Genomic DNA, 48728 nt, shown 5'->3' with positions numbered 1-48728 from the left:
GATGCCAAAGGATTTGGTTTCATTTCACCTTCAAATGGAGGTCCGGATGTTTTCGTACACACTTCAGGTTTAGTCAATGATATCCGTGAAAATGATATCGTAACATTTGATGTACAAAACGGAGCAAAAGGCGTTAACGCAATTAACGTAAAATTAGCATAAATTAAGAAGGAAGTTTAAAAGCTTCTTTCTCAATATATTAATAATTAGCAGAGAACTACAAATAGTTCTCTGCTTTTTTTTGTGCAATAAAGGAAAGCAATGCTATTTTTTACTGGTAATTATTAAAAAATTGAAGGGTAACTCATTCAATATTAAAATTGACAGGCTAAAGCATTTATATCCATACCCTGCCCCCTGCTACCACACGATTGTATTCTGTGGTTGTTGGCATTATCAATACAATATTTATAGAGATGATAGAGGTAAAACCGAAAAATATTAACGAAATTGCATAGATTTTATAACGAACTAAGAACTGATGACAGAGAAATTTCCAACAATAAACAGTACACTTTCACCCAATGGACTTGGCAAACTGATTCAACGAAAATATGAACTGACCGACAAAACGGAATGCAGCATATTTCGACTTGCTATGAATCATTTATATATTGTTCATGATGGCGAAAACAAATTCGTTTTTAGAGTTTACACCCATAATTGGCGGAATCAATTAGAAATTGAAGAAGAGCTAAGACTTTTAATTCTTTTAAAAGAAGCAGACCGACAAGTTGCTTTTCCAATAGCTGATACATCGAACAAATTCATTCAGGAAATTGAAGCCCCCGAAGGTACAAGATTTGGCGTTTTATTTTCGTATGCTAAGGGCACAAAGACCGCAAAATTTTCAGCTCAAACAAGCTTTCTAATTGGACAGGCATTAGCAAAAGTTCATCAAACCACAAAAAATATCGAACTGATGAGAATGTCTTACAATGCTCAAAACATGCTTAAAAACCCTGTTTTAAGAACAAAAGAATTCTATAGTAAAAATACCAGCGAAATTGAATTTTTAGAAATCCTTTCTGATTTTTTAACGCTAAAAATGGACAATATTGACCAACAGAAAATGAGATATGGAGCTGTTCATCTTGACGTTTGGTTTGACAATTTGCACATTGACGATGAAAAAGAAATAACATTTTTTGACTTTGATTTTTGTGGGAACGGTTATTTATGCTTTGACATTTCTTATTTCCTATTCCAATTATTTTCGACCCATTTGAACGAAGAGGAATATCAAGCAAAAGCAGATAGCTTCGTCAAAGGTTATGAGACGGTAACTAAAATAAGTGATGAAGAAAAAAAGTTTTTACCCTACGCATGTTTAGCAATTATGACCTATTACATCAGTGTTCAGTGCGACAGATTTGAATATTGGACCAATATTTTCCTGAATGAAGATCATTTAAAAAGAATGGTTGGGAATCTCAAACGATGGATTGCTTACAACAAAATTGAGATTAATAACTAACTTTTAACAAACTAAAATGGACGGACAAACGAGAATTACGTATGTCTTATAGGAATTTCGCAATAGTGGGCAAGCAGTACTTATATTAACTTCTGTATTAAAAATCAAACATATCACAAAGCGTAAGAGCGTACATTATAGACAGCAAAATATCCTTGTCAAGGTTTAAAACCTTGACAAGGATATAAATCAGATCTCATCACTCTTCGAGAGCTCCCGACCATGGAGCATGTTTAAAGGGATTATTTTTGAGGGGCTCAAAATCAGGAGATTTTCAAAAAAAACAGCAACTTTCAAAAGAAACTCCCAAATATTCCGTTTAATTCTTAAATTTGGCTCATGCGAAAGAATTTATACCTCATCATTTTATTATTTTCTCTTACCAGCTGCTATACTTATCAGATAAAAAAGCAAGTAGATCCAACTGCTGACAATAAGCAAGACTCTAAAAAGAATACAGCGATTGCTAATACTACTGCTCCGCAAATGAATGGTACAGCAACTTCACCTCAAAACCTCAACGCGGTACAGGCACCTGCTCCGGTAAATGTTCAGGAGAAATTAGCCTCTGGTAAAAATGTCAAAATTGAAGTGGATGGCAAGAGTTATAAAGTAATCGTTGACAGATGGGAAAATGATAGTCTGGTAGTACATCCGGTTCGTAATGCTAAAAAAATTATGAAATTCCATAAGAACCAGATCAATAGCGAGAAAATTGCAGAAAAACGCTTTTCACAACCTATCGCTGATATTCTTACGGTTACTGCTTATACCGCAATTGGTGTGGGAATCTATCTTCTTGTCCGCTAATTTCCCCAACCTTTTCTGGTAATCAGAAAATCTATATTTGAGCATTAGTGGGAATTGTAGAACACTGTAATGCTTACAACATGAAAATAAAATTGAGCTATCTGTTTATTGTACTCTATACCCTTGTAAGCGGCCAGGGGAAATCCATCATTAATGACTTGGAATTTTCTAACTATTCAGGGCAGCCGAAAAAAGTGACAGAGATCATCGCGTTTTCACCTCAGAACATTAACAAAAGCATTTCCTATTTCGATAAAGAGGGCTTTCTGACAAAAGTTGAACGTTATAATGCAACCACCATCGAATTTCCTGATAAAAGATTGATCAGTGACCTTCTTATCTATGATTCAAAGAATAAAGCTAAACGCCACTTCAAAAGCATTAATCCTGGAAATAAAAAGATAGAAACTACGGGCTATTTTGAAAAGATTTCCGATTCTCTGTACAAAAGAGTTTCAAATGCTGCTGATCATAAGATGTCGCTTACCAAGTTGTTTTATTTTGACAAAAACAACCGTCTTATAAAAACAGAAGAAACAGGGAATTTTTATGAAGCCCCGATTAACAATACCATTTTCTACACTTATACCAATGCTATAAAAAGTGAAATGCTTCTTGAGGATATCATTCAGCAAAAAAAGTCTAAGCTTATCTATAAAAATGTGAAGCTTGACGCCAATTCAAACTCTATTTATGAGGAATTGATAGACGATAAGGGAATTGTACAACAAAAAACAGAAAGAGAATTCGAATATTATTAATTGAAAACTATTGCTAGCTGTAGTTTTTCAAAATAGCCGCTTCCCAGAAACGGATATAAAAAAATAACTGGTTGACACCAGACTCTCTCCTCCCTAGAAGCTTACTAACTTTGAAGATGCAAATGCTATAAAATAAAATCCCTTCGCCATATTTGTGAAGGGATTATTTCTAAACTTAACTGGTAAAAAAATCTACAACAGCTTTGTTGAAAATTCCGGGTATTTTTTCGGGTGCTTCATGGTCACCTCCTTTAAAAATTAATAACTTACTGTTGGGAATTTTTTCGGCAATGAGTTTGGTGTGCTTTTCCTTTACAACATCGTGCTCACCAGCCATGATCAGGCTTGGTGATTTTATTTTCTCTAAAGAATTAGGATCAATATGCGGTTCGTTGATGAGCAGCATTTTCAACCGGTAATCCATATTGTTTTCTGCAATACCACGCTCTTTCATGGCTTTCACCTGTTCTTTCAGCAGCACATTGGTCTCTTTCGTTACAGAGCTGTCATCATTGTATAAGACAGTGCCCATGATAGCCATTTTGTTCACCTTATCCGGATAATCTCTTGCCAGGATAACGGCAATATTTCCCCCGTCACTCCATCCTAAAATATCTACTTTTTTTAATCCGAGTTGATCCAGGAATGCATTTACATCTTTAGCCATAAGTTCATAGGTCAAAGGTGTTTCGTCACTCGAAGATTTTCCCTGTCCGCGGCTGTCCAGTGCTATCACCTGAAAACCTTTGGTAAGGGGATCAAATTGATTTCTGAAGGCTCCCATAGAAGAATTATTGCCATGCAGCAAGAGAACAGGTGTCCCGTTGCCGTATATTTCATAATAAAGCTTCACCCCATTCACCTCAGCATATTTTCCAATCTCAGCGTTATTTCCAAGTGTCGGCTTTGTTTTCACATTCGAATTATCAATGTAGAGCGATTGCTTCCCTGAATAAAATTTTTCTGATGATGTCGCCACTTTTACATGATCATCTTTCTGGAAGTTTTTCCATTCTTTTAGATCTTCATTTTCAAAATCGCCATTCTTCAGCGGGATTTCAATTTTGTTTTTACCATCTAGAACATAGAGTTTCAAATCATCTATGAAATAGTTATCATTTCCGGCAAAAGCAAATCCTATCGTTAGAAATTTTGTATTTGAATCTATTTTTCCTTTCAATTCATAATGGCTCCATTCATTTTTTTTGTAATATTCCCCCGCATCATCATTATAAAAGGGTTGTTTTATCACCTTAGAATTGGCATCCACATTCCTTACAGCCAGAACCGTCCAGGAGGAATTCGTCATACTATTCGTATACCATATTTTTGCCTCAAGCAAAAAGTTTTTCCCTTTGTACTGCTCTACGGCTATGGGTTGGTAAAGTTCATAGAATTGTGCTTTTGCAAATGTCACCAGAAGGAAAATGAAAACAGAAACTATTTTAGTACGATATCCAAACATATTCTTTTAATTTTATTATATGGGCTGTCCTTAATGTAGATATGAAATTACCCTGATATAGAAAATAAGGCTTTGTTTTACAGCCTTTCTATTCCAGACAAATATATAAATAAAACACCATATAGTGTCTTGTTTTTTCATTATTATTTTACTGTAATTACAGGGCTAAAATTCGAAATTAAGATTTTAAGTTTCTCATTGGAAAATGAAGGAAAATTGATATGCCAACGCAGTACATTATAACAAAATGTTTCTAAGGATAGGGTTTCCCGTAATGTAAGGAGTAAATATGGTCTTACATTGTATATCTAATACAATATATTATGGAAGCCATTAAAGCAATTAAACCAGGTCCAAAGCCTGATAAGTCTGACGGAACACCAGACAGAAGGAGAAGAGTAACGCCGGAAACAAAACCGAAGCATCCGGAGCTGAAGCCTCACAAACACAAACCCGGAGATTCAAAATGATTAATCAATGATCTCAGAATGTTCCACATCATTTAAAATCCCGGCAACGCTGGGATTTGTGTTTCACAGAAAACCAAAGTATATCTGAGACCTAAGAGGCGTTGATAAAATGATAAAGGAAAACCACATCACCTGTATAGGCTGGTTTTTTATGATCTTTAATTAATAGTTTAGCCTCAACAACAGCTTTTACAGTTCCCCGAAGGTTGATCACTGATTTTACAGTTGCCTGCAGTCTTACCTCACTATTTACCGGAACAGCTTCACCAAATTTAAGGTTTTCTATTCCATAGTTGATTTCCATTTTTACATTTCTAAGATCTGCAATCTGCTTCCAGAGATAGGGAATCAAAGACAATGTTAAATAACCATGAGCAATGGTAGATTTAAAAGGACCTTCTTTTTCTGCTTTTTCCTTATCAGTATGAATCCACTGATAATCTAAAGTTGCATCTGCGAATCTGTCGATCTGCTCCTGATCTATTTTATGCCAGGCAGAAGCTCCAATTATCTGACCCTCAAGAGCCTTGTACTCATTAAAACTATTGATAATAATCATATTATTTTCTGAAGCTTTTGAGAAATTAGAATATATACAATTGTTATCATAATCACGATAACAATTGTATATCAAGTCTCATCTATTTAAATCCCTCAAAAACCTCTCACATATAGTAAGAGGCTAATGAACATGATGAAAATAAAAACGAATCTCATTGGCATCAATGTTCTTTCAAACAATATATCCAGATACTAAAGAGTATGGATTTTGAATTTGTAAAAAAAATATAAAAATATGAGACTTAATATTATAAAGGATGTTATATTAACATACTTGTAATTGAGATCTAAATTATGCCAACTTTACGTTAACAGCATTTAAACCTTTATCACTTTTTTGTACATCAAAAACTACTTTATCATTCTCACGGATCACTCTAGTGTTTAATCCTGAAGAATGTACAAATATGTCTTTACTTCCATCTGCCGGAGTAATAAACCCGAAGCCTTTTGCTTCATTGAAAAATTTTACGGTGCCTTCTTGCATTGTAATTATTATTAAAAATTGTATATTTTATCTGTACACTTTACAGATTTTATTTATTAAAAATCTCTGACAGGTAGTAAGCCGTATCAGTTTTGAATATTCTTACCTTCTAATCGCTTATCTACATTACACAATGAGATAGCGGTTACTTCTCCCTATACCGTCAACCAGTAAATCCGTTTTTTTTTCTTTTTCTACAAAAAAAGGTGACTGCTTAACAGGTTGTGCTGTAGAAGAAACAGGGTTCACAATAACCTCTATAGGATTATTGAGGATCGTTTTGGCAATACTTTTTATACTTGCCGGCATTGTTTTAGAGAAAAGTAAGGTTTGTCTTTTTGGGGAAATCAGTTTTAAAATCTTTTTTACGTCATCTACAAATGCTTTATCAAGCATTCTGTCTGCCTCATCCAAGACAAATATTTCTATTTTAGAAAGATCAATATGCCTATGGCTGATCAAATCCAGCAGTCTTCCAGGTGTTGCCACCAAAATATCTACCCTTTTTCTAAGAGCAGCAAGCTGGCTCCCAATAGAAACACCTTCATAAATGGAAAGTAGAGACAATGGTAAATACTTACTGTAAATTCCAAGGTTTTCTTCTATCTGTATCGCCAGTTCTCGTGTCGGGGTAAGTATCAGAGTTCGTATTTCTTTATGTTCCGGGGTATGTCTTTTTAGCAGTTGCAAAATAGGCATTGCAAAGGCGGCCGTTTTCCCCGCACCCGATTCAGCACATCCTACAATATCTCTTCCAGCTAAAATATGCGGAATTGCAGTATACTGTATTTCAGTAGGCTTAGAATATCCGGCTTCTGTCATTGCGCGGATAATTGGGTTGATTAAATTTAAATTTTTAAAACTCATTATAAATTCCGGTCTTCCGGTAGTTTGTAAGCAAATCTGATTATCAGAATTTGAGTTGGTGTATTGACAAACTAGTAAAGACTATTCCTTGTTTTGTTTATCTTTTTTCTTGCTTTAGCTACAATAATGACCTTAATATATCATTGATAACCAGCAATAACATATCGCTTTTATCTACAATAGAACTTTATAATCTCTGATTCCTGATGTTGAAACTGATTATAAATTGGTAGCTGAAAAAGCAAAACTGAAAGAAAAAATTGTGATTTTAAACTATTACAGAATAGCAAAGGCAGTGACCTGTTTTATAAATGTTTTGCAAAAATACAATAAAAAAAACGCATTTAATCGATTGATTATCAAAAATATATTCGTAGCTTCCGCACGTCAACCCAATTATTTGCAAATGCGGATGATTTTAAGATCCTAAGTATGCAATCGCCTTCCCCCATAGCAAAACCTTATCCCAAGACTTTAGGTTCCCCTACATCTCCACATGTAAGAATTGCTTATTTTATCATGGTACATCATAAGCCTGAACTGTTTAAAGAGATGTTTCAGAAGATCTATACAAGAGATCAGTTTTATCTTATCCATATTGATAGAAAAACTAAATCAAAAATTATAGAAGAAATACAGCTCTATATCATTCAGTTTCCTAATGTCTATATTCTGGACAGTCTGAATATCGTTTCCGGGGGATTCAGCATGGTTCAGGCCGAGCTTAATGCAATGGAATTTCTCCTAAATGTAAGCCGGGAATGGGATTATTTTATTAACCTGAGTGGGGAAGACTATCCCCTTAAGTCACAAAATATTATCCGAGAATTTCTAACCATCAATAAAGGCCGAAATTATCTTTTTTATTATGATCAGAAATTTTACAGACCTGATACTCTTCAAAGAATACAGAATCATTTTACCGAATTGGCCCATATGATTTCATCACTTATTTATAAAAGAGCATTTATGAAAGGAGTGACCCCTTATATCGGAGGGAAATGGTTTATTTTCACAAGAGAAACCTGCTCATTTTTAGCCAATAACCAAATGGTAATGGATTTTGAAGATTACTATTTTCATACTTTTTTACCTGCAGAATCATTTTTTCAGACTGTTCTGATGAATACGTCATTTAATGATATCATCATCAATGATGATAAAAGAGCCGTACTTGAGAAATCAGTCTTCCCCAATAAACAGAATACATTCAATTATATTAAGTCCCTAAAAGCCAGTAATCAGCTTTTTATCAGAAAGATAAACAATAAGATTGATGAAAATATCCGAAAATATATTGAAGAAAGTTTTCTTTCTCCCCTACCAGACATAGATGAAATTGAAAGAGAATTGAAGCGGGATAATCTTCAAAATAATTGACTTTGATACACTAATAGTAAGTTGGAAGGACTCAAACCTTCAACCAGCCAAAGCAGCCTGCAATACCACTACCCTATTCCAATAAAAAATCCCTCAAAATGAGGGATTGTATCTTATAAATCCGGGCAAGCCATATGATTTTCATGAGGAAGACAAATACCTTCATTTCCCCAAGGAAGCGGACAGTGAAAATACCCTGGAGGACAATTGAAAGGACCTCCTTTGCCACCTCCATTAATACTCTTTAATTTCAATTTTGAAATTTTCTTTAAATTTTTCATGGTTTTGATTTTAGTTTAAGTCCAAATATAACAACTATTCCCCAACAAGAGATTTAACATAATAAAATAACTGTATGTTTTATCTGAATTGATAATAGGTTGCAAAAACATTTTTTTATCAAAAAAAATTAAGTTTTCGAGAAGTTGTTTAGTTGGAAGAGTTTGAACTTTCGACAAACCAAAACAGTCTGCAATCCCACTCCTCTATTCCAAAAAAAAATCCCTCAAAGTGAGGGATCTATTCTTATCTTAAACGATTGGAATGCAATAGCAATTACAAGCAGCATCTGATTCTGGTCCACAAATACCCGTAGCTTCGCAAACCCACATGTATTGAGGTTTACAAATACCATCTCGGCCTCCGCCACCATTTACTTGTTTTAACTGATCTCTAGAAATTTTTTTGAAATTTTTCATGGTTTTAATTTTAATTACGCATTAAATATATAAACTATTCTCCAATTAGAGATTTAACATAAAATAATTTTAGAATGGGAAAAGAGATATGGGGGAATTTACGGATATGACTGTAGTTATAACTCTACGGAAACCCGCAACAGATCCCAGCATGGAAACCTGGAATGGTTAACATTTGTTTTTGTCATTTATTTTCACTATATTGATACATGAAAAAAATTGAAAATCAAGGTAGTATAACGCATGCAGGTAAAATGAACGAACGATCAAAAGCACTAGAAGTTCTTGAAAAAGCAAAGCAAACACAAGGAAAAGTCACCTTTCTAAGACAAGGAGCCGGAAGAAATTTTAAGCCAAAAAATGAGGAGTCTTAAATTATCTTCAAAGAGTAGTATCTTTGCTCCATGGAAAACATAGAAGAGCTAGAAGCGAAAATTCTAGAGAAAGTAAAAGAAGATCATAAAGTAAATGGCGGATCTAACGGGACGGATATAAATGAACTGGATAAACTAATAAATTTACCAATTCCCGAAAGAAATAAACTATTTGAAAAAATGGTAGCTGAGAAAAAGCTTGCCTATCTTGATCCGCTAAATGCCCGTAGAATTACCCTACCAAAATAAAACCCCTGCATTAACAGGGGTTATTTTAATCACGAAGTTTAAGTTCAAAAATTTTATTTTTTAGTTTTTGAAGTCTTATTCCCGAAAATATATCCCAAAGTTAATGTTACAATTGGTGTTATAATACTCCAAATCTTTACTACATTGTCAATGTCGTTATTATTATTATAAACTACATACGTAAGCCAACTTCCAATTATTAATAGTAAAAATATTAAGAACCCTGAGATATTTAGAGCAGTTAATTCTTTGCCCCCAAAAATAAATCCAAGCCAACCCAGATCTTTGTCCTTACAGTCTAATTCATGCTTATGCTTTTTATCAAGCACTTCAAGATCGTGTTGGTTAGTTTGAGTTAATATGATTTGTTCATGACTTTGAACCTGTTTGCTCATTTTAAGTTCGTGTGCAGGATTAACATAACCATTCTGGTCTTGAATCACATATCCATTGTTATTTTCTGCCATAACTATTTATCTTGCAACCAAGTATAATGAAACACAATTTCTTCAGAATCTGTTAATTCTTGTTTTTCATTTATATCATAACTGTATTTAAAACTAAATTTCAAATAAATATTTTTCCCATCAAAATAAGCTAAATGAAGAGGCTTTTTTGTGCTGGTTGTATTATCGTGCCGTTTAGGTGTGAGAATTTTAACTTCAAATACATTTTCTTCATTTTTTAAAAGCTCATAAAATGTTTGAGGCTCTTCTCCTAGTCCAATAAAATCAAATATAATCTTGAAATTCCTAGCCCCATCAAATAAACGAAAATATAGTGGATCCTTAAAATTGGTAACTACGGATCCACTTGCAAGCACCTCAAACTTATCAGTTTCTATCTTTATATTCATATTTTAATTTGTATAAAAATACATTAATTCGATCAAAATCCAAATATTGAAATTATCAAGAGGAAGGAAGTCTAAAAAATAAGTATCCAATAACTTAAAATCTGACACCTTTTTATTTTAGTTGCAGAATTATCTTTTATCGTGTATTCAATGAAATTCTACAGCTCTATCACATAGGATTGAAAGAACATTTCACTTTAAAAAGCAGTTTTTTCTTATCATCCTGAAATTCAATTATCATTGTATTTTTATAAGGATGTGTTGATTCCTTGATGGTGCCTCGTAATTTCACGAAACAAAATTGTTGCAATTTTAAACAACAATAAAACAATAGTTTGAATGGGATCTTTTACCGGACCTGAGAAAAAACAAAAAAATCCCCGGATCTCTCCGAGGATAAAAACTAATAACCATGAAAACTCAATTAAACATGAGCTTTATTTTTAAACCTTATAATTTTCACTGTAGTATTACCACTTCTGTTTTATATACGACAAAGTAACCGACATGGTTTGTCATGCATCATTAAAATTTAAAAAACCTCCAGTATTGGAGGTTGAATACATAAAATCCGAAATATAAATTAATCGAACATTTAAATATATAAAAACAAAACCTTCATAAAAAGGATTGTGGTATCAAAAGCTATGTAAAATAAATTAGCGTGAAATAAAAACATTAAGTAAACCACTATTAACACTAGATATTTTAATATAAAAATTATCACCATTAAAAGATATATTTATTTATAATACGCATCATAATAATCCCCGTATTTTCCCGGATACAATTGTAGTTATAACTCTACGGGAAACCGTAAGGGTCATATTTCTGGAAAGTAGTATCTTGAGTGATAAAATTTTAATACATGGAAAATACTGAGATTGATGAAATTAAAGAAATATTAAGAATTATCAAGAGTCAATTTAAAGAATTTAGCGATGGTTATCATGATTTTAATCATGGCAGAACCAAAGGGATTAAAGCATTGGGTAAAAAGCAAATGCAAAATGCCAGCGATTTAATGATATATTGGATTGGAAGAAATGAAAAAGTGTATAAAATAGCTTCAGGAGGGGATAAGACCGAAGATGTTTATAGAGATGATTATTTACGTAGCACGTTCAGCGGAACATTAGCTACTTATGAACTACAAAAGATTATCGATAAAATCGAAGAGCTTATTCCAAAGTATCCCGAATTTAAATTAAACATGTCTAATAGTTCTGATCCAAGATTTACAAAGAAGGAAATTGAAGAGTTTCTGAAAAGCATTTATAATGAAAGTTTTTCAGAAATTTGTGATTTCTATTACGAGCCCAAATACCAAAATATTATATTTAATGTAAAAACAGATTCAATCGTAAATCAAAAAATGTTTACAGATTTTCTAAATGATATAGAAAATAGTAAGTATGGAGAATACTTCTCATTATAAATTACAATGCCTAAAAAACAAAAACTCCCCATCTAACAATGAAGACTACTTCTTTAGCATTAATAATATAAACTCCAATTTCATATTATTAAAGTTTTATAAATTTGGGTAAAAACATAAATATATGACAATACAAATTCAATTAATCGATGGAAGTTTTACTACTCTTGAAATATCAGATATTGAATCCGTTAATGATGTTGATGGATCTTGTGTAATTCTAACTGGCAGAGGAAGAACCTTAATTACAAAAACATCATACAATGATATGATCAATGTTTTACGAAATTACATTGATATAAACTAGAACATAAAACAAAATTACATTCCAAATATTTTATTTATATATTTGATCAACCAAAAAAACATATGGAAACACCTATTACATACGTAAACAAGTTAATTATGGAACACATTGATAACCCCTCAGTTGTTACCAACATGATTAAAGATTACTATTCTGAGATATTGCAATTTGAGGCAAATTTCATAAAAAAAATCTATATTGATGCGCTTCCATTGGACTTATCAATTGCCAATAAAGAAAGACTGGCTGAAAAGTATTATTTAGAAAATTTTACTAAAAAATAAACAATCCCCACCTAATAGTGGGGATCATTTATTTCGCAAAAAACATATCCGCTTCCGCTTTTCTTCTTCGGATCAAACCATTTAAGGTTTTTCCGCCAGCGGTAATATATTTCGTGGTGAACCAATTTCTGATCTCAGACTCTCCTGCTTTTTTATTGACTAAAGAAAACAAACCATCTGAGCCTCCAGTATTGTAAGTGTGCGATACAAGCGCATCAAATTGATTTTGGGTAAGCCCTACTTTGATTTTATTGTACACTATTTTTTCATACGTTGGTAAAACAGATGAAAACAGTTCTACTCCTTTTTCTTTGCTGATGGCAGGATCTGTCATAGTTACTTTCTTTCCACCTGGGTAATAGGTATTTCCGTATCCTATGGTAGGAATTTTTGCGGAATCGAGGTAAGGCTTGGAACTGAAACCTTCAAATGATAGAATCAGGTTTATTCCTTTTTGTGATGTTTTCATTTTTTAAAATATTTATAGGTGAAAAAGAGAAGTATTAAAGTGATTCCCAAGATGGTAATGAAAATCCAGGCTGCAATTTCAAATCCACTCACTGTTACTTTTTTTGTTTCTTCAGTGACTTTCGATGCTGCTTCTTTGACGGCTTCTTTTGAAACTACTTTCTGAGCTGAATCCTGAATACTATTTGTAAACACTGATTTTTTAACTTCTGATTTTTTACGATCAGCCTTTGTATAATGGGTATTGATTGTGTATTCTGCATTTCCCATGATGGAAATACTTTGAACAGTATCACTCCCTATAACATTATGATAAACAAAGGGATTGGATGTATCAGATTTTCCTGTAATCAACAGATCTCCGGATATTTCATCTTTCTTTTCCTGTACTAAAGTATCAGCATATTCATTTTGAATTGATGTTGAGTGGTGTACGCTCAAAGAATCCGTTTTCACTTTTTCCGTTTCTTTTCTATCTTCTTTATAAGTGGTTGTCATTTTCTGCTTACTTCGGCAGCCCAATAAGAGACAGCTCAATAGAAGCAATAATAGAATATTTGTTTTCATCGGTCTTATTTTTAAAATTGAATGAGTTTACATCACCGGTTCTTATGTAAATATTTTATCTTCTTTCACATATTCTTTTTTGATACTTTCTAATAACATATCTAAGCTTACTTTGTACCCAGATTCTTTTAATGCAATTGTTTTTAAACTTACATCCTGTATGACGTTCATAATATTAGAGCCGGTGAGTTCGTATCGTTTGGCGATGTGTTCCAGATTGATGTCTTCAAGCTGTAATTGTTTGGGTAAATTTTGCTGCCAGATACGCAGACGCTCTTCATGCTTTGGATTGTTGAATTGTATGCAGCTATGAAAGCGTCGCGTAAAGGCTTTATCCATATTATTTTTAAAGTTGGATGCCAGAATAATAAGCCCTGAAAATGTTTCTATCCGCTGCAGCAAATAGGAAACTTCCTGATTGGCATATTTATCGTGAGCATCTCTTACAGAGGTTCGTTTTCCGAAAATAGCATCCGCTTCATCAAAAAATAAAATCCAGTTTTTATTTTCAGCTTTGTCAAATAATTTTGACAGTTGTTTTTCTGTTTCTCCGATATATTTTGAGACCAGCATGGAAACATCCACTCTGAAAATAGGTCGTTTAATATATTTCCCTAAAAGGCTGGCTGCAAGAGTTTTTCCGGTTCCCGGTTCTCCATAGAACAATACCCTGAAGCCCGGCTTAAGTTTTTTCTGCATGTCCCAGTCTTCCATAAGAATCCGGCTGCTGTTGTACCAGGCTTCAATACTCTGAAGTTCATGTAACGTGGCTTGAGGAAGTATCAGGTCTGTCCAGGATCTACCCGTCTGCAACTGTTCTGCCGGAAAATCATTGCTCATTTTCGGCAATACTTCTGATCCAAAAATTAATGTATTAAAAGCTTCGTGGTGGATGCTTATCTGGCTGTTCATTGAGGCATACTCGTACGCTGAATTTGAAAAAACAATGAGTTCTTCTTTTATCAAAACCGAATCCGGACTCAAATAATCCAGCGCTTTCAATCGTTCTGAAATATTATCTCCACCCAGAATATATTGTATCGCCTGAACTGTAGGATAAAAGAGCCTGCCATTATCATTGGTTGAACAAAAGTCAAACAGCATTGTATTGGGGAACTCCAGATAAATGCGTTTCAGCAATGATGGATCCAATCGTGGTAATAAAGCCATTAGAAGAATAACAACTTCCTGATGGGCAAGCTCTTTCCCTGAAATATAGTCGCCTAATTGAAAGCCTTCATGGTCATTAGGTTTAAACTCAGGTGCTCCTATAGTAAAATCTTCCGAAGAATTATTGATACGCCATGTAATAACCTGTTCTAAATGAGTAAATAATTTTTGTATTTGTTTAGGCTCCATTGGTTTTTTAGTCTTTTATATTTTTGAAAGCATCCTTTAATAGGCTGCTAAAAAGAAAACCTCAACCGAAAAGTATCTCACATTAGAGAGTCTTACCCAAACTGCCGTAGCCGTTCTTTGTGGAAAGTTTCTCACTCATTGGAATTCCTACTTTTTAAAGAATCGATCCTACGCCTGAAAGAAAACTCTAGAATTAATAATCTATCGTTCTGCTTCATGGATGAGATTCTTATGATCACTCATTAGAAAATTCCAGTATTCCAGACGCAAAAGGCTTCCCATTATTAAGGATCTTACTCGATTGAGGGTATTTTTGTATGTTGATAAAATAGGGTGTATTAAATCTGTACTACAGATGTCTCCACTCTATTCTGAGGTTTGCTTTAATAAACCTCAACCGAAAAGTATCTCACATTAGAGAGTCTTACCCAAACTGCCGTAGCGGTTCTTTGTGGAAAGTTTCTCACTCATTGGAATTCCTACTTTTTAAAGAATTAATCCTGCGCCTGAAAGAAAACTCTAGATTTCACAATCTATCGTTCTGCTTCATGGATGAGATTCTTATGATCGCTCATTAGAAAATTCCAGTATTCCAGACGCAAAAGGCTTCCCATTATTGAGGATCTTACTCGATTGAGGGTATGTATTAATCAATAATATAATTGATCACATCAGTATCGTCTCGTCCTAAAATAATTTTTATATTAACTGGAGCCGATCTGTATTTTTTTCCATTCACATTAATTTCCAAAAGCATTTGAATAAGAGAAAATGGTTTTCTATGATGAACTGAATATCTAAATGAACCAGGTCTGTTGAAGGTACCTGATGGATAAAATTCTTTTAAACTTGCATTGGGTCTGAAATAGTTAATAGGATTAATATCGATCACCATTTCATTAGATGTTACAGGATATTCGGACTGTCTACCCAAAGATTTTGCATCTAATGGACGCTCCTTGTAATAACCAGACTTTTTTAAATGACCACTTTGAAGCCTTTTTTTCTGCTTGTATCGTTTGATGATAATCTGAGGCTGGTATTTATCAATATCTAAGTCGTTTGATAATTTTATATTGAGTAATTTATATTTTACATTACCACTTAAAACATGCTTATATTTATCTATCTTCGGTGCTCCTGTCCCATCATCTTCAATGTTTATATGTCCTCTTCCTGAATTCTGGATATTTTCAGCTACATAGAAATGATAGTTTTTTCCCTTCCAATTTCCTGATGCCTTTACCTCCAGTCCGAAATTAAACTCATTTAAATGGACATAATTATCTATGAATTGGCCAAATTGACTTTGTGTTGGATATTTACCGGTTTCAAAATAGGTTTTCAACTCCTCTCTTTGGGTAAATTTATTGTTTTCTTCCATGATTATTTTAATTTTCTTTAGTGCTTATGTTCTTCGTGTAACTGTCTTTCTGGATTCAATTATTATCTATTATTTACAGAGCAAAATTCCTCTTTTTTTTGGTCTAATAAAAGTTTTTCGGCCTCTCTATCCTGTAGTTGCAGTAACTCTTATTTCATAATAATCAGATAATTACATGTTCAATTTCAAAAACTCACTCTTCATTGTTTCTAACAAAGCTTTTGTGTTCCGTTTGCACGAAATGTGTTATTTATTTTTGAAAAAAAAATAGATCTGATCAGCCTTTATTATGCCTCCTGGATGAGTTCCTGATTTTTGAACATCAGAACGTTCCAAGATTTCAGGGGCAAAAGACTTTCTATTATTGAAAAATTGTACTCGAGTGAGAGTGTATTTTAGTAATGAGTAATGGAGTTGATTACATCTTCCCGTCCTGCGATCCTACATCATTTTATATTAAGAGGATACGGTTTGTATTTTGTTACCTAACAGCAATTGCTATTGGTGTTATGATTTACAGTTCAAAATTAATCACTTTTTTGTTCTTATCAAAGTTTTTCGCCCTTCCTATCCTGTAGTTGCAGTAGCTCTTATTTTCTAATCATCAAATGATTGGTCAATTGGTTTTAAATTTCCACCCTTGTATTTTTTCTAATACATTTGGGTGAATTTTTAAAATATTTAATTCTCTTTTAACCTTGCTTTATAACGGTTTCCACGTTCCCTAAAGTTTCTTTACAAAGACTTATGAGTTTTTAAAATGTTGATTTTTCCTCAAATATTTTCAGTTTGATTATTTTCCAATAACAGCATAATTACATTCGATTCTTATATTTCTGATTCCCTTTACCCGATCACCCCCAGCAATATCTTGATTATTTTGTCCCGCATGTAAAGAAGCTTTCATTAAAAGTGTGTCCCTATCTGCATCATAGACCTTACATTCTATGGACTGATTGATCTCACGAAGGTCTGCTCTATAGCCAAATTCCAAATAATCCCACTCATCATAATGATCGGTAATGATGTCTTTAGAGGTATACTGATGTCCCCAATAAGTTGATTGTACTGTATATCGAATGGCAGCCTGTGTTGTATTAACAAACTTAATGTTTGTGTTTACAATGTTGACTTTTTTTCCAAAATCTTCTTTGAATATCCGTAAGTACAGTATTCTACTCTCCCCGGTTCCAAATTCAAACCCATCAGGAATCGCGGGCAGATTATTTCCGAACATTTTAGTTATCGTGAAGGCCTCCCCTATATTACAGCTCAAATAATAGTATTCGGTTCCTTCTAATCCTTCTACCGGGAATTCTTTTGCTTTAATGGTATAGGGTGAACTGCCGAATAAGTATCGTTTTTCATCGCCACGGTATTCTCTTATGGTAATCATCTGATCTTCCTCATCCTTTGAACCTATGGCAGCTATGAATTTTTTATCTCCAATATTAATTCCAGAATAGAAAATATTTGCGTTATCTATACTTTGCAAACTATTGGCAATGATTACCGCCTCTTTATTGCTCAGATTATCACCCTTATGTTTTAAAGAATCTATCAGATCTGAAAATTGATTTTGTGTCGGATATTTACCTGTTTCAAAATAGGTTTTTAGCTTGTCTCTCGTAGTTAAATTATCTTTTTCCATACTATTTTAATATTTTTTACAGCTTATTTTATAGGCATATTGCTTTTTGGATCCATTTATTATTTATGATGTAAAGGCCAAAATTCATCTTTTATTTGCTGCTGTAACAGCTTTCTGAGCTTTCCGCTCTGTAGTTGCCATAATCCTTATTTTTTCAGAAATGGTGTACAGTTTTAAGATGTTGATTCTTGCCCAAATATCTTCAGCTTGATTATTTTTCATTTTTAGAATAATTACATTCGATTCTTATATTTCTGAGTCCTTCCATTAACTGCTCTCCACCCCAATAGTCACTATTTGACCCTGCATGTAATAAAGTTGTTGCTAAAAGGCTGTTGTTATCTGCATTATAGACCTCACAGCTTATAGACTTATTACTTGCCTGAAGATCAGCACTATAATAAAAAGACAGATAATCTGCTACATTATAATGATCGGTAACAGTGTCTTCATTCCTAAATCTGTCATTCCAGCCGCCTGCCGCTATTCTATATTGGATAGGTATTTCTGTGTTATTAACAAACTTAACAATTGTGTTTACAACCATTACTTTCTTTCCGAAATTCTGTTTGTAAATTTGTATGGGCATCCTTTTACCCTCCAGTATTCCGAGCTCAAAACCATCAGGAATTGTATTCAGATTATTTCCGAAGAGTCTACTAATGGTGTAGGTCTGGTTGAATTGATAACCCAAACTATAATATTCGGTTTCTTTCAATTCTCCTCCTGAAAATCCTTTTGCTTTAATGGTGTAAGGTGCACTGCCTAATAAGAATTGCTTTACCACGACATTGTCAGTTTCTTGTATTGTAATCACCTGATCATCCTCACCCTGTGAGCTTATAACAATTGGAAATTTTAAATTTCCGGCGCTATTTGTACTATAATAAATAAATGCATTATCAATTCTTGCCAAACTATTGGCAAGGATTGCCATTTCTCTATTGGTCAATACATCTTCTTTATGTTTTAAGGAATCTATCAAATCTGAAAATTGACCTTGTGTCGGATGTTTACCTGTTTCAAAATAGGTTTTTAACTTGTTTCTGGTGGTTACTTTATTTTCTTCCATAATTCTTTTCTATTTTTACTACTTATATCATGAGTATAATTACTCTTTTATCGCTTTTTGCTATTGATGATTTAAAGTTCAAAATTCATCATTTTTTCATTCCCGTGAAAGTTTTTGGAGTCCTCTATTCTGTAGTTGCAGTAACCCCTATCTTTTAGAATCAGATGATTGGTTACTTAATTTCTAAGACCAAAATTCATCTTTTTTTCATTCCTGTGAAAGTTTTTGGAGCCCTCTATTCTGTAGTTGCAGTAACCCTATTTTTCAGAATAATTATAGACCGCTGTGTTTTGTCAGATTGAATATTTTTTCGTCATAAAGACAGGCAAAAGTGTATCGAAAACTTATTTAAAGATCAACCCACCTATGTTTATCATTGAAAAAGGCTTGGATTATAAAATCCAAGCCTTTTTATTTTACCTTATAGGTCCAGCGAGATTATTTCTTCTTCGCAGAGCTAGTGATCAATTAAATTTAAAAAAGAAATATACTACTGCGGCCCATTCTTTTCTAACTCCTCTGGCATAGCCAATAGTACTGTGACTGCTGTTTTCTACCGTTCCATCGTCTTTGATGTAGCCAATGGTTGAATGGCTGCTGTTTTCTACTGTCCCGTTGCTTTTTACATACCCCACCGTAGAATGACTGCTGTTTTCTATAGTGCCGTCACTTTTGATATAGCCAATGGTGCTGTGGCTCTTGTTTTCAATAGTTCCGTCACCTTTAATATACCCCACTGTTGAATGACTGCTGTTTTCTATGGTCCCATCACTCTTGATATACCCTGTAGTATTGTGGCTTCCGGATTCTATGGTTTGAGCGCGTATAATGGAAAGGCTAAAAAGGAGGGAGCAAATGAGTAGTATTTTTTTCATGGTTTGAAGATTTTAATGGGTTATTAATTTCACTTACATGTTTTAAAGTTACATCGAAACTTCTATATTTTTGTCACAATGCAGAAAGTTTTATTGAAATACAGAATACCTTTATGTTATCATTACGATATTTTAACGAAATAAGCATCTGAAAAAACAAAACCTTTTGAGCTTTACTAATTCTAAAATTTTATTTCTTCTATAGGTATTATTTCTATCTCTGGTTTTAGTTCTCTCCTTTTTTCACAACAAGAAAGCGGTTTTATTATCTAATAAAACCGCTTTCTTTAAAACTTATAATAAATCTATTAGATGCTTTTTTCTGCTTCTTCTATATTATATACAATTCTATTATCCTCGCTTATTAAAGGACTAAAAATATCTTTGTATTTATTAAAAGTATTTTTGTTATAATGAACAATAACCGGAAACAGCTGACTTGCCTGATAGTATCTTTTATTTTCTAAAGCAGCCTGTATTGCCTGTTCTATTTCATTTACAAGTGGTCTGCAATTCTTCTTTAAGAGAAAATCTTTTAGATTGGATTCAAAAAATTTATCACCATATATATTCAAAAAATGTTTAATATATGGATAAAGTTCCTGCTCGGTCTTTCCATTTAATGTAGCAATATATAAGGCGTTTGTAATTACATCATATACATTATCTTCACTATGGAGTCTATGGGATTCAAAATTTTCTTTTTCATCCCATTTTTCAGAAATGAACTGATCAAGTTGCCTAAAACCTTCCGGTATTGCCCACGCCAATAAAATAAGCATGGCTTGATAAGCAATATATTGATTGTCATTATGAAGAAGCAATTTTAATTGTTCAACTCTGTCTGGATCTATTTTTTCAAGGAGTTGTACTTCCTTTAAATCGTTTCCTTCGTTTCCTTCTTCATTATAGTGATAAAGGAGTTCGTTTATTTGGTTGTTCATTTTATTATTTTTTTATTTTAAAAGACTAACATAAGAACAGTTATCTCCTTAAATATTTTTTGATTGGTGATAGTTTATAATAATGTCCACAATTATAATAAAAACCTTTATGTGAATCTTTTAAATAATTAATCTTTTTATAACTGGCTATTAGTGAGTGTTGAATAGATATGACTTCTCATAAACACCAAAATTATCCAACATTAACTTAAATAGAAATATGTTATTTTTTATTTATTTCCTATAACTAATGTTAAAATTACACTTTGATATTAAATGTATTAAAATCTAGAAAAGATAATATTATCGTTTTCATCTCTTATTCTTTCTATAGAGTGAAGATCATGCTTATCAAAACAAGGAATAATCTTCTCTTTTATGAATACAGGAATTTTCATACGCTTTTCTAAATCTTCTGTTCGAGTATGGCTTATAATTAAATACTCTTTTTCTTCTTCTAAAGTATTTAGTTCTTGTATTTCTTTTGCTTCTTGTTTATAAATTTCATATTCCTGTTCACTAATAAAAAAAATAAGACTTTTATATTTAAATATCATTTCTTTTTTAGACTGAATTAAAGAATTCTTAATATCAGGCTCTAAAACTTTCACTTGTCCTGCCCACTCATTGCAAGGCATGACAATATAAGATTCACCAAATAGTATTGCTTTATATATATCTTCTGCTTGTTGATTAAGGTCATAATTCGCTATAGGGGGCCAAAAATTTTCTATATTTTCAATTTTTGGTAAAAAGACTATTTCTACTCCTCCCCACCCTAAGCTTATTCCAAAAACATCTTTTACCTTCTCGTTACCAAAATCCTTTGCATAATTGAATAGAATATCTGAATCTTCATATGTAGAATCAAAGTAGCAGATAGAGTAATTAAATTCTCTTTTTATATTCATAATGTTATTATTTTAATTTATTTTCTAATTGTTTAATTTCATCGTAAATAGAACCTATATATTCTTTAATGGTTGACATCCCACTAGTACTATAGTTACTCTTTTGCACTATTTTGTCAAATTCAGTCCTATATTCATTCACTCCATGTTGAGCTTGCTTTAAAGAAGTATCAGAAACTTTTACCCCTGCTTTTTTCATCTCTTTTAATCGCGATAAATCTTTTAATCGATTATGATATTCTAAGATTTTAATAGCATTACTGTTTCCCTTAAATGTTGTTGCAAAATTTCCATTTTCTCTAAAAAATCCTTTTGGTGTGGGTAAATTAAGTCCTTCATTAATCATTTTTTCAATCTGCATTACATGTCCATGTTCATGTAGAACTGTATTATAATCCATTTCTTTTATCAATACAACTTCTTTTTCGTATCGGATAAATTCATCTCCTTCAGTGATAGTTCTAACCTTAACTTCAGGATCAATTTTTATCTTTCCAAAATCCTGTTCTATAATGGTAACTTTATATCCTAATCCTTCCATTTCATTTACTAAATTATTAAAGTTAGGATGTAATTCCATTTGAACCGTACCTGTAGCTATGGTTTGTTCTGTTGCAGCTAATCCTGGTTTTGGTCCATAGTTAGTATCCCTCCAATGGCTACTTTCATTGATCCATTGAGCTTCTTGATTAGCTAGTGGTCCTAAGCTCTCATCAAATGTACGGTTTTGTGTTGAGCTAATTTTATTATTTTGCTCCTTACTTTTTAGTCCATACGTTTTTTTATTCCCTACTATGTGAGGGTCTTCTTTTGGTAAAATATTCTTAGAAACACTATTTTTAGTAGATTTTACCTTAAAATACTCAGCAGGAATTTCACCTTTAATTAAAATCTCTTTGTCTCTGACACTGTTGTTAAGATCTCTTACCGCATCATCTACTCTTTTTTGATTTTTAGGCGTTGGACTTTCTTCAAATCTTTTCATCGCCTGATCTATTTTGGCTTGTAATTCAGCTTGTACTTTTTCCGGTCTTAATACCTCTACCTCACTTATTTTACCTGCAGCAATATCAGCTTCCAGCTTTTTGATATCAACTTCAATTACATTGTCTCCGTAGGTTTTGCCTATACCAGGACCTTCATCTGAGAAAGAAGTATAAGGGCTTTTGCTTTTCATTGGCTCACTTCCTCTTACGTGATCTGAAACAGTAGCACTTCCGTTTTTGTCTGCGGGAGTTAAATTTCCTTCTTCATTAATGTGAGATTTTATCCTTCCTTCTTTTGAACCTGCAGGAGAATAAGGTCTGTTATCTTGTCTGAATATGCTTTCTTCATATACATTTTCCTGCACTGGAGCTGGTTTCACATCCTCTTCCTTAATATTGGATTTTGCATTACTTCTTTCACTTCTTACAGGCTGTTCATGCATTCTGTCTGGAACGGTCTGCTCTTCAAAAGGAAGTTGATTCAAGTTTCGGCTTGGCGGTGTTGTAGATTTTTTCTTGAAAGGTTCAGTAACCCATTCCTGTGCTTTTTTATAAGCTGTTTTAAAACGTTGGGATGCTTTAATCCATGTCTCTTTTTTGAAAACAGAGGTTATTTTTCTAGGGATAGAAACAATACTTGCTTTTATTCCATTTCTTGCCGTAATGAACATTCGCTTACCAAAAGTTTTTGGGTTTCTTTTTGCCAAATCTTTTATTGAAGCTCCTCCTTTTTTCGAGGCTTTCCCACCTATCATTGCCAAAATAGCCATACCCGAATTGGTAATATCACTTTTTAATTCGCCAGAGTTTTTAAATAAAACTTCAGCCGTCTTTGCCGTATGTACATCATAAATATTTTTAATTCCGTTGAGTATATTCAATCCTAACGCTATGGCACCAATCCAGAATGTAATGGTTCCCATCGTTATTGTAGCTCCTCCCAGCCAAGCTGCTAATGGTGCTAAACCACCTAAAGTGAAAATTGATCCTACGGCGGCCGCTAATGTTAATATCCCTAATATACCTGTAATTACACCGGCTATGACAAGTACTTTATTGGCTATTCCAGCGGCTTTTTGAAGAATCATTCCTACCGGATCTTCTGAGAATCCTTTCCAGCTTGTCAAATCATCCCAAATACCACTTATAGATCCTGAAATAGCCTCCACCCATGCTTTAGGACTAAAAATTGATTCAATAAATTTACCTACATCAGTCCAGGTAATGGATGTAACGTCATTCCAAATGTCTGAAAATGCAATAGATATAGACATCCATAATCTTTTTAAACCGGTAATTCTATTCAGATTTTTGGTTACTAAGTTTAATGGTTTCTGTAAAGCATCTTTACGTTTGTTGTTAAAGACCTCTATTTGAGAATTTCTGATACTCTCAACATTTTGGTCAATTAAGCTTTGATGCTCTGATTGATCACTGTCATAATTAGCATTTACTTCTTCAAATTTATCTCTTAATAAATTTTGTTGACTTGGGCTTAATTGCCTTAGAAAGACTACTTGTTCATCTTCTGTTTTTAATTGTGTAAAATCAACTAACAAACGCTCTGCCTCATTAAGTTCTCTTGGTGTTTGTTGAATTTTATCTTTTTCTTTTTGTATTAAACTATTTCGTCCCTCAACGGTCGACATATTGGTATAATAAGCATTTTGAGTTTTAATCACTTCATGCTCAATAATGTAAGAATCCAATAACAAGGCATTTGCTTCCTGGTTTAATTTCTTACTTTGCGATTCTACCTGTTTTAGTCTTGGGTTAAGTTGTCCTAACTCTCTTTTTGCTTCTTTATTCTTTTTAGTATCTGCCGCAAGTTTAGCTTTTGATTTTCGTATTGACGCTCTAGAAGACATTATTTCGCCCTGTATCTTTGTATTCTTACCTTTAGCTTGTTGAGCTTCCTGAGATAATTTTTGAGTTGTATTTCCTGCCTGAGATACCGCTTGATTTATCGTACCGGCGTTAGTATTTAATTCATTTAATTTTCTAGTAAGGTTTCCTGAATCAGCATTTTTTGGATCTTGATGTTTTTGAGATCCTCCGAGTAAACTTTTTGCTTCGTTATTGAAATCATTTGCTTTGGTCTTATTTTTATTATATTCCTGTTGATATATTCCTACCTCCTGTTCTACCTTTTGTTGTCTTTTTACTGAGGTTTCAAGTCCTTTTTCTAATTTTTTGATTAAAGCTTCTTTCGTTTCTATACTATCTTCTGATTTTTCTAAATCAGCGTCTGATTTTTGAATTTCTTTTTCTACTTCTTTAATCTTATTTTTTAGTGTTTTAGCGGCTTCGTTTTGAGATTTTACCTGATCTCTAGCTTCTACTCCCTGGTCCCTAAACTCCTGTGCCGCGGCAACAAGCCCAACTATGTTGATTGTCGTTTGTGCATCCGGAGCTATTTCGGCTTGCTCACTATCAACAGCCTTATCCATTCTTGGCGTAACAACGGATTGAATATCATCAGGAATGACAACTTTTGTTTCTTTTTCTCCTTTAGTTTTTGAATTTAATTTTTTATTATTAGATTTTTTGTTATCTATAGCATTATCTGAACGAGGCACTTCATTTTTATCTGCAACCATTTTTGAGCTATTACTATTAACTTCGGATGAGGTTGGTTTAATTGAAGGTATTTTAATCTCAACTGCTTTCTCTTTTGGTTTCTGATCTACAACGGGTTTTGAGGCTTCAGATTTGCTGCTAATGTTTTTTAATGCTTCTTTTTTTCCTTCTTTTGTCGTTTTTACTGAAGTTTCCTGATTTTTAACCATTTGACGAACTGCGGTCTGCTCTTCCGGCGTCTTTGGTATATGATTTCCAGATTTAATATTATTATAATCTTGTACCTGGTTGACATTCAAGGTTGCTATATATCCTTTTTCCATCTTCTTGGTCTCAGGATGATTGATATCTCCCGTTTCCGCCAAGCTCTCCTGATGCTTTTTATACATTATTTCAGCACCTTGATCGTAAATGGTCTTCGAGCCATGAACTGATGGTATAGCACCATTCAGGTTCATTTTATTGCTATCCTGGTTTTCAAGCCCGGCATTAGCGACTGATGTTTCAGGGGTTTGTATTTGTGTATTAACAACTTCCACCAATGACAGGGGTATAACTATAGGTTTTTTAGCCTTTTGGTTTTTATTTTGGTTTTGGTGGGCTTTATTGTCTTTTTCTACAGGTTTTGCTGCTTTCATTGACTTGGTTTTTAATTACATATTATTTTAAAAGGTATATAAAGCACAACTTATATTGTTGTGCTTTATACCTACCTGTTGAAGTGAAAAATCTGACCGGATATGGTAGATCTTTTTTAAAGAATTTGAGTAATTAGAAGTGGTTATTCAACTTGGCGATGAGAAACAGGTACTGCTGAGCCACTTATATTTTTTCTCTTGTTTATTTGAGTTTTCATGGTTTTTCAATTTCAAAATTCATTCTTTTTTGGGAGAATCAATTGCTTTTCAGACGATAGATTCTGTAGTTGCAGTAAGGAATTTTCCCTGCTCAATTTTTCTACTGAACGATATCATCTTTTTTCTCTTCCTCCTCTTCAGGTTGTCTGTTGGTCTTAATACCATATCTGTTTTCTATAAAAAGATTCACTGCTTTATCAATCCAGTTAGGTAGATTGGTAGTGATCATTTTCAGGAATTTATCATAGCCATATCCAAGTACAAATAATACTCCTGTTGAATACCATTTGTCATGTAATTCGGCTCTATTCATCAAATAACTCATCGTAAATCCAACGATTACAACGATTAATAATGTGATAAAATGTTCCCACGGTTGTTTCTTCTCCTTATTCTGTATTGAGACCAGTACTCTTAATAGCCCTCCTGAAAATGCTATTGCAGTTCCGATTAAAAGGGCTTTTATACTATCCAAATTCATTCTTTTGCTATATATTATTGATTAAAAATTTTTGTTTTTTACAATTTTCAGATGTATCATTATTCCTGATCCAGCATGTACATATCATCTAAAAATCTTTTGCTTTTTCGGATATTTCCAGTCTCATTCAGATAGGCTAATTCGTCAATAAGATCACTGATATCTTTACGGGGCTTTTGCAGCTTTTCCTTATCTTTTTTCTTCTTTTTCTTTTCTTTTTTTTTCATGGTTTCTAAGTTGTATTGAATGAACAGTTGTTTTTACTCTTTTTGAAATTGGTTTCTCTACTAACCTAAGGTCAGACGGTTTCTTTTTTCAGGCCTATGTTTCCAATAAAAACAATAGAACTTAAAAGCAAAAACCGTTTTTCACCTTAGTATTTTACTATCAATTTACATTTGAGAAAGAGGTCAGGATAACCCTTTGATGCATCTGATCTACGGGTAGTTATTGGGGCAGGATAATAACTTTGAATCCTTTTCTATCTTTTTAGAATATTTTCATTTCTAGATCCAATTCATAAGTTCTCTCTAAAAGATCATCTTAATGAGGTTCAATGCAGTATTTATGAATACATTGCCTGAACTTTGTTTTACTAACTTTGAAGAAGAATATTATATATTGTTCTTTCGGACAAAAACAACATTTCTGTTAGCTCGGTAACAATTACTTTCATCTGTTTATCTTGATTACGTTTTACATATTCAATGACGAAATCTTTTCTTTTCTCTACTAATTCTTTACTACGTTTCATTTTTTTATGGTTAAAAGTTTTTTTTATGCTAAAAGTTTTTTTTGAATTAGACGAGTTTTCGTATTTCTTATGTTTTTCCCTTTTCATTGAGGACATAAGAAGCCTTAAAGGCATGGTTCAAGCCTTTAAACAGATGTCTAATTACATTATTTAATTTTGGTTTTTTAGAAAGTTGATACCAGGTATTTTCTAATAGAAAGGATACACCGGCTTCTTTCTTCTAACTTCTACTTCTTTGTAAATCATTCTATGGATGCTTATAACGAATTGATCTTCTATAAGCACACAGAGTCAGCATTTACTTCTTGTATTTGTTTATAAAGAGCGCAACATCCTATTTGTCTATATTAAATTATTCTCAAAAATAATTGAGCTTGTTTAACACACTTTATCTCCTCTTTAGGATGTATTAACAATCTTACTGATCATTATAATTAATCGATATTTTATAGGTTGACCAGTAGTGTGAGTCTGCATTTTTTAGTCTATTTCATATTTTCGAAAAACAAAGAGCCAACAGCTGCTTCATTTTTAAATCAATAAAAAAATAAACACATTTTCCTCACTGATAAAACCGAACAAAATAAACGCACAAAAAACTATTATCACTATTATAAAAAATGCACTTTTTACACTTAATTAGATTCAAAAGATTTTTTTGTTTTAATTAACGCATGATAAAACAAAGTCTAACTATAAAGCGTATCAAGTATAAAAACCATTGTTTAACTTTTTGTTTACAGGGGTTTATATAATTCAAACAAGGATTTTAAATATTAAAACAACATTCGATTATAAATATAATTTTGTATATTTGTACGGTTCTATCTGAACAGCGAAACAAATATACGAACATTGTTCGTTTTTCAAAACACAAAAGAGAATATTTTTCATATTTTTTTACAAATAAACTATAAACATATCAAAATGAACTATTTAGAATTCAAAGAAATCAGAAAGAAACTAAACATGAAGCAGGCTGATATTGCAAAATCTATAGGAGTAGGCACCAGAGCTGTTCAATATTGGGAAAAAGGCGAACGAAAAATACCGGAAACAACGGCTTATTTTGTAACCAACTTACTGTTGGAACAGCAAAAGGAACTCAATAATGACAGTGCGTCTCCTGTTGTTTTTTCGGATTTAAAAATCATGAACGTTCCGCTGGCTAACCAATATGCACAAGCTGGCTATCTAAGTAGATTTGCAGATGAAGAATATATAGAAAGTTTACCTACCATTCCTTTTACTGACGATGTGGAACACCGAGGTGAATACATGTGCTTTGAAGTGAAAGGAGACAGCATGGATAACGGATCGTACGAAAGCTATCTGGAAGGCGACATTATTCTATGCAGAAATATCAGACAGGATTACTGGATGAGTAAGCTGCATTATGACAAGTGGGATTTTGTAATCGTTCACAAAGAGAAAGGAATTCTGGTAAAAAGAATTATCAACCATGATGTTGAGAACGGTATTATCACGCTTCATTCTCTGAACGAATATTATGAGGATTTCGAGATCCATCTCAAGGATGTTGCAAAGCTTTTCAATATTATAAGCACCAGACGTAAGAATAACAGAAGATAACAGCCCGGGTGAATAAAATCCTCAATTTCTTGAGGATTTTATTGGGGCTTTCAGATAATCATATTGTAAGATATTCTAATAATAGCACTTCTCCTCTTCAACGCCTCCTATTTCAGCAATTTCTGGCTGTACACGATAAATTAAATTTGGACTAAACTCCGAATTGGACCTTAGAAATGTAATCCATCTGATTCCACTTTTTTTCAAATTTTCGGGAGCATTTTGATCAAATTCTCTTATATTATCCGGTATTGCAAGCTTACCATTAGTCAGATAAATTAGGCTACCCACATCTGGTGGAGTGGGCTTCACAATCACTTTCAACAGCCAGGCAGGGAAGATTCCATGACAAAGAGAGTTTAGATTCCGCTCATCGTTGGGAGACAGGCAGTAAGCTTCTAGCCCCCATATTCCAGAATCAAATTTAACGTAATCCGACCAATCCGAAATTCCATTTGGCCTGCAATATTTTCTTATTCTTATGTATAAAGTAGTTTTATCAGGAATATTTCCATGTCTCATGTCAATATTCTCAGATTTAGTATAATTTACATCACTAAATCCTACTTTTGAATAAATAATATCTTCATCTCTAAAGCCAGGATCTGTCGCTATCTGATATTCCAATGTCGCAAGATTGCCGACATTCTCAACCTCGTAATCCATTACTAGCTGGCCATTTTCCAACACTTTTACCCCATAGACCTTCGGAGTTTCACAAGAAGAGTTACACCCTCCAACTCTCAAAGTACCACTGCTTGTAGCAACACTTCCATTTATTGCCAATTCAACATCCAACTCATAAGTACCAACAGCCTGAATGCCAGGTAATTTTATTGAATTACTATCCTGAAGCAATGCGGCCTTTATATCAACGGTCTCTACAGTGGAGGATCCCGGTGGATATTTGTATTTCACAAAAGCATCTTTTATTGTTTCGGAAGATTGGTATTCTATTTTAAATGAAACATCACATTTTTCCATTATATTATGTTTATTGTTATTATTTATTTTTTCTAGTATGTAAGGGGTGTTATAATTATTCTAAAAGATAAAAAACACCCCTTTATATTAAATATAGCACAAAGAATATGTTTCTTAATCCACTCTTATCTCTGCTACATCGATTTCAAATGCATCACTATTAGCATCCTTAACCAAAAGCTGGAATCTATATTTTCCAACTTTTAAATCCTTGATGATCAAGTTATCTTTGTTAACGTTTTCAAGTATTACATCCGGACCTTCTAATTTGCTCCAGAAATACAAAAGCTCATTTGCTCCTCTACCCCATCCTTTTAATCCCAATCTCCTGGTAGGTAAATTAGATAAAAGAAGGTTTTGAGCCCCGCCAGCATTAGCTATAATAGTGGGTAACTCAACAATACAGCAATTTTTATTAGGAAAACTAATGCTATCTATCACAACCGTGGGACGATATTCATTTTTATAGGAAAGAATGTTTGAAGTAACGGTATTACTTTCTCCATCTACTACAACCGCTTTATATAAATTTGTACCAAACCCACTTATAGAGTCTGTAAATGTTGTCCCGGTAAAGTTGCTATTAAACAAACTCCATGTAGCCCCATTGTTAATACTTTTATGAATCTGAACGTTGACAATATCTCCATCCTGATCGCTTGCATAAACATCAACCGCATAATTACAAGTAGGCTGTGTACATACCCTGTCCCCATTTCCTAATATATCATTCCATTTGATTGATACAACCGGTGGGTGATTTTCTTTTTTATAAGACAGGATATTTGAAGTTGTTTTATTGTTTTTCACATCTGTAACAACTGCTTTATACAACTGCGTACCAGCTCTGTTTATAGAATCTGTAAATGTTGTCCCCGTAAGACTGCCAACAAATGAACTCCATGTAGTCCCATTATCAGTACTTTTAAAAATCTGAATATTTGCAATATCTCCATCCTGATCAGTTGCAAAAACATCAATTGCAAAACTACAAGCCGACTGTCTGCATAACCTGTCCTCAATTCCTGAAGTATCCTTCCATTTGATTGATACAACCGGTGGGTGATTATTCGGATCTTTTATAATTCCAATATCATTAAATCCCGGAAGTTCTAACGTGTTTTCTGGATTTTTACATGAACCCACTAAACCGAATCTAATAGAGTATTTACCTAAAGGCAATGTGATTGTTCTTCGTGGACGGTATGATCCAGATTCATAATGCCATCCATTTGCAAGATCACTTGAATCATAAATATTCAAGCCTGTTATTCCAGAAAGATCTGAAGGTAAATCCCAATCAAATGTGAATGTTTGGGTACCATTACCATTATCAACAACTGTATATTTAATATTTGAAATCACCGGACACTCTTTGGTCTGGGGTAAATTTACAGGTATCGTCTCAGTACATCCGCCGCCACTCACTTTTACCCTTACTACTGGAATATTTTTTGGATCCAGATTAGAATACTTGTAACTCACATATCCATTTTTATCTGGATTTAGAGGAACCCAAACATCATTACCCAGGAAATCCCAATTGTAAGTATAGTTTGCAAAATTTTGTCCTGAAACTTTAAAGTTTACGATTGTTGATTTTGAATCTCCTCCAGAATAAATGACAGGCTCAACGACTTCTACTTTTATATTTGGTTGTGAAATCACTTTGATACTACAATTAGTAGGTTTCCCGTTGACCGTAAAGGTAATTTCCTTATCAAGCAGACTTAAGTCTACCTTTTTCGGATTAAAGAAATATTGCGTGCCGATTAATTCCACACCACCCTTTACATTTGCACTGACATTGGCTTTCACTTCTCCATTCGCCGGAATTACTTTAAAAGGTATAGGGCGGGATTCTATACAAATAGTCGTGGTTGGCAAGCTCAATTCAATTTTATTTTTTGGAGTACAGCATATGTACGGAAGTGAAAAATCCGCGACAACTTTATTGTCTCTCCCAATATTCTGATAAACAATAACAAATGTACCTCCCCGCTGAACACCCCGTTTGTGTTCCAATCCCGGATGTTTTTCTAGATATTCATTGAAATAGTCTTTTACCAGGTCTTTATTATCTTTTAATTCATCTAAAGACACAAGCATAATATCAAATCCCAGCTGCTGCTTATCTCTGATTTCCTTTATTTGATCAAAAACCGTTTGATAATCCAATCCCTGATGTCCTTCTATATTATAAAATGAACTTTTATCGATATTAAAACTCAACGGATCTTTTATATGTGCGTTTAATGCAAACCCTGTATCATATGCAAGGTTATCTGTAAATGACCGATTACTTGTTTTATCAAAGTTCCACGCTTTTAAAAGTTCTACTGAAAGCTCGTAATAAAAAGGAACCGCTTTGTTGCTCAGAGGATTCAATTTTTGAGATGGAGTAATTTTGATCTTTGGCTGAGTCCCAATTTCAACGAAGTCCGGATACTTAAAACTCAGTACCTGCTGATTAAAACGATTAATCAACACTTTGACTCTTTGTGTTGTTTTCTCATCATCCAACACAGGCGAGTTATAAAACTGATGTCTTGAGAAATCTAATTGGGTATCCGATAGTAGTTTCCCAAGCATGATATGTTTAGGAAAAGAAACTACATCAGGAAGACACTTGGTAAATGCTTTAGGAAGCAGCTTTATAATTTCAGAATAGGTATCTGCCAAATCCTTCACTACATCATAAGCATACTGAAAACCAGATTCTTTAGCAAGAAACTTATTTAATGTGCTTTTGAAAACTGAATGGTTCGCTCCTGATGTTCCCATAAACTGAGAAATGGCATTGATTTTTTGAAAAAGAGCCTCACCATACTTATTTTTATCTAAAGCTTTGATATACAGATCTCTTAAATCAGTAAAGGAAAAAGGAGTGTCAATGTCATTTTCTAAAATAAGCTGTTCTACAATAACCCGCTCCTGTTTCACAGGTCCCAGGATATCATCCACAAACAATGGATGAGGCATAATCTTATCTTTTCCAAGAATATAATTGATTCCATCAGCTGTAGTAACTAATACTTTAAGATTTCGAATTTGCTGGATTCCATGGTTATCGCAATCAACTCCCCTACAAGGTTTCACTTCTTTTTCATAATCCTCCAGATACAGCAACAGATATTTATTTTCTAAATCTGAAAGATTGCTGATGGGTTGAAAACCAGAATTTGCTTCCTCATCTGTTGCTAATTCCCACAGCTCAATCTGGTTGTCTTTTCCATAGTAAAATGCAGGATAATTTACTTTAAAATTATCATATTTTTTAAAATAGTTATACTTTTTACTTTCTATCTTGATGGTTTTTAAATCACTTACATACAGATCTTTACTCACCTCATTGGTATTATTCAAAGTCAGCAGATCTCCGTCGGTTGTTATAGCCATCCCCTGAGAAAGTTGTATGCCGCTCAATAGCTTATTTGTATAAATAAGATCTGGTTTGAGACCACATACAACACCTACCCCCTGCAGCAGCACTCTGGACAAACGGTCCTGATCTTCAAAAAAATCTAAAAACTCGTTGAACTGGGGGTGTTCTATGTATTGTCCTTTACTGAATTTGCGGTATTGGACTGCTATATTACTTAATTGATTATTCATTATTGTTCATTTTTTAATGATTCATTAAGGTCTTTTAATAAACTTCATAGGCAATTTATACTGCCTATGAAGTTATTATTTGACTATTATTTTGTCACTCCTGTACAAGGGTTTATCTTTAAGAAATTCCCATTTGGATATCCTTTATAAATAGGAACTGTAGCATTTGCCAAGAAGATTTCTGTATAGGCAACATCTTGGTGACAACCAGTTGGTGGTCTATTATTAACAGGTAAAGCACATTCAAGTGAAAACTCTACAAAACCATCTGTTGTTTTTGAAGCCATGGTTTTAGCTTCGGCTTGACTGATAACAATTTCATTATATCTACTCAGCGCAGGAGTACCAGGTTTATGATTGTTTCTATCCTGATTACCTCCTGTGTTACTTAAATGTATGTTTCCAATAAAGCCAGGATATGGATTTATACCTCCTATTACAATACCATTTCCTGTTAAGTTGAAAGTAGCATCATTACAAACGTGACCAGTGTCTATATCATCTCTATACTGAATGACCACTCTCATACCACTTAAACAAGCAATAGTAGATTGACCTTTTAATTTCAGTGGAGCTAATTTATACACAGTACTACAGCCATTAGCATTGGTTACTGTAAGGGTTGGATTGAACGTTTTTTCTTGTCCCGCAACAAGCTTGTACACATGAAGTTTTGTGTTAGCAGGTGCCTCATTATGCTGTACTGGAGTACCATCATCAAAATTCCAAGTAAACGTAAGACCTGTAAAGTCCCCGGCAACTTTAAATTCAACCGTAGCATCCGGATTGTTTGCATTTTCGTCCGTTGTAGGAGCATCATAGCTCACACCTCCTGTGGTAACAGATACATTTGGTTGTGGATAAACGACCATCTGTGCTTCCACCAGATCATCATTAACCGTAAACGTAATGGTTTGTCCAAAATAAGCTGCGTTAACCAAACCAGGATCGAAGAAGCTTTGGCCTCCGGATTGTGTAACCGCAGGGATCTGAGTACCATTTATAAATGCTTTTACTTCTCCGTTTTGCGGAACGATTGTCATAGCAATCGGAGCATCTTTCTGACATAGTTTACTGTCTGGCAGCATCAGGAATACAGGTTCCTTTTTAGAACAGCACAGATAAGGTAATGAGAAATCTGCAAGAACCTGATTGTACGTTTCTGATGCGTAAATTAAGACAAAGGTTCCACCCGGCTCTACACCGGCTACATGCTCTAAGCCCGATTTTCTTTCTAAAAATTCGCTTAACAGTTCGCTTACAACATCATCTTTTTTAGGATCTTGTTTTACTACAGTAATTCCTTCTGCTGATCCGTCTTTTGCGAATTCAGCTTTATTTAACAGTCTTAATTTCTCGTCTAACTTAGAAATATTTAGTAAGGTGTTTTGTGAATCCCCTTTTCTATTACTGATATCACTGGAAATTGATGTTAATTGTTTTCTAAGGTCGTCTATTGATACTGTTTTTTCATTGGATACATCACCAGTAGGTTTTTCACCTTTCTCTAAAACCAAAGCAATAACATCAAAGGCTAATCCGTATTTTGTTTTAAGATCATTGATATTTTGTAAGGCTGTTTTGTAAGGCAATGTTAAATGGCCTTCAATTCTATAGAAATCATTGTTATCAATATTATAAATCAACGGATTCTGAACAAAATCGTCCCCGGCCAGATTGGCTGTGTGATAACTTAAATTGTAAGTTTCTCTATCGGTTTTTGTTTTTTCAAAGTTCCATTGAGCCAATAATGGCTTATCTACATTATAATAATAAGGGATTGCTTTTTCACCTAATCTGACATAGAGATTGGAAGGAGTAATTTTAATGGCTCCCATATACGATTGAAATCCATTTATTTTCTGTACAAAACGATTGGCAAGCATTACGACTCTTTCGTAGTTCTCATCATCATTTGTGGTTACAGGTGAATGGTAAAAACCGTGACGGAGTGGAATATATTTTCCTAATTCCTGCGCTGCTCCAACAGCCCCCAACATAAGGTGTTTAGGGAATGAAGCTATAGCCGGACAGCATTCCGCATTAAGATGCAGGATCAATCCTTTTATTTCATTGTAAGTATCAATTAAATCTTTTAGCAAGTCATATCGATACTGATAGTCGTCAAAACCTCGTACCGTATTCTTAAGTAAAGAATCCAATTTATCAAAAAGGGATTGTCCTCCCAGATTGACACTCACATTAAAAGTACTTGCAATTGCATTAAACCCATTGCTTAATTCTGCAACAGAACCAATGGCATTTTGGAATTTCTCTTTCAATTGCCTTGCTGATACAACAGCAGGGTCCAGAATAACTCTTTTGGCTTCTATTTTAGGCAACTGATCAAAAAGCTCTTCATAAGAATTGTGAACATTATAGATGGTGTCTTTTGCATCCCCCTTCTTGATAAGATCTAAAACAGAATTTGAATCTGCTAAAAGCACTTTGAGATTAGATACCTGCTCTGCACCGGTATTGTCACAATCTGCATCCTGACATGGTGATTCTTCATTGGAATAACTTTCTAAATACAGAATTACGGTTTTGCCATAGATATTGGTGATTTCTTTTGTGTGCTTAAAATCTCCAACATTAACACCTTGGTTTTTTAATTGGGTATATTCTTCCTGCGTAATCAATTCTAAAAGAGGGATTTGTTTCCCTCCAATAAGAAAATGCTTATATCCGACCTTGTCAATATAATTTCTAAAATATTTGTAAGTATTAGTCGTGAAATCGATAGTAACTTCTGCCTCTTTATCTGTTTTATGGCGCAGCGTTATTAAATCACCATCTGTGGTAACCCCGGCACCTTGTGTAATTGCAATCGTATTAAAATTAAGATCAATCGCTTTATCTTCAGATCCAGACTTTTTTTCCATTACAGTATCAGGCTGCAAAACAAAATCTATGTATGTCGATTGAAAACCACATACTACTCCCACCCCGCTCAGGCGGGTTCTTGAAAGCCTGTCCTGGTCTTCGAAATAGTCTATAAATTCGTTTAATTGCCCTTCTGTTAACGCTTGATTTTCGTTGAACTTTCTATATTGGGTTGTTATATTATCTAATTTAGCATTCATTGTTTTTCGGTTTTTATATGTTTGATTGTCCTAATATGATTTTTCCGTCTAAGCTGTCATTGTCATCCATTGCGCAGTCCAGAAGTCTTCCCGGTCTATAAATATTGTTTAAATGGGTAAGAGCAGTTAATAAATCTGTAATGCTGTTTCCAAGGTTGACAATATTGTTTCTCGATTTATCTAAAAGGTATTTTTTAAAGGCCACTTCAAATTCAGACAAGTCATTCTGAGCAGTTTCTGTTTCTGTCAATCGATCTCCCACCCAACAAATTTTTGCTAAAACATGGGCCGGAATCTCCTGTCTGATAACTGTTTCGGCATAGCGTCTGAAATCAGGATCCTGGAAACGATAAGCAAAGCCCGGAAGAACAACGCTTACCCGGTAAGAATAAGGGTCAAAAACATCTGTTTCGCAATCTTCTTCACAAGAATGCATGAAGGCTTCCGAATATTTTATTGGATCTTTTGCAATACCCTTTTCTTCAAGGTCATACATGATTCTAAAACTCCCTTCTATAGACATGCAGCCTATGCCCCCCATGAGTTTATAATCTTTGGAGGTTGGCTTTAGTAATAAGTGCTCCACAAGGAAAATACCTTCTTCTGTAAATTCATATTTAAAATACTTCACGATCTCCCTAATCCCATCTTTCAATAATGGCAGTGATGAATACGGATTGGTTTTTTTGTGCATAGCAATGACATTCTGCTTATCGGTATCATCCAGAATCTCCAGATAGAAGTTACCCCCCAATGAAACACGGATTTTTATATTTCCAATTAAGCAGTAATTATCCTCACATGCTATTAGTTTTTCTACTGTATCTTCGAGATGCTTCTCATCTAATCTGTCTAGTTCATTTTCAAGGTCTTCCTGATCTATCTGAATCGTCTGATAAATCGCTTCATTTAAGCTTTTGGTTGCAGCGTACTCAATTTTGTAGGTGTTGACAGATGATAGAATAATATTGCTATTAGCATCTTTTATTTTCCAGGTATAGCTGTCTTTATTATTACTATCTTTTGTTTTGATGATTGAAACAGGCGACTGAGATAAATTTCTCTGTCTATAATTTTTAATCCCCAACAGACGGGCTATCCTTTTCTGTGCACCGGAAATATTGTTGGTATTCCAAATATCTGAATCCCCAATTAATGTATAATTGTAACCCAATCCTCTGTCTTTACTTAATGATGTATACTCATGTAGGAAGGTTTCTTTATTACTCAGGACAATTTCATCGGCAGATTTTCCATACAATGACTTCATTAGGAACGTATAATCACTGAATGTTTCAGCAAAACGAGAGGTCAAATGATTCAAAACTTCATTTCGGCGTTCCACACTGTTATCCAGCTCTTCATATAACGAATCTGTAAGCTCGTCCTCGTTAGCAGGATAATCATGAACCAACTGGTCAAAACCTTTAATATTTTTAAGAGCCTGGGTAAAATAAGTTCTTTTCAAATCACCATTTACACTTAATACTTCTTTTACTTTTTCAAGGTGTTTGAAGTAGCTGGCAAGGATCTGATCAAAAAACAGCAAATAGCCTTTCAATTGTTTAGCCAGGGCTTCTCTCTCCGGAGATTGATTTCCTATAATCCCTGATACTCCTACTCCATATGTATCCGGAAATTCATTTAAAACAGTAGCATAGTTGGCGATATCATATGAAGTCCCCTGTGGTAAAGTCAATTCTTTATTTTGTCTTGCATCATCCCTCAATACTTCTTCTTCTCTTTTAAGAGTTTCTAAATATTCCTGAACTTTTTTGTCATTGATATTTAATGGAAGGGAACCTTTACTGTAGCTGAATGAACTTAGGTCACATAACTCAGGTTTTCTACCTTTTTCAATGCAGATCAGCCAATCATTGGTTTGCTTGATCACGCTATCACAACCTGCAATAGAAATTTCATGAATTTCTTTAACTCCGTCAATTTTCATGACTTCACTGATGATATCGGAAAGACGAACTTCTTTTCTTAACTGGCTTTTTTCAAGTTCTTCAGTATCAATAAAACCGTTGTCCAAGAGTGGCCCTTCAAAAATCTGATCTGTAGTCAGACCTTTGTCAAGCATTTGCTTCAGTGAATAAAAATGAACCTCCGGAGACAGGTAGTTATTGATCGCTTTTATTACTTTAGCATGTACCAGCTCTTCATCGGCTTTGTTTACAAGTCCGATACGGGCACAGACAGCCACTTTCTGGGTTTCGATTTCTTTAATTTCAGCCAGATCTTCGCAAAGACTTCTATTGGCATGGTAACGGTCTAATATATTGATGTTGACATTGGATTTTTGGCATCCACTCCCTTCAGCATCAATATCTTCGGCATAATCCACATAAAGATCGTACAGTCCTTTCACTTTAAGATCTTGTATTTTTTCTCCAATCGGCTTAAAATCCAATTTCCCTGTTTTACAGTCAACGTACAACGTTTCAGTTTTAGGAACCAGCCAACAATTGCGGATTGGTCTTTTATGACCTGCCACCAGGTTGATATCTATAAACAACTTTCTATAGTCAAGCTCGTTTAAAGGTCTTGAAGGTAAAATCTCTGTAGCCTTCAGAAACTGTGTATGAATGTCTTTCTTTACATCTTTGGATGCTAAGATATCTTCCATATTCAGATTCATTCTCATCCCAAGATCTGTGATGGCATAACTTAAAACTTCCAGCGTGGTAATACCCGGGTCATGGGAATTATAATCGGTCCAAAGTTTCCCTCCTAATTTTTCTATGTATTCAATACCTGTTTTTCGTAGAAAATGAAAATCTGTTTGATCTCCGGTTTCTATATTTTTTGATATACTAATGTGCTTATTTTCTGACATGATTATGTTTTCTTATTATTATTAAATACATACTTGGTCCGTAATACTTACATCATGCTGCTTAGCAGATACCAGAATTGATTTTGGATCTACTTCGATTAAAGATTGTTTTTGTAAAACATTATTTACCAATATCTTTATCTCATCAATATAATCTACGTAATACAGCTGCTCCAAGTAATTAATGAGCTGATTAACATTTAGTTCCACGTTAAAATCGATATCTTTAGAGTCTGTAAAAGCCCAGGGCGATATATATTTTTTAATATCTTCGTCTAATTGCTGGATGTAAAATGTTTCGTCGTACTGCTCAAAGAATTTGACTTTCGTTTCTACTTTTGCTTCTTTATAATTTGGATTGATTACCTGAGCGTTAACATGCATCGTATTTAATTCATTGACATAATTTTGAATTTTATTCAGACTGGCTCTGCTTACTCTTGGCTGATAGACATCAAAAGCATTTTTATTTTTAATATTCGGCACTACCATTAAGGTTACATGCCCTGGAGCCATATATGATTTTTCAGAGGTATGATTTAAACATTTTACCTTAAAGACTTCCGGAAATTCCTGTAATACCAGTTGTTCGTAATCCCATTGGGTAATGGCTCTGTGCTTATGTCTCAGACGTTCACTCACGCGTCTGTAGAACTCTGTGTCTGTTTCTTTGTATTTACCATCGAAAGAATTGTAAGGCTGGCTAACCGATTTCACCTGAGGCACTCTGGTAATAAGCTTAGCAATAGTTTTTGCTTTCAATCCGTTATTCAAATGGGACAGATCATTGTCCTGATTCTGGAATGTTGCCAAAACAGCCTGAGTGTATATTCCCTGAATTTTACATACCGCATCATAACTTCTTTGTGATTTGGCTCTGATCCAAAATAATCCGTCGGTAAACCTTGTATGGTTGGTATTGATGTCTTTAGGAATTTTAAACTTTACAATACCTGATTCCAGAAATCTTCTGGTCTCATTCTGCAGCATATAATTCGACAGACTCACCCATGTATTATTTGAAAGGATATGCCATTCTATAAACTCTTTTTCCTGGAAAGTATCCACTAAAGGATTTTCACTTCCTTCCAGCATTTGGATTAATAGTGAAACAGTGGTTTTTGGCATAGCTTCCAAACCGATGTATAGTTCACCTCCGTTTCCGTGTACAGGTACGATACTTTCCGTTTCAACTTCTTTTTCATATTGTCCGAATGCATCTTCATGATACAACTGTACCCCTTTACTTTTTGAGGCCACACTGTCGGAGCTTTTATCCAAGTACGAATATGCATTTTCCTTTGCAGTGTAATTCAGTTCTATATCTTCAGCAAAAGGGATGTAGGGTTCGTTTGGAATCAGTTTGCCGCTAGCGGGTTTGCTTGATAATGCCAACGTATACAACTTCGGGTATACATCCTGTAGTGAAGACTGGTTCAATGTTAATCGGATAGACTCACTGGTACCAGGCTCTTCATTGGTATTATTGATAGAAAACTGGGTTTTATAAGCGCCGTCTACTTTTTTGAATACATCAATATTATTGGCTTTGGCGTACCATACTTCTTTTTCCAACAAAGCGGTATCTGCTTTAAAATAAGCATCAGAACCTACAATTGATGAATTTTTTAACCCTTCAAAATCCTGTAAGCTGATATTTTGATTAGGCTGAATGATGTATCCGTTGTATAAATCTTTTATAGAATCCGGAGTATTTTTCCAATGGATACTAATGTCTGCATTGAGCCATTTTTTGGAAAACATTTCAGGACATTTGATATAGAAATTAGATCCTTTAATGGGCTGTGCAGTGAATGGATAATACGGTTTTTCCGAATTTAATGTACTGCTGTCATTTTCTATCTCTATTGATTTTACTCCTTTTACATCAACCGCTATTTCTATATTTTTTATTAGTTTTTCTGAAAGAGCTTCGTAGATATCGTAGTACTTTTCTCCTTCGATCATAAACCTTACGACCGGGAATTGAGTTTGGAATGTTTCTGACAGCACTTCCTTATTGTATTTTACAACTGCCGGGAAATCTTTGGGCAATGTAAAAGAAAGCTCTAATCTTTCTTCTTCGTTTTTAATACATTTTAAAACGATGCCCGATAACCATTCTTTTTCACCACTACAAAGCACTTTGATATTATTCTCAATATATTTGTCTTCAATTTCCTGTAGTTTTTGAGTCGAATTTTTATTAAAATCGATTTTAAGAGTGACTGTTCTTTCCCCTTCTTTTAAATCAAATAAAGAGGATGCCACGGAAAAGCCCAGTTTAGCTTTTGGGAGCTCTTTGTAAATAGATTTATCCGAAACTGTTTCATCCGAGTTATACCCGAATGGCCACCAATAGTTGCTGTCTTCCGGTAATTTATCACCCAGACCATCAGCTGTATTGGCTACGGGAGCCATTTTTAGCTCTCTTTTTTTAACATCGTTTAAAAAACTTTTAATTTCAACTACTTTTGCCTGGTTGGCAATGAGTTCTCCATCTGTTTTGTACACTCTTTTTTTTCCATCAGCGTCTTTATCACCATCCAGCAGTGTACCGGCTGGAATTTTTTCCTGAATTGCTTTTTTTGCTAATTCAAAGATCACATAGACTTTGTCTGATTTAGCATCATTTTTCTCAATTTGAAGTATTTCATTATAATAGAAATCCAAATGCCTTTTCGTCAGATTGTTGAAGGCTTTTTTTGAGAAATCTAATAATTTTAAAAAACAAACAAATAATGTCAAGTGAGGGGTCAAGTTGCTGTCTTGTTCAAACTGGGACATAAGATCTGTAACCTGTTTTTTCATACTTTTATACTCAATGCTTTCCCTACGCGGCATTATATCATTGGTATCATCACCCAAGAAGAAGTTTCCCCAGTTTCCTTGTGGTTTTGTATTATCATCTTTGTCAAAATAATTTACACGCTTAGCAAAATTGTTTGCAAATAATAGCCAATCAAACAAATCGAAATCGTGTAATTCAAGATTGCTAGGATCTAATTCTGCTAAAAAGCGCTGCATTTGTGATTTTCCTTCACGATAATGTGAAAATGTATCTGTTTTTTTCATTTGTTTATATTTATCTTTCTATGGTCAGATGCAATACTTCATGTAGTGTTTAGTAGTATTCAAAATGGCTACAGACATCCCGTAATTCATTATATTTCGGTAGCTTCTCCTTTGTAGAAAGGAAAAACAATATTGCTTCTTGTATTAGTATTTCTTACTTCGTAGTCAACTTGTATCAAAACTTCTCCCTGAAGTTCTTCCTGAGTATCGATATCAATATTTAAAATATTTATTCTAGGTTCATGATATAAAATAGCACGCTCAACGACTCCTTTCATTTGGGTAATAAGCGTTAAGTCCAGAGGCTTAAAGAGCATTTCCTGCAAGTCACATCCGTAGTTAGGGAACATGACACGTTCACCCGGGCGCGTCGACAACAAAATAATAAGGCTATTGTTGATGTCTTCTACATCTGTAGTCATAGCCAGTTTTCCTTCAGTCTGATTAAACTCAGGCGGGAAACTCCAGCCTATTCCTAAAAAATCTGTATTTATTTTCATACGTTATTTGTATTATATTTAATTGTAACATCTTGCATCTGTAACATAGAGTTTTAGTTATTCTAACCGTTTTGTTATGGATGTTTTACATTTTTATTTTTAATTAAATGGGATCATCCACCTATTAAAACAGTAGCTTCACCTGCGGTTATTACCCCTCCATGAGCGGTAGAATCTCCCATTCTTGCGGCTTGTTTTCCGCCTATCAAAACACTTGAAGATCCTGATGCAATAGTGTCTAGTGGACCTGTGCATACTGCTTTGTCTCCTACTCTTGCTGCGGGCATACCTCCAATAAGTACCGTAGGTTCTCCTGCAGGAATGATGGGTCCGCCTACATGCGGGACCGTGCCTGTCACCATAGGACAAGTATGCATGTCTGTAATTCTTGCTGCCGGTTTCATGATTATTAATTAATTTTTACTTGAGATCCTTTTACAACTGTTACTGCTCCTGATTTAAGTTCTGAACCGGAGCTGCCCTCTGCTTTTAACTGCGCAGATGCTTTTAAACCGATATTCGTTCCTTCAATTTTTACGTCGCCTTTTGCCTTTATTTTGATGTCTCCTGCACTTTCCATACTAATACCATCTTTATTAAGGGTAAGAATATTAGAATGTTCATCTTCTATTTTAATGACGTCCGCATCTTCATCTAAAATCACTTTTTTCCCTTTTGGTGTCTCCAGGGTATATGAGATTTTATCATCATTGAAGATCATTTTCATTTCGCTGCGGGTGACAAATCCTTTTTCATGATTATCATCAGAAGCTACAATCGGAGCTGGTTTTGCACTACTGTTTAGCATTCCCAGCACCACTGCATCATTGGGATCGTCATTAATGAATCCGATGATGACTTCATCTCCGATTTCCGGTCTGAAAAATGATCCTCTGTTTTCTCCTGCATCAAGGGTGGCTACACGTGCCCAAATACCTTCTTCCTCGTTATTGATGATGGGTATTTGCACCAAAATTCTATCTTCACCATCCGGGTCTGATTCTAATTGTGATACTACCCCAACATGTAATCCGCTTATGGAAGGAATAATTCCTGAACCTGGCATTTCACTTACATCATAAGTTTCTGAAAACCACGTTGGAGAAAGCCCAAACTGTGCATCTACCAGCCAGTTTCCTTCGGCTATTTCATGACGGACACCGGTTACGTATATTTTTCCGTTAAATCGGTTTCCTACTCCCTGAAGTGTTAATGAAACTCCTGGTACTACAGATGGAATTCCCTGGAATTGTACTCTTCCCCTGGTTTTTGCTAACTGTTGAAAAGTTGCTTTCGCATCGCTCCATTCCTGAAGCTCGCTTTGGGTAAGATTCCCGCCGTGTTTAAGCTGTAGGTCTTCAATTCCAAAAACATCTGCTAAATCACCGGATGAAAGATTTCCATTGAGCTTAATAGCCGGATCCTGTGCTTCAACTTCTGTCACTTCCTGATCGGTATAACTCCATGTTTTGGCTGTAATTTTGTTGAACTGATCTCTGGCATCTATCTCTCCGTCAAATTCATGTACGGATGATCCATAAACCACTGTTTCTACAGCTTCACCACTAAAATCAGGCTTAGCGACTTTTATCGTTCCGTTATCTACAAAACAAAGTTTACCGTTAGCCTGCGCTCTGGTTAACATGAAATCCCAATCAGAAGCCCGGTACTGAACCAGTTCTTTATGTGAATTTGAGGTAGCTTCTACATCGGCAGTTGCACCGCTGTTTCCTATTAATTCTTCAATGATATCGCTGTCTTTGCTGTCGTAGAAATATTTGCTTTTTCTTCCTAAAGTCATTTTCACAGCTTTATCTCTACATTCGATGATGAGGTAAGAAGAGCCGTTTCTAACTTTTATATTGTGTTTTACAACAACTCCTTTAAAGATGGTTTCTTCTTCAGAGTGGTATCCGGCAGTGATCTCAATTTCTTTTCCAGGAATTAACAGATCTTCATTGCTTAGCTTGAAGTCTTGTTCCGGCGCACTTCCGTCTAAAATAACAATGTGGGCATAAGGAATTCTGTTGATTTCTTTTTCGACTACAATGCTTTTCACACCATACTTGCCCGGCAATTCTGTACCTCCGGACATAACCTTATAGGTGATCAGGTCTGAGTTTTTTGCTGTTTGTATGTATCCGCTATTGTTCATGTTATGATATTTTTTCTAAAGGTGGAAAGTATAACTCATCCCCTGGGATCAACTGTCTGAAATTGATAAGACCGTTGACTTTAGCTACTTCCAAATAGTATTTAGAATCGCCGTAAATTCTTTCGGTCATTAAGGGAAGCGTATCTCCATCCTGTATTGTCCTTTTGTGGGTAAGATCCGGAGACTGTTTATTCCCCATTCTTGCTGCAAGTTCTTTACTAATAGCCTCTACAAAAGTTGCTTTGCCTATAGCTCTTAATGGGTGTCCTTCCGGAGTAAACATCTTATAATCTATTGTAAATTCAGTAAGAGCTCCTTTAAATTCAAATTCTCCCCAAATAACGATGACATTATACGGTTTATGAATCGGCCCATTAAAATCTCCTGTTGCTGCATAGAAACGATCCAGTTGAGATTTAACAGTATCTTTTTTGAACTTATTTTTTGTTAGCACATTGATAAGCTTATTGCCCCCATATGCTTTGGTCACTCCCGTACCATCAAATAAAAACTCTAATTGTAAGGATTGAGGAGATGTTTTAATATATTTTGCATCGGTTCCATTGGCTCCGGGTTCCTGTGTTGTATCATATTCAACTTTACGGGTAAAAGAAAAACCTGTAGGGTTAATAAGTGCTACAAAAGCCTTACTATCAATTATAGCATCTGAACCGAAACCGTTATCCTTATAGGTCCCTATCTTTACTTTCATAATTTCTCCTGCCATTATCTTTCTTTTTTACGTTGTTCTATTTTTACTACTTGCTCTACACTTTCGCTGATTGCCCGCATGATTTGTTCTTCATCTACCGAGGTGGCAGTTGTGGTTGCTGCTGCTTTTTCGTCCACATTTATTTTAATGTGAAGCTCTTTTATTTCTATTGGCATTTCGTTTGTTTTTTAATTAATTATTAATACGTAAAAAACTTAAAACCAATTATTTAACGTATTTATTTTAAAAAATCTAAGCACATGAAGGGTGTGTTCAGTCTCGGTTATAGACTAATCTGTTGTTTTTATGAAAAAAGATGTTGCTAAAAGTTATCTTTAAACTAACACACGCTCTAGTGCTTAGATTTGATTTAGAAATTACAAGCCTAAGCTTGCTAACGATGAGGGTATTGTGAAATATCTATATTTCAGTTCTATTGTTTCAATAGCAAGTTTGCTTTCTTCGGCGTTGAATTCTGATACTTCCCATTTTACAGGGTAAGCACCCACTACATTCCAAACCATTAAAGGGGCTGTAGATTGAAGTCCTCCTGCAAGAGAAACAATCAGGTTTCTAGGCTCAAACTCGAAGTTTTCCATAGCATTTCTACACCAGCTTATCAGTCCTGAACTTACAATTAATCCACGTTTAAGAACTAAATTAGGATATTTTGGTCTCAAAGGAAGTTGATGAGTAAATCTGTTTTCGCCTCCTTCGGCATATTCTTCAGTGCTTATTTCAGTTGATAAACCAGATATAGACTGAAATCTGGAGTCAATACCCTCAGTTGTTGAGATCCCATTAACAATAAAAGAGAAACTGGTTGGAGGATATAAAAGAGCCATGATTAGTTATTTTCAATAGTTAATCCTTCGTGTGCAATTTCTAAAGTTTCCAATGCTACCTCATTACCTTCAGCTTTCAAATCTGTAGACTGTAATTTTAGTGGGAATGCATTTTTCACTTTCCAGGTAACTGCCGGTTCTCCGTTCTCGTCTAAAAGAGAAATTGTAATGGATCTGCGCTCTACCGTATTAAGCTGAATTGTCTTGAACCACTCAAAGTACTCGTTATCACTCTTGAAAGTTCCTCTTTTTAAAGTGATGTTACTGAAGCTTGTTATTCCGGGCATTTTAATCTTGCTGAAATCCGGGCTTGCTCCATGTCTGTATTCAATTAAAGCAGTTTCTGCATTCAATCCCGTTACTTCCTGAAAACCTACCTTTGTTCCGCCCCAATCTACTTCAAAGGCAAATTTTACTAATGGATATGTACTCATAATCTTATTTATATTTAATTGTTATTTAATTTATTCTATGCTTCTTGTAATTTGTGTGAAAAACGCAACACGATAAACTCAGCAGGACGCACTGCAGCCATACCGATCTCGATGTTCATTCTTCCTTCTAAAATATCCTGAGCAGACATTGTTTTGTTCAGACCAACACTTACGTAATAAGCTTCTTCCGGCTTGCTTCCGGCTAATGCTCCGTCTCTCCATTGCTGATCAAGGAAATTTTCGATCATTGTCTGTACACGGATCCATGTATTGGCAGTATTAGGTTCAAAGACGAAACGTTCTGTAGATTTCTTCACAGATTCTTCTACCATGTTGAAGAAACGACGTACGGATACATATCTCCATTCATTGCTGTTTCCATCCAATGTTCTTGCTCCCCAAACCAATGTTCCTTTTCCTGTAAAAGTTCTGATCGCGTTGATAGATTTTCCACCCGTTGGGTCTACATTAAGATTCTCTTGTTCTTCATGAGAAATTTTTACTGTAGGTGCTACTACGAAGCTAAGTCCAACGTTAGCTGGTGCTTTCCATACTCCGGAAGTACTGTCTACTTTAGCATAAACTCCTGCCATTGCTGATGATGGAGCTAAAACTACTCTTTTAGACTCAATGGCTCTTTTAGCCAGGTTGTACAATTCTGAATTGCTCAATTTTAAGTCAGCTAACTTTGTAGCAGTAGTTGTAACAGGTACTAGAACTCCTGAACCATTGGTTTCTTTATAACTCGTGATCGCAACATCTGCATCATCAAAGCTATAGCTCAAAACTGTTTCCAATTTTGGATAATACGCTGCTCCATACTTTAAACGTTCACCACTTGGCCCGGAAGTAGGACCTGAAGCTCCTTTAAATGAAGCAACATCTCCAACGACATCCATGATAACAAACCTGTCTTTCATGTCTTCAGCCTGATCTAAAGCCTTATTGTATAACTGGTAAGCATTTGCTCCTAACGCTTCAGCATCCGGGAAAACAATAAGTGTAGGTTCGTCTTCTTTTTCTAATGATTTTAATCCATATAATAAACTGCCAGCAGTAGTTTCTGTTCCTAAAGATGGAGCTGTTCCATACCCGTTTACAGAAACGATATAACATGGTCCGCCACCGTTAGCAAAGTACATTTGCATAGCATAATACATTTTAAAAGTACTTACATTGCTATTGTTGACATTTGCCGTAACAACATTATCTTCAATCGAAATAGAGATCGCTGTTTTTTCTTTGTTTGCTGCTCCAAAAATTGTTTCGTATTCCAACATCGAAGCAATTCTTGTTGGTTCATTTCTTGGCCCTTTGTCTGTATGTCCAATAAAAGCTGGGATGGCCGTTTCTACTTGTGCTACTGATGGTGGAAATTTTGCAATTTCCTCTACGTAGGCTCCAGGTGTTTTGTAATTCATTTGTTAAAATTTTAAGTTATTATTAATTATTTTCAATAGTAAACCCTTCGTGGGCAATTTCTAAAGTTTCCACTGCTACCTCATTACCTTCAG

At 34.4% G+C, this 48728-nt stretch carries 45 protein-coding genes; 11 read left to right on the top strand and 34 right to left on the bottom strand.

The genetic code is table 11. From position 1 onward, the window contains the following. The 4 genes from DBR39_RS18230 to DBR39_RS18215 form a co-directional block, all read left to right on the top strand. On the top strand, positions 1-162 hold a 162-nt coding region (locus DBR39_RS18230; RefSeq protein WP_148089919.1), incomplete at its 5' end, for a cold-shock protein. 319 nt (positions 163-481) lie between these two features. Then, positions 482-1477 (top strand): phosphotransferase, encoded by a 996-nt coding sequence (locus DBR39_RS18225; RefSeq protein ID WP_124535525.1) that lies wholly within the window; start codon positions 482-484, stop codon positions 1475-1477. A 339-nt stretch (positions 1478-1816) separates the two neighbouring features. Further along, positions 1817-2287, top strand: coding sequence for a hypothetical protein (locus DBR39_RS18220; RefSeq protein ID WP_124535523.1), 471 nt, complete (start codon positions 1817-1819; stop codon positions 2285-2287). Between the two features lie 80 nt (positions 2288-2367). Then, complete coding sequence (locus tag DBR39_RS18215; protein ID WP_124535521.1) at positions 2368-3048, top strand: hypothetical protein; 681 nt, start codon at positions 2368-2370, stop codon at positions 3046-3048. Between the two features lie 175 nt (positions 3049-3223). Here the strand turns inward: DBR39_RS18215 and DBR39_RS18210 are convergent, their stop codons facing one another. Further along, positions 3224-4513, bottom strand: a complete 1290-nt coding sequence (locus tag DBR39_RS18210; protein ID WP_124535519.1) for an alpha/beta fold hydrolase — start codon at positions 4511-4513, stop codon at positions 3224-3226. Positions 4514-4836: 323 nt separating this feature from the next. Here DBR39_RS18210 and DBR39_RS24375 point away from each other — a divergent pair, with 323 nt between their 5' ends. Then, the gene (locus tag DBR39_RS24375) at positions 4837-4983 is read left to right on the top strand and encodes a hypothetical protein (RefSeq protein ID WP_185147224.1); all 147 of its coding nucleotides are present in this window, start codon (positions 4837-4839) and stop codon (positions 4981-4983) included. A gap of 91 nt (positions 4984-5074) precedes the next feature. Here the strand turns inward: DBR39_RS24375 and DBR39_RS18205 are convergent, their stop codons facing one another. The 3 genes from DBR39_RS18205 to DBR39_RS18195 form a co-directional block, all read right to left on the bottom strand. Beyond that, the gene (locus tag DBR39_RS18205) at positions 5075-5542 is read right to left on the bottom strand and encodes a MaoC family dehydratase (protein ID WP_124535517.1); all 468 of its coding nucleotides are present in this window, start codon (positions 5540-5542) and stop codon (positions 5075-5077) included. A gap of 294 nt (positions 5543-5836) precedes the next feature. Next, on the bottom strand, positions 5837-6031 hold the full coding sequence (locus DBR39_RS18200) for a cold-shock protein (RefSeq protein ID WP_114821793.1): 195 nt from the start codon (positions 6029-6031) through the stop codon (positions 5837-5839). A gap of 126 nt (positions 6032-6157) precedes the next feature. Beyond that, entirely contained in the window at positions 6158-6853 is a 696-nt protein-coding gene (locus DBR39_RS18195) for a DEAD/DEAH box helicase (RefSeq protein ID WP_228447865.1), read from the bottom strand. 477 nt (positions 6854-7330) lie between these two features. Between DBR39_RS18195 and DBR39_RS18190 the strand changes: the two genes are divergently transcribed. Then, positions 7331-8278, top strand: coding sequence for a beta-1,6-N-acetylglucosaminyltransferase (locus tag DBR39_RS18190; protein WP_124535515.1), 948 nt, complete (start codon positions 7331-7333; stop codon positions 8276-8278). Positions 8279-8391: 113 nt separating this feature from the next. On the opposite strand, the gene DBR39_RS24370 is transcribed toward DBR39_RS18190, so the two are convergent. Both DBR39_RS24370 and DBR39_RS24365 read right to left on the bottom strand, forming a co-directional pair. Further along, positions 8392-8559, bottom strand: coding sequence for a hypothetical protein (locus tag DBR39_RS24370; protein ID WP_153816318.1), 168 nt, complete (start codon positions 8557-8559; stop codon positions 8392-8394). A gap of 249 nt (positions 8560-8808) precedes the next feature. Continuing rightward, positions 8809-8976 (bottom strand): bacteriocin-like protein, encoded by a 168-nt coding sequence (locus tag DBR39_RS24365; RefSeq protein WP_185147223.1) that lies wholly within the window; start codon positions 8974-8976, stop codon positions 8809-8811. 209 nt (positions 8977-9185) lie between these two features. Between DBR39_RS24365 and DBR39_RS24360 the strand changes: the two genes are divergently transcribed. Then, complete coding sequence (locus tag DBR39_RS24360) at positions 9186-9350, top strand: hypothetical protein (RefSeq protein ID WP_153816317.1); 165 nt, start codon at positions 9186-9188, stop codon at positions 9348-9350. Between the two features lie 30 nt (positions 9351-9380). After that, the gene (locus DBR39_RS18185) at positions 9381-9599 is read left to right on the top strand and encodes a hypothetical protein (RefSeq protein ID WP_124535513.1); all 219 of its coding nucleotides are present in this window, start codon (positions 9381-9383) and stop codon (positions 9597-9599) included. Between the two features lie 53 nt (positions 9600-9652). On the opposite strand, the gene DBR39_RS18180 is transcribed toward DBR39_RS18185, so the two are convergent. Both DBR39_RS18180 and DBR39_RS18175 read right to left on the bottom strand, forming a co-directional pair. Further along, positions 9653-10066 (bottom strand): hypothetical protein, encoded by a 414-nt coding sequence (locus DBR39_RS18180; protein ID WP_124535511.1) that lies wholly within the window; start codon positions 10064-10066, stop codon positions 9653-9655. Positions 10067-10068: 2 nt separating this feature from the next. After that, entirely contained in the window at positions 10069-10455 is a 387-nt protein-coding gene (locus DBR39_RS18175; RefSeq protein WP_124535509.1) for a DUF6864 domain-containing function, read from the bottom strand. An 868-nt stretch (positions 10456-11323) separates the two neighbouring features. Here DBR39_RS18175 and DBR39_RS18170 point away from each other — a divergent pair. Both DBR39_RS18170 and DBR39_RS18165 read left to right on the top strand, forming a co-directional pair. Continuing rightward, positions 11324-11893, top strand: a complete 570-nt coding sequence (locus DBR39_RS18170) for a hypothetical protein (RefSeq protein ID WP_124535507.1) — start codon at positions 11324-11326, stop codon at positions 11891-11893. A gap of 369 nt (positions 11894-12262) precedes the next feature. Beyond that, positions 12263-12484: a hypothetical protein gene (locus DBR39_RS18165; protein ID WP_124535505.1), complete on the top strand. Its 222-nt coding sequence runs from the start codon at positions 12263-12265 to the stop codon at positions 12482-12484. Between the two features lie 28 nt (positions 12485-12512). On the opposite strand, the gene DBR39_RS18160 is transcribed toward DBR39_RS18165, so the two are convergent. From DBR39_RS18160 to DBR39_RS24350, 13 genes are all read right to left on the bottom strand, one after another. Continuing rightward, on the bottom strand, positions 12513-12953 hold the full coding sequence (locus DBR39_RS18160) for a lysozyme (protein WP_124535503.1): 441 nt from the start codon (positions 12951-12953) through the stop codon (positions 12513-12515). Beyond that, positions 12950-13519, bottom strand: coding sequence for a hypothetical protein (locus tag DBR39_RS18155; RefSeq protein WP_124535501.1), 570 nt, complete (start codon positions 13517-13519; stop codon positions 12950-12952). The genes DBR39_RS18160 and DBR39_RS18155 overlap by 4 nt, the downstream gene beginning before the upstream one ends. Positions 13520-13561: 42 nt before the next feature. Beyond that, positions 13562-14878 carry an ATP-binding protein gene (locus tag DBR39_RS18150; protein ID WP_124535499.1) on the bottom strand — a complete coding sequence of 439 codons (1317 nt, stop codon included), beginning with the start codon at positions 14876-14878 and terminating at the stop codon, positions 13562-13564. Between the two features lie 646 nt (positions 14879-15524). Then, a complete protein-coding gene (locus DBR39_RS18145) occupies positions 15525-16262 on the bottom strand; it encodes a hypothetical protein (protein WP_124535497.1) in 738 nt (245 codons plus the stop codon). Between the two features lie 793 nt (positions 16263-17055). Then, positions 17056-17913: a hypothetical protein gene (locus DBR39_RS18140; protein WP_124535495.1), complete on the bottom strand. Its 858-nt coding sequence runs from the start codon at positions 17911-17913 to the stop codon at positions 17056-17058. An 84-nt stretch (positions 17914-17997) separates the two neighbouring features. Beyond that, positions 17998-18135, bottom strand: coding sequence for a hypothetical protein (locus DBR39_RS24355; RefSeq protein ID WP_185147222.1), 138 nt, complete (start codon positions 18133-18135; stop codon positions 17998-18000). Further along, entirely contained in the window at positions 18125-18985 is an 861-nt protein-coding gene (locus DBR39_RS18135; protein WP_124535493.1) for a hypothetical protein, read from the bottom strand. Before DBR39_RS18135 ends, DBR39_RS24355 begins: the two co-directional genes overlap by 11 nt. Before the next feature lie 464 nt (positions 18986-19449). After that, positions 19450-19860 carry a 5-fold beta-flower protein gene (locus tag DBR39_RS18130; protein WP_124535491.1) on the bottom strand — a complete coding sequence of 137 codons (411 nt, stop codon included), beginning with the start codon at positions 19858-19860 and terminating at the stop codon, positions 19450-19452. A gap of 308 nt (positions 19861-20168) precedes the next feature. Next, positions 20169-20804, bottom strand: a complete 636-nt coding sequence (locus DBR39_RS18125) for a hypothetical protein (protein ID WP_124535489.1) — start codon at positions 20802-20804, stop codon at positions 20169-20171. A 281-nt stretch (positions 20805-21085) separates the two neighbouring features. Then, a complete protein-coding gene (locus DBR39_RS18120; protein ID WP_124535487.1) occupies positions 21086-21715 on the bottom strand; it encodes a hypothetical protein in 630 nt (209 codons plus the stop codon). A 7-nt stretch (positions 21716-21722) separates the two neighbouring features. After that, the gene (locus DBR39_RS18115; RefSeq protein ID WP_124535485.1) at positions 21723-25919 is read right to left on the bottom strand and encodes a hypothetical protein; all 4197 of its coding nucleotides are present in this window, start codon (positions 25917-25919) and stop codon (positions 21723-21725) included. A gap of 319 nt (positions 25920-26238) precedes the next feature. Continuing rightward, the gene (locus tag DBR39_RS18110) at positions 26239-26613 is read right to left on the bottom strand and encodes a hypothetical protein (protein ID WP_228447864.1); all 375 of its coding nucleotides are present in this window, start codon (positions 26611-26613) and stop codon (positions 26239-26241) included. A gap of 65 nt (positions 26614-26678) precedes the next feature. Further along, positions 26679-26846, bottom strand: coding sequence for a hypothetical protein (locus tag DBR39_RS24350; protein WP_185147221.1), 168 nt, complete (start codon positions 26844-26846; stop codon positions 26679-26681). A gap of 1454 nt (positions 26847-28300) precedes the next feature. On the opposite strand from DBR39_RS24350, the gene DBR39_RS18105 reads away from it, so the two are divergent. After that, on the top strand, positions 28301-28966 hold the full coding sequence (locus DBR39_RS18105) for a S24 family peptidase (protein WP_228410003.1): 666 nt from the start codon (positions 28301-28303) through the stop codon (positions 28964-28966). 75 nt (positions 28967-29041) lie between these two features. Here the strand turns inward: DBR39_RS18105 and DBR39_RS18100 are convergent, their stop codons facing one another. The 13 genes from DBR39_RS18100 to DBR39_RS18045 form a co-directional block, all read right to left on the bottom strand. Beyond that, complete coding sequence (locus tag DBR39_RS18100; RefSeq protein ID WP_124535481.1) at positions 29042-29950, bottom strand: hypothetical protein; 909 nt, start codon at positions 29948-29950, stop codon at positions 29042-29044. 114 nt (positions 29951-30064) lie between these two features. Next, positions 30065-33565, bottom strand: a complete 3501-nt coding sequence (locus DBR39_RS18095; protein WP_124535479.1) for a hypothetical protein — start codon at positions 33563-33565, stop codon at positions 30065-30067. An 86-nt stretch (positions 33566-33651) separates the two neighbouring features. After that, positions 33652-36651 (bottom strand): PKD domain-containing protein, encoded by a 3000-nt coding sequence (locus tag DBR39_RS18090; RefSeq protein ID WP_124535477.1) that lies wholly within the window; start codon positions 36649-36651, stop codon positions 33652-33654. Positions 36652-36664: 13 nt separating this feature from the next. After that, positions 36665-39493 carry a hypothetical protein gene (locus DBR39_RS18085; protein ID WP_124535475.1) on the bottom strand — a complete coding sequence of 943 codons (2829 nt, stop codon included), beginning with the start codon at positions 39491-39493 and terminating at the stop codon, positions 36665-36667. A 21-nt stretch (positions 39494-39514) separates the two neighbouring features. Further along, a complete protein-coding gene (locus DBR39_RS18080) occupies positions 39515-42568 on the bottom strand; it encodes a baseplate J/gp47 family protein (protein ID WP_124535473.1) in 3054 nt (1017 codons plus the stop codon). An 89-nt stretch (positions 42569-42657) separates the two neighbouring features. Next, on the bottom strand, positions 42658-43068 hold the full coding sequence (locus DBR39_RS18075) for a GPW/gp25 family protein (RefSeq protein WP_124535471.1): 411 nt from the start codon (positions 43066-43068) through the stop codon (positions 42658-42660). A 113-nt stretch (positions 43069-43181) separates the two neighbouring features. Continuing rightward, entirely contained in the window at positions 43182-43472 is a 291-nt protein-coding gene (locus tag DBR39_RS18070) for a PAAR domain-containing protein (RefSeq protein ID WP_066757051.1), read from the bottom strand. 5 nt (positions 43473-43477) lie between these two features. After that, on the bottom strand, positions 43478-45223 hold the full coding sequence (vgrG, locus tag DBR39_RS18065) for a type VI secretion system tip protein VgrG (RefSeq protein ID WP_124535467.1): 1746 nt from the start codon (positions 45221-45223) through the stop codon (positions 43478-43480). A 1-nt stretch (position 45224) separates the two neighbouring features. After that, the gene (locus tag DBR39_RS18060; RefSeq protein ID WP_124535465.1) at positions 45225-45950 is read right to left on the bottom strand and encodes a CIS tube protein; all 726 of its coding nucleotides are present in this window, start codon (positions 45948-45950) and stop codon (positions 45225-45227) included. Continuing rightward, a complete protein-coding gene (locus DBR39_RS24345; RefSeq protein ID WP_185147220.1) occupies positions 45950-46111 on the bottom strand; it encodes a DUF5908 family protein in 162 nt (53 codons plus the stop codon). Before DBR39_RS24345 ends, DBR39_RS18060 begins: the two co-directional genes overlap by 1 nt. A gap of 201 nt (positions 46112-46312) precedes the next feature. Further along, a complete protein-coding gene (locus DBR39_RS18055; protein WP_103235303.1) occupies positions 46313-46780 on the bottom strand; it encodes a phage tail protein in 468 nt (155 codons plus the stop codon). Positions 46781-46782: 2 nt separating this feature from the next. Beyond that, a complete protein-coding gene (locus DBR39_RS18050; protein WP_124535463.1) occupies positions 46783-47214 on the bottom strand; it encodes a phage tail protein in 432 nt (143 codons plus the stop codon). Between the two features lie 35 nt (positions 47215-47249). Continuing rightward, the gene (locus DBR39_RS18045; protein WP_109738062.1) at positions 47250-48635 is read right to left on the bottom strand and encodes a phage tail sheath family protein; all 1386 of its coding nucleotides are present in this window, start codon (positions 48633-48635) and stop codon (positions 47250-47252) included. Between the last annotated feature and the right edge of the window lie 93 nt (positions 48636-48728).

Origin of the sequence: Chryseobacterium sp. KBW03 (genome assembly GCF_003852415.1) — a bacterium.
Lineage (GTDB): Bacteria > Bacteroidota > Bacteroidia > Flavobacteriales > Weeksellaceae > Chryseobacterium > Chryseobacterium viscerum.
This window is presented reverse-complemented; position numbering and strand designations above follow the sequence as displayed.

Bases quoted from the DNA above. Each gene is read 5' to 3' on its own strand.
- DBR39_RS18225 (WP_124535525.1), top strand. From the start codon at position 482: ATGACAGAGAAATTTCCAACAATAAACAGTACACTTTCACCCAATGGA.
- DBR39_RS18220 (WP_124535523.1), top strand. From the start codon at position 1,817: ATGCGAAAGAATTTATACCTCATCATTTTATTATTTTCTCTTACCAGC.
- DBR39_RS18215 (WP_124535521.1), top strand. From the start codon at position 2,368: ATGAAAATAAAATTGAGCTATCTGTTTATTGTACTCTATACCCTTGTA.
- DBR39_RS18210 (WP_124535519.1), bottom strand. From the start codon at position 4,513: ATGTTTGGATATCGTACTAAAATAGTTTCTGTTTTCATTTTCCTTCTG.
- DBR39_RS24375 (WP_185147224.1), top strand. From the start codon at position 4,837: ATGGAAGCCATTAAAGCAATTAAACCAGGTCCAAAGCCTGATAAGTCT.
- DBR39_RS18205 (WP_124535517.1), bottom strand. From the start codon at position 5,542: ATGATTATTATCAATAGTTTTAATGAGTACAAGGCTCTTGAGGGTCAG.
- DBR39_RS18200 (WP_114821793.1), bottom strand. From the start codon at position 6,031: ATGCAAGAAGGCACCGTAAAATTTTTCAATGAAGCAAAAGGCTTCGGG.
- DBR39_RS18195 (WP_228447865.1), bottom strand. From the start codon at position 6,853: ATGACAGAAGCCGGATATTCTAAGCCTACTGAAATACAGTATACTGCA.
- DBR39_RS18190 (WP_124535515.1), top strand. From the start codon at position 7,331: ATGCAATCGCCTTCCCCCATAGCAAAACCTTATCCCAAGACTTTAGGT.
- DBR39_RS24370 (WP_153816318.1), bottom strand. From the start codon at position 8,559: ATGAAAAATTTAAAGAAAATTTCAAAATTGAAATTAAAGAGTATTAAT.
- DBR39_RS24365 (WP_185147223.1), bottom strand. From the start codon at position 8,976: ATGAAAAATTTCAAAAAAATTTCTAGAGATCAGTTAAAACAAGTAAAT.
- DBR39_RS24360 (WP_153816317.1), top strand. From the start codon at position 9,186: ATGAAAAAAATTGAAAATCAAGGTAGTATAACGCATGCAGGTAAAATG.
- DBR39_RS18185 (WP_124535513.1), top strand. From the start codon at position 9,381: ATGGAAAACATAGAAGAGCTAGAAGCGAAAATTCTAGAGAAAGTAAAA.
- DBR39_RS18180 (WP_124535511.1), bottom strand. From the start codon at position 10,066: ATGGCAGAAAATAACAATGGATATGTGATTCAAGACCAGAATGGTTAT.
- DBR39_RS18175 (WP_124535509.1), bottom strand. From the start codon at position 10,455: ATGAATATAAAGATAGAAACTGATAAGTTTGAGGTGCTTGCAAGTGGA.
- DBR39_RS18170 (WP_124535507.1), top strand. From the start codon at position 11,324: ATGGAAAATACTGAGATTGATGAAATTAAAGAAATATTAAGAATTATC.
- DBR39_RS18165 (WP_124535505.1), top strand. From the start codon at position 12,263: ATGGAAACACCTATTACATACGTAAACAAGTTAATTATGGAACACATT.
- DBR39_RS18160 (WP_124535503.1), bottom strand. From the start codon at position 12,953: ATGAAAACATCACAAAAAGGAATAAACCTGATTCTATCATTTGAAGGT.
- DBR39_RS18155 (WP_124535501.1), bottom strand. From the start codon at position 13,519: ATGAAAACAAATATTCTATTATTGCTTCTATTGAGCTGTCTCTTATTG.
- DBR39_RS18150 (WP_124535499.1), bottom strand. From the start codon at position 14,878: ATGGAGCCTAAACAAATACAAAAATTATTTACTCATTTAGAACAGGTT.
- DBR39_RS18145 (WP_124535497.1), bottom strand. From the start codon at position 16,262: ATGGAAGAAAACAATAAATTTACCCAAAGAGAGGAGTTGAAAACCTAT.
- DBR39_RS18140 (WP_124535495.1), bottom strand. From the start codon at position 17,913: ATGGAAAAAGATAATTTAACTACGAGAGACAAGCTAAAAACCTATTTT.
- DBR39_RS24355 (WP_185147222.1), bottom strand. From the start codon at position 18,135: ATGAAAAATAATCAAGCTGAAGATATTTGGGCAAGAATCAACATCTTA.
- DBR39_RS18135 (WP_124535493.1), bottom strand. From the start codon at position 18,985: ATGGAAGAAAATAAAGTAACCACCAGAAACAAGTTAAAAACCTATTTT.
- DBR39_RS18130 (WP_124535491.1), bottom strand. From the start codon at position 19,860: ATGAAAAAAATACTACTCATTTGCTCCCTCCTTTTTAGCCTTTCCATT.
- DBR39_RS18125 (WP_124535489.1), bottom strand. From the start codon at position 20,804: ATGAACAACCAAATAAACGAACTCCTTTATCACTATAATGAAGAAGGA.
- DBR39_RS18120 (WP_124535487.1), bottom strand. From the start codon at position 21,715: ATGAATATAAAAAGAGAATTTAATTACTCTATCTGCTACTTTGATTCT.
- DBR39_RS18115 (WP_124535485.1), bottom strand. From the start codon at position 25,919: ATGAAAGCAGCAAAACCTGTAGAAAAAGACAATAAAGCCCACCAAAAC.
- DBR39_RS24350 (WP_185147221.1), bottom strand. From the start codon at position 26,846: ATGAAAAAAAAAGAAAAGAAAAAGAAGAAAAAAGATAAGGAAAAGCTG.
- DBR39_RS18105 (WP_228410003.1), top strand. From the start codon at position 28,301: ATGAACTATTTAGAATTCAAAGAAATCAGAAAGAAACTAAACATGAAG.
- DBR39_RS18100 (WP_124535481.1), bottom strand. From the start codon at position 29,950: ATGGAAAAATGTGATGTTTCATTTAAAATAGAATACCAATCTTCCGAA.
- DBR39_RS18095 (WP_124535479.1), bottom strand. From the start codon at position 33,565: ATGAATAATCAATTAAGTAATATAGCAGTCCAATACCGCAAATTCAGT.
- DBR39_RS18090 (WP_124535477.1), bottom strand. From the start codon at position 36,651: ATGAATGCTAAATTAGATAATATAACAACCCAATATAGAAAGTTCAAC.
- DBR39_RS18085 (WP_124535475.1), bottom strand. From the start codon at position 39,493: ATGTCAGAAAATAAGCACATTAGTATATCAAAAAATATAGAAACCGGA.
- DBR39_RS18080 (WP_124535473.1), bottom strand. From the start codon at position 42,568: ATGAAAAAAACAGATACATTTTCACATTATCGTGAAGGAAAATCACAA.
- DBR39_RS18075 (WP_124535471.1), bottom strand. From the start codon at position 43,068: ATGAAAATAAATACAGATTTTTTAGGAATAGGCTGGAGTTTCCCGCCT.
- DBR39_RS18070 (WP_066757051.1), bottom strand. From the start codon at position 43,472: ATGAAACCGGCAGCAAGAATTACAGACATGCATACTTGTCCTATGGTG.
- vgrG (WP_124535467.1), bottom strand. From the start codon at position 45,223: ATGAACAATAGCGGATACATACAAACAGCAAAAAACTCAGACCTGATC.
- DBR39_RS18060 (WP_124535465.1), bottom strand. From the start codon at position 45,950: ATGGCAGGAGAAATTATGAAAGTAAAGATAGGGACCTATAAGGATAAC.
- DBR39_RS24345 (WP_185147220.1), bottom strand. From the start codon at position 46,111: ATGCCAATAGAAATAAAAGAGCTTCACATTAAAATAAATGTGGACGAA.
- DBR39_RS18055 (WP_103235303.1), bottom strand. From the start codon at position 46,780: ATGGCTCTTTTATATCCTCCAACCAGTTTCTCTTTTATTGTTAATGGG.
- DBR39_RS18050 (WP_124535463.1), bottom strand. From the start codon at position 47,214: ATGAGTACATATCCATTAGTAAAATTTGCCTTTGAAGTAGATTGGGGC.
- DBR39_RS18045 (WP_109738062.1), bottom strand. From the start codon at position 48,635: ATGAATTACAAAACACCTGGAGCCTACGTAGAGGAAATTGCAAAATTT.